53 protein-coding genes and 2 pseudogenes (1 of these 55 cut by a window edge) are annotated in these 57,544 nt (G+C 58.5%); 35 read left to right on the top strand and 20 right to left on the bottom strand.

Annotated features, from left to right (window positions below):
• The 25 genes from DY251_RS03740 to DY251_RS03625 form a co-directional block, all read left to right on the top strand.
• Positions 1-264, top strand: partial view of a phage head closure protein gene (locus DY251_RS03740; protein WP_116622527.1) — the 3' portion only. Its footprint begins 72 nt before the window's first position; only the last 264 of its 336 coding nucleotides appear in the window; its start codon lies beyond the left edge, outside the window; the stop codon is at positions 262-264.
• Positions 261-428, top strand: coding sequence for a hypothetical protein (locus DY251_RS21415; protein WP_158553215.1), 168 nt, complete (start codon positions 261-263; stop codon positions 426-428). The genes DY251_RS03740 and DY251_RS21415 overlap by 4 nt, the downstream gene beginning before the upstream one ends.
• Complete coding sequence (locus tag DY251_RS03735) at positions 409-816, top strand: DUF3168 domain-containing protein (RefSeq protein ID WP_116622526.1); 408 nt, start codon at positions 409-411, stop codon at positions 814-816. The genes DY251_RS21415 and DY251_RS03735 overlap by 20 nt, the downstream gene beginning before the upstream one ends.
• A 79-nt stretch (positions 817-895) precedes the next feature.
• A complete protein-coding gene (locus tag DY251_RS03730) occupies positions 896-1,312 on the top strand; it encodes a phage major tail protein, TP901-1 family (RefSeq protein WP_116622747.1) in 417 nt (138 codons plus the stop codon).
• On the top strand, positions 1,309-1,644 hold the full coding sequence (locus DY251_RS03725) for a gene transfer agent family protein (RefSeq protein WP_116622525.1): 336 nt from the start codon (positions 1,309-1,311) through the stop codon (positions 1,642-1,644). Before DY251_RS03730 ends, DY251_RS03725 begins: the two co-directional genes overlap by 4 nt.
• Positions 1,641-1,859 (top strand): rcc01693 family protein, encoded by a 219-nt coding sequence (locus tag DY251_RS03720; RefSeq protein ID WP_116622524.1) that lies wholly within the window; start codon positions 1,641-1,643, stop codon positions 1,857-1,859. The genes DY251_RS03725 and DY251_RS03720 overlap by 4 nt, the downstream gene beginning before the upstream one ends.
• On the top strand, positions 1,856-2,425 hold the full coding sequence (locus DY251_RS03715; protein ID WP_116622523.1) for a phage tail tape measure protein: 570 nt from the start codon (positions 1,856-1,858) through the stop codon (positions 2,423-2,425). The genes DY251_RS03720 and DY251_RS03715 overlap by 4 nt, the downstream gene beginning before the upstream one ends.
• An 8-nt stretch (positions 2,426-2,433) precedes the next feature.
• Entirely contained in the window at positions 2,434-3,081 is a 648-nt protein-coding gene (locus DY251_RS03710; RefSeq protein ID WP_116622522.1) for a DUF2460 domain-containing protein, read from the top strand.
• On the top strand, positions 3,078-3,959 hold the full coding sequence (locus tag DY251_RS03705) for a DUF2163 domain-containing protein (RefSeq protein ID WP_116622521.1): 882 nt from the start codon (positions 3,078-3,080) through the stop codon (positions 3,957-3,959). Before DY251_RS03710 ends, DY251_RS03705 begins: the two co-directional genes overlap by 4 nt.
• Positions 3,956-4,375: an NlpC/P60 family protein gene (locus DY251_RS03700; RefSeq protein ID WP_116622520.1), complete on the top strand. Its 420-nt coding sequence runs from the start codon at positions 3,956-3,958 to the stop codon at positions 4,373-4,375. The genes DY251_RS03705 and DY251_RS03700 overlap by 4 nt, the downstream gene beginning before the upstream one ends.
• A 5-nt stretch (positions 4,376-4,380) precedes the next feature.
• A complete protein-coding gene (locus tag DY251_RS03695) occupies positions 4,381-8,253 on the top strand; it encodes a baseplate multidomain protein megatron (RefSeq protein ID WP_116622519.1) in 3,873 nt (1,290 codons plus the stop codon).
• Between the two features lie 15 nt (positions 8,254-8,268).
• Positions 8,269-8,475 (top strand): hypothetical protein, encoded by a 207-nt coding sequence (locus tag DY251_RS03690; RefSeq protein WP_116622518.1) that lies wholly within the window; start codon positions 8,269-8,271, stop codon positions 8,473-8,475.
• Positions 8,476-8,543: 68 nt separating this feature from the next.
• Positions 8,544-8,837: a hypothetical protein gene (locus DY251_RS21730; protein ID WP_245415845.1), complete on the top strand. Its 294-nt coding sequence runs from the start codon at positions 8,544-8,546 to the stop codon at positions 8,835-8,837.
• A 43-nt stretch (positions 8,838-8,880) separates the two neighbouring features.
• Positions 8,881-9,546 carry a response regulator transcription factor gene (locus DY251_RS03680; protein ID WP_116622517.1) on the top strand — a complete coding sequence of 222 codons (666 nt, stop codon included), beginning with the start codon at positions 8,881-8,883 and terminating at the stop codon, positions 9,544-9,546.
• Positions 9,547-9,549: 3 nt separating this feature from the next.
• Complete coding sequence (locus DY251_RS03675) at positions 9,550-10,950, top strand: ATP-binding protein (RefSeq protein ID WP_116622516.1); 1,401 nt, start codon at positions 9,550-9,552, stop codon at positions 10,948-10,950.
• Between the two features lie 30 nt (positions 10,951-10,980).
• Entirely contained in the window at positions 10,981-11,394 is a 414-nt protein-coding gene (locus DY251_RS03670; RefSeq protein WP_116622515.1) for a hypothetical protein, read from the top strand.
• Between the two features lie 121 nt (positions 11,395-11,515).
• Positions 11,516-12,616: a c-type cytochrome biogenesis protein CcmI gene (gene ccmI, locus DY251_RS03665; protein ID WP_116622514.1), complete on the top strand. Its 1,101-nt coding sequence runs from the start codon at positions 11,516-11,518 to the stop codon at positions 12,614-12,616.
• Complete coding sequence (ccmE, locus tag DY251_RS03660; protein ID WP_116622513.1) at positions 12,613-13,071, top strand: cytochrome c maturation protein CcmE; 459 nt, start codon at positions 12,613-12,615, stop codon at positions 13,069-13,071. The genes ccmI and ccmE overlap by 4 nt, the downstream gene beginning before the upstream one ends.
• Positions 13,072-13,073: 2 nt before the next feature.
• Entirely contained in the window at positions 13,074-15,047 is a 1,974-nt protein-coding gene (locus tag DY251_RS03655; protein ID WP_116622512.1) for a heme lyase CcmF/NrfE family subunit, read from the top strand.
• Positions 15,047-15,508 (top strand): cytochrome c-type biogenesis protein, encoded by a 462-nt coding sequence (locus DY251_RS03650; protein ID WP_116622511.1) that lies wholly within the window; start codon positions 15,047-15,049, stop codon positions 15,506-15,508. Before DY251_RS03655 ends, DY251_RS03650 begins: the two co-directional genes overlap by 1 nt.
• 120 nt (positions 15,509-15,628) lie before the next feature.
• Positions 15,629-17,191, top strand: a complete 1,563-nt coding sequence (locus DY251_RS03645; RefSeq protein ID WP_116622510.1) for a Do family serine endopeptidase — start codon at positions 15,629-15,631, stop codon at positions 17,189-17,191.
• Positions 17,192-17,289: 98 nt separating this feature from the next.
• Positions 17,290-17,964: a response regulator transcription factor gene (locus tag DY251_RS03640; protein ID WP_116622509.1), complete on the top strand. Its 675-nt coding sequence runs from the start codon at positions 17,290-17,292 to the stop codon at positions 17,962-17,964.
• A gap of 3 nt (positions 17,965-17,967) precedes the next feature.
• The gene (locus DY251_RS03635) at positions 17,968-19,422 is read left to right on the top strand and encodes a sensor histidine kinase (RefSeq protein ID WP_116622508.1); all 1,455 of its coding nucleotides are present in this window, start codon (positions 17,968-17,970) and stop codon (positions 19,420-19,422) included.
• Positions 19,419-22,403, top strand: a complete 2,985-nt coding sequence (locus DY251_RS03630) for a bifunctional [glutamine synthetase] adenylyltransferase/[glutamine synthetase]-adenylyl-L-tyrosine phosphorylase (protein WP_116622507.1) — start codon at positions 19,419-19,421, stop codon at positions 22,401-22,403. Before DY251_RS03635 ends, DY251_RS03630 begins: the two co-directional genes overlap by 4 nt.
• Complete coding sequence (locus tag DY251_RS03625; RefSeq protein WP_116622506.1) at positions 22,396-23,406, top strand: endonuclease/exonuclease/phosphatase family protein; 1,011 nt, start codon at positions 22,396-22,398, stop codon at positions 23,404-23,406. Before DY251_RS03630 ends, DY251_RS03625 begins: the two co-directional genes overlap by 8 nt.
• Here DY251_RS03625 and DY251_RS03620 read toward each other — a convergent pair.
• Positions 23,384-23,986: a DUF922 domain-containing protein gene (locus tag DY251_RS03620; RefSeq protein ID WP_116622505.1), complete on the bottom strand. Its 603-nt coding sequence runs from the start codon at positions 23,984-23,986 to the stop codon at positions 23,384-23,386. The two genes, DY251_RS03625 and DY251_RS03620, sit on opposite strands and share 23 nt — an antisense overlap.
• Positions 23,987-24,038: 52 nt before the next feature.
• Positions 24,039-25,718: an electron transfer flavoprotein-ubiquinone oxidoreductase gene (locus tag DY251_RS03615; protein WP_116622504.1), complete on the bottom strand. Its 1,680-nt coding sequence runs from the start codon at positions 25,716-25,718 to the stop codon at positions 24,039-24,041.
• A gap of 276 nt (positions 25,719-25,994) precedes the next feature.
• Between DY251_RS03615 and DY251_RS03610 the strand changes: the two genes are divergently transcribed.
• Positions 25,995-26,564 (top strand): hypothetical protein, encoded by a 570-nt coding sequence (locus DY251_RS03610; RefSeq protein WP_116622745.1) that lies wholly within the window; start codon positions 25,995-25,997, stop codon positions 26,562-26,564.
• 25 nt (positions 26,565-26,589) lie between these two features.
• Positions 26,590-27,411, top strand: coding sequence for a uracil-DNA glycosylase (locus DY251_RS03605; RefSeq protein WP_116622744.1), 822 nt, complete (start codon positions 26,590-26,592; stop codon positions 27,409-27,411).
• Here DY251_RS03605 and DY251_RS03600 read toward each other — a convergent pair.
• The 3 genes from DY251_RS03600 to DY251_RS03590 form a co-directional block, all read right to left on the bottom strand.
• Positions 27,408-29,270 (bottom strand): ABC transporter ATP-binding protein/permease, encoded by a 1,863-nt coding sequence (locus DY251_RS03600; protein WP_116622743.1) that lies wholly within the window; start codon positions 29,268-29,270, stop codon positions 27,408-27,410. The two genes, DY251_RS03605 and DY251_RS03600, sit on opposite strands and share 4 nt — an antisense overlap.
• A gap of 210 nt (positions 29,271-29,480) precedes the next feature.
• Positions 29,481-30,434 (bottom strand): DMT family transporter, encoded by a 954-nt coding sequence (locus DY251_RS03595; protein WP_116622503.1) that lies wholly within the window; start codon positions 30,432-30,434, stop codon positions 29,481-29,483.
• A 3-nt stretch (positions 30,435-30,437) separates the two neighbouring features.
• Positions 30,438-32,741: a xanthine dehydrogenase family protein molybdopterin-binding subunit gene (locus DY251_RS03590; RefSeq protein ID WP_116622502.1), complete on the bottom strand. Its 2,304-nt coding sequence runs from the start codon at positions 32,739-32,741 to the stop codon at positions 30,438-30,440.
• A 139-nt stretch (positions 32,742-32,880) separates the two neighbouring features.
• Between DY251_RS03590 and pepN the strand changes: the two genes are divergently transcribed.
• The 3 genes from pepN (at position 32,881) to DY251_RS03575 (ending at position 38,588) form a co-directional block, all read left to right on the top strand.
• Entirely contained in the window at positions 32,881-35,505 is a 2,625-nt protein-coding gene (gene pepN, locus DY251_RS03585) for an aminopeptidase N (RefSeq protein WP_116622501.1), read from the top strand.
• Positions 35,506-35,636: 131 nt separating this feature from the next.
• The gene (locus DY251_RS03580; RefSeq protein WP_116622500.1) at positions 35,637-37,946 is read left to right on the top strand and encodes a PAS domain-containing sensor histidine kinase; all 2,310 of its coding nucleotides are present in this window, start codon (positions 35,637-35,639) and stop codon (positions 37,944-37,946) included.
• Positions 37,947-37,964: 18 nt separating this feature from the next.
• Complete coding sequence (locus tag DY251_RS03575) at positions 37,965-38,588, top strand: DUF922 domain-containing protein (RefSeq protein WP_116622499.1); 624 nt, start codon at positions 37,965-37,967, stop codon at positions 38,586-38,588.
• Here the strand turns inward: DY251_RS03575 and DY251_RS03570 are convergent.
• Together DY251_RS03570 and DY251_RS03565 are read right to left on the bottom strand one after the other, a co-directional pair.
• Positions 38,566-40,068, bottom strand: coding sequence for an AMP nucleosidase (locus DY251_RS03570; RefSeq protein WP_116622498.1), 1,503 nt, complete (start codon positions 40,066-40,068; stop codon positions 38,566-38,568). The two genes, DY251_RS03575 and DY251_RS03570, sit on opposite strands and share 23 nt — an antisense overlap.
• Before the next feature lie 61 nt (positions 40,069-40,129).
• Positions 40,130-40,312: a hypothetical protein gene (locus tag DY251_RS03565; protein ID WP_116622497.1), complete on the bottom strand. Its 183-nt coding sequence runs from the start codon at positions 40,310-40,312 to the stop codon at positions 40,130-40,132.
• 323 nt (positions 40,313-40,635) lie between these two features.
• On the opposite strand from DY251_RS03565, the gene DY251_RS03560 reads away from it, so the two are divergent.
• Positions 40,636-41,337, top strand: coding sequence for a glutathione S-transferase N-terminal domain-containing protein (locus DY251_RS03560; RefSeq protein ID WP_116622496.1), 702 nt, complete (start codon positions 40,636-40,638; stop codon positions 41,335-41,337).
• A 38-nt stretch (positions 41,338-41,375) separates the two neighbouring features.
• On the opposite strand, the gene DY251_RS03555 is transcribed toward DY251_RS03560, so the two are convergent.
• Entirely contained in the window at positions 41,376-41,717 is a 342-nt protein-coding gene (locus DY251_RS03555) for a DUF2147 domain-containing protein (protein ID WP_116622495.1), read from the bottom strand.
• A 423-nt stretch (positions 41,718-42,140) separates the two neighbouring features.
• On the opposite strand from DY251_RS03555, the gene DY251_RS03550 reads away from it, so the two are divergent.
• The 3 genes from DY251_RS03550 (at position 42,141) to DY251_RS03540 (ending at position 45,053) form a co-directional block, all read left to right on the top strand.
• On the top strand, positions 42,141-42,407 hold the full coding sequence (locus DY251_RS03550; RefSeq protein WP_116622494.1) for an SEL1-like repeat protein: 267 nt from the start codon (positions 42,141-42,143) through the stop codon (positions 42,405-42,407).
• 339 nt (positions 42,408-42,746) lie between these two features.
• Complete coding sequence (locus tag DY251_RS03545) at positions 42,747-43,811, top strand: ABC transporter substrate-binding protein (protein ID WP_425373275.1); 1,065 nt, start codon at positions 42,747-42,749, stop codon at positions 43,809-43,811.
• 105 nt (positions 43,812-43,916) lie between these two features.
• Positions 43,917-45,053 (top strand): DUF1353 domain-containing protein, encoded by a 1,137-nt coding sequence (locus tag DY251_RS03540; RefSeq protein WP_158553214.1) that lies wholly within the window; start codon positions 43,917-43,919, stop codon positions 45,051-45,053.
• Positions 45,054-45,059: 6 nt separating this feature from the next.
• On the opposite strand, the gene DY251_RS03535 is transcribed toward DY251_RS03540, so the two are convergent.
• The 4 genes from DY251_RS03535 to DY251_RS03520 form a co-directional block, all read right to left on the bottom strand.
• On the bottom strand, positions 45,060-47,033 hold the full coding sequence (locus tag DY251_RS03535) for an acetyl/propionyl/methylcrotonyl-CoA carboxylase subunit alpha (protein WP_116622742.1): 1,974 nt from the start codon (positions 47,031-47,033) through the stop codon (positions 45,060-45,062).
• A 106-nt stretch (positions 47,034-47,139) separates the two neighbouring features.
• Positions 47,140-47,901 carry a VOC family protein gene (locus tag DY251_RS03530; RefSeq protein ID WP_170971309.1) on the bottom strand — a complete coding sequence of 254 codons (762 nt, stop codon included), beginning with the start codon at positions 47,899-47,901 and terminating at the stop codon, positions 47,140-47,142.
• Between the two features lie 144 nt (positions 47,902-48,045).
• Positions 48,046-48,399: a hypothetical protein gene (locus DY251_RS03525; RefSeq protein WP_137113455.1), complete on the bottom strand. Its 354-nt coding sequence runs from the start codon at positions 48,397-48,399 to the stop codon at positions 48,046-48,048.
• Positions 48,400-48,496: 97 nt separating this feature from the next.
• On the bottom strand, positions 48,497-50,392 hold the full coding sequence (locus tag DY251_RS03520) for an AI-2E family transporter (RefSeq protein ID WP_116622741.1): 1,896 nt from the start codon (positions 50,390-50,392) through the stop codon (positions 48,497-48,499).
• A gap of 165 nt (positions 50,393-50,557) precedes the next feature.
• Here DY251_RS03520 and DY251_RS03515 point away from each other — a divergent pair, with 165 nt between their 5' ends.
• Positions 50,558-50,935, top strand: coding sequence for a COG4315 family predicted lipoprotein (locus DY251_RS03515; RefSeq protein ID WP_116622489.1), 378 nt, complete (start codon positions 50,558-50,560; stop codon positions 50,933-50,935).
• Between the two features lie 4 nt (positions 50,936-50,939).
• Here the strand turns inward: DY251_RS03515 and DY251_RS03510 are convergent, their stop codons facing one another.
• The 8 genes and pseudogenes from DY251_RS03510 to DY251_RS21410 form a co-directional block, all read right to left on the bottom strand.
• On the bottom strand, positions 50,940-52,232 hold the full coding sequence (locus DY251_RS03510; RefSeq protein WP_116622488.1) for a PQQ-dependent sugar dehydrogenase: 1,293 nt from the start codon (positions 52,230-52,232) through the stop codon (positions 50,940-50,942).
• 83 nt (positions 52,233-52,315) lie between these two features.
• Positions 52,316-52,585 carry a hypothetical protein gene (locus DY251_RS03505; protein WP_137113456.1) on the bottom strand — a complete coding sequence of 90 codons (270 nt, stop codon included), beginning with the start codon at positions 52,583-52,585 and terminating at the stop codon, positions 52,316-52,318.
• Positions 52,586-52,785: 200 nt separating this feature from the next.
• The gene (locus DY251_RS03500) at positions 52,786-54,393 is read right to left on the bottom strand and encodes a carboxyl transferase domain-containing protein (protein WP_116622486.1); all 1,608 of its coding nucleotides are present in this window, start codon (positions 54,391-54,393) and stop codon (positions 52,786-52,788) included.
• Positions 54,394-54,427: 34 nt separating this feature from the next.
• Positions 54,428-55,588, bottom strand: a complete 1,161-nt coding sequence (locus DY251_RS03495) for an isovaleryl-CoA dehydrogenase (RefSeq protein ID WP_116622485.1) — start codon at positions 55,586-55,588, stop codon at positions 54,428-54,430.
• Between the two features lie 12 nt (positions 55,589-55,600).
• Entirely contained in the window at positions 55,601-56,230 is a 630-nt protein-coding gene (locus DY251_RS03490; protein ID WP_116622484.1) for a TetR/AcrR family transcriptional regulator, read from the bottom strand.
• Between the two features lie 57 nt (positions 56,231-56,287).
• A complete protein-coding gene (locus DY251_RS21570) occupies positions 56,288-56,782 on the bottom strand; it encodes a hypothetical protein (protein ID WP_170971301.1) in 495 nt (164 codons plus the stop codon).
• Position 56,783: 1 nt separating this feature from the next.
• Positions 56,784-56,993: pseudogene (locus DY251_RS03485) on the bottom strand (TetR/AcrR family transcriptional regulator); the annotation flags it as partial.
• Positions 56,994-57,050: 57 nt separating this feature from the next.
• A pseudogene (locus tag DY251_RS21410) lies at positions 57,051-57,544 on the bottom strand (UPF0104 family protein); the annotation flags it as partial.

Raw genomic sequence — 57,544 nt, 5'->3', positions numbered from 1 at the left:
GACGCGCTGGGCGGGTATACCGAAAACTGGAACGAGACGGCCAAGCTGTTTGCCAAGATCGAACCGGTGAAGGCTTTCAGCAGCTTTGCCGCCGACCAGACGGTCGAAACCGTGACGCATGAGATTACGATGCGCTGGCAGGCCGGCATTCAAAGCGGAATGCGGCTGGTGAAGGACAATCGCATTTTTGAGATACGCACCGTGTATGATCCGGACGAGAGCGGGCGCTATCTGCTTTGCGGCGTTTCGGAGAAGGGCGCTTGAAGCTGGCGGTGAAGCTGACCATGCAGGGCTTGATCCGCGCGCTGAGGGCAAAGGCGCATGATCTTGCGGAAGACCTCGAACAAGGGCAGGCTGACGCAAGGCCGCAAAGGCCAGCGCGACAGCGCGAAAGCAGGGGAGACGTGAATGGCATCCGCCGCGATTGAGTTGCAGAAGGCGGTGTTCGCGCTGCTGCAAGGCGATGCGACCCTCACCACCATGCTTGGCGGCGCAAAGGTGTTCGATCACACCAAGTCCGACGTGGCGTTTCCCTATGTCACATTCGGGCGCACCAGCTTTTATGACTGGAGCACGGGCACCGAAATCGGCACCGAGCATCTTTTCACGCTGCATGTGTGGTCGAAAGCGAAGGGCAAGCAGGAGACGCTGGATATTATGCAGCGCCTCGAAACATTGCTGCACGACAAACCGCTCGCGATGAGCGGGTTCAGGCTCGTGAACCTGCGGCAGGAATTTGCCGAAACGCGGTTCGATGAAGATCAATCCGTCTATCACGGGCTGATACGCTTTAGGGCGGTCGTCGAAGCGGGTTAAAATCAAACCAATTCAGTGCCTTGCGGTGCTCCGATGAATCGGGGCGACAGCACCATTTTTGCCAAAAAAGGAAAACCCATTGGGTGCACAGAAAGGAAAAGACCTTCTGTTGAAGGTCGATACCGGCATGCCGGGCGGTTATGTGACCGTCGCGGGGCTGCGGACAAAGAAGATCGCATTCAACAGCCAGTCCGTCGATGTGACGGATCAGGACTCGGCAGGGCGCTGGCGCGAATTGCTGGCAGGAGCGGGCGTGCAGCGCGCATCCGTAAGCGGGTCCGGCATTTTCAAGGACGCGCAGTCGGACACGAAAATCCGTGAGAATTTTTTCGCGGGCAGCATCGTGAACTGGCAGTTGATCGTGCCGGACTTCGGGACGCTGCAAGGACCGTTCCAGATCACCGCGCTCGAATATTCCGGCAGCCATGACGGCGAAGTCGGGTTTGAAATCGGGCTGGAATCTGCCGGACAGATCAGCTTCACGGTGGCCGCATGAGCGTGAACCGCAGACGGGGCGAGGTGGAGGCTGTTATCGACGGCGTGCCACGCAAGCTGTGCCTGACGCTGGGCGCGCTGGCCGAACTGGAAGACGCCTTCGCGGCGGACGATCTTGGCGCGCTGGTGGAGCGTTTCGCGACAGGCCGACTGTCGGCGCGTGACATGATCCGCATTATCGGTGCGGGGCTGCGTGGCGCGGGTGAGAAAATCGACGATGAGGGCGTGGCGGCGCTGCGTGTGGAAGGCGGTGCGGCGGGCTATGCGAGCGTCGTGGCCAGTCTGCTGACGGAGACGTTCGGCAGCGCGCAGGGGCAGCCGCAAAACCCTTGAAGGCCGCAGCAGGCCCTGCACGGCCATTTCCCTGGGCTGATGCGATGGCGTTTGGCCTCGGCCTGCTGCGGCTTTCTCCCGCCGATTTCTGGTCGATGACCCCGCGCGAGCTTGAGCGTGCGTGGAGCGCTTTCCATCCGGCGCGACCGGCAGTGCCCACACGCGGCGAGCTGGATGCGCTGATGAACCTGTTTCCCGACAAGGAGATGCAATGAGCAGCGAAAAAGTGAGTGTAGCGATTGAAGCCGACACGAGCGCATTCCAGACCGCGCTGGAAAGCCTTCAATCAATCGCGGGCAATTTCGGTTCGCAACTGGCCTCGGGGCTGCGCAGCGCCGTTGTGAGCGGCAAGGAACTAGATGATGTGCTGCGCCAGATCGGCATGAACATTGCGGGTATGGCGCTGAACAAGGGGCTCGCTCCGCTCAGCAGCATGCTCAATTCGATCGTTTCGGGCGTGTTTGGCGGCGTTACCGGATTTGCAAAGGGCGGTGTGCCGGGCGCGGTCGTGCCGTTTGCATCGGGCGGCGTGGTGTCGTCGCCGACATATTTCCCGATGGGCGGAAATCTCGGCCTGATGGGCGAGGCAGGCACCGAAGCGATCATGCCATTGCAGCGCACGGCGGATGGCAGGTTGGGCGTGATGTCAAGCGGTGGCAGCGCGCCGGTGAATGTCGTGTTCAACGTGAATGCGCAGGATGCCGGTTCGTTCAGGAAATCCGAGGCGCAGATTACCGGCATGTTGGCGCGCGCCGTGCGTCGCGGCGCACGGTCGCTCTAGGGGGCGGAATGACAGAATTCTCGGATTTTCACGATGTGCAGTTTCCGCTGACAGTCGCGTTCGGTGCGACAGGTGGGCCGGAACGGCGCAACGAAATCGTCAGCCTGACCTCTGGCCGCGAGAAGCGCAACGCGCGGACGGCAAATTCGCGCCGTCGCTTCGACGCAGGAACGGGTGTGAGGTCGCTGGCCGATCTCTATGAGGTTATTGCGTTTTTCGAGGCGCGGCGCGGGTCGCTGCACGCGTTTCGGTTCCGCGATCCATTTGACATGAAATCCTGCGCGCCGGACCGGACGATCAGCGCGCTGGATCAAGGTTTGGGAACGGGCAATGGCGTCAATACCCGATTCGCACTGGTCAAGACCTATGGCACGGGAAGCGATGCGTATCTGCGCCTGATCCGCAAGCCGGTGGTCAGCGGCCTGATGGTTGCTGTCGGTGGGATCGTGCAGAGCGCGGCGGCCTTTTCGTTCGATGCAGCGACGGGCGAGGTGGTGTTTGCGGCGGGCGCGATACCCGCCAGCGGACAGGTGGTGAGCGCGGGCTACGAGTTCGACGTGCCTGTGCGCTTCGATACGGACAGCCTGTCCGCGAGCCTGACCGCGTTCAAGGTTGGGCAGTTTCCGGCAATTCCGCTGACCGAGGTGTTGCTATGAGCTATCCGCAGGAGTTGCGCGACCATCTTGGCCGCACTGTAACGACCGTGTGCCGCTGCTGGCGACTGACGCGGCGGGATGGCGTGGCGCTGGGATACACCGACCACGACATGCCACTGACGATTGATGGTACGCTGTGCGAGCCGCAGAGCGGGTTCAGCGCCAGCGAAGCCAAGCGCAGTCTCGGGTTGCAGGTGGATAGCGTTGATGTCGAGGGTGCGCTTTCTTCCGCGAGCATAAGCGATGCAGATATTTCGGCAGGGCTGCTCGACGGCGCGAGCGTCGAGACGTTTCTCGTGAATTGGCGCGATACGGCTCATTTCACGCGGATCGGCTTTTCGGTCGTGGGGAAGATCACGCGCAGAGACGGCAGTTTCGTTGCCGAACTCGAAAGCCGGATGCGGTCGCTGGATCAGCCGAATGGTCGCTATGTGTTGCGGCGATGCGATGCCGAGCTTGGCGATGCGCGCTGCAAATTTGCACTGGGATCGGCGCATACGGGGACGGGCGCGGTTGCCGGTTTGCAGAACAAGACGACGATTTCGGCTAGTGGGCTGAGCGGGTTTTCGACGGGCTGGTTCACGGATGGATTGCTGACCTGGACAAGCGGGCAGTGGAACGGCGAGCAGGTTCGGGTGCGGCGGCATGTGAAGGCCGACGCCACCGTGACGCTGAACCTGATGGCGGGCGCCGCCGTTCCCGGCGTGGGAGACACGTTCACAATCGTTGCGGGTTGCGACAAGAGCTTCGCGAGTTGTCGAACACGATTCAGCAATGCGTTGAACTTCAGGGGCTTTCCGCATTTGCCCGGTAATGATCTGGCCTATTCCTATGCGACCGATAGCGGCAATTTCGATGGCGGGGCGGTGGTCCGATGATTCAGGATCGGATTATCGCTGAGGCGCTGAGTTGGGAGGGCACGCCGTATCGGCATCAGGCGTGCCGCAAACATGTCGGTTGTGATTGCCTGGGATTGGTGCGCGGCGTGTGGCGCGAGGTCTATGGCTGTGAGGCAGAAATACCAGACGCATATGCGCCGGACTGGGCGGAAGCCGGTGGCGAGGAAGCGCTGATCGACGCCGCGCGACGGCATTGCATTGAGCGCGATGCGCCGGAGCCGGGCGATCTGATCCTGTTCCGGTGGCGTCCGAACCTGCCCGCAAAGCACGCGGGCATTCTGGTGGCGCACGACAGATTCATACATGCCTATCAAGGCAATGCGGTTACGGTTTCCTCGCTGGTGCCGCAATGGCGGCAGCGCATCGCTGGCGCGTTCCAATTCCCCGAAAGCTGATCTGAATGGCAACAATCATATTGCAGGCCGCCGGTGCTTTCATCGGTGGTTATCTCGGCGCGGCTGGCGCTGCCATTGGCTCGGCTGCGGGCGCGATTGGCGGCTACTTGATCGACCGCGCGCTGCTGGGCGGCACGAAAACCGTTGAAGGCGCAAGGCTGGACGGCGCGCGGCCCTTCACGGCGGAGGAGGGCGCATCGCTGCCGCGCGTTTATGGCGCGGCCCGCGTGGGCGGCACGCTGATCTGGGCGACCCGTTTTGAAGAGGTGAAGCAGACCAAGCGGCAGGGCGGCAAGGGCGGCGGCCAGAAGGTTTCCGAATATAGCTATTTCGGCAATGCGGCTTTTGCGCTGTGCGAAGGGCCGATTGCGGGCGTGCGCCGGGTGTGGGCCGACGGGCAGGAAATCGACCTGACCAAGGTCGAGATGCGCGTATATCGCGGAACAGAAAACCAGCTTGCCGACCCGCTGATCGAGGTGAAGCAAGGGTCGAGCAACACGCCAGCCTATCGCGGCGTTGCGTATGTTGTGCTCGAACGGTTTCCGCTGGAAGCCTATGGCAACCGGCTGCCGCAGTTCAATTTCGAAGTTCTAAGAACGGTCGGAGATATAGAGCAGGACATTCGCGCGGTGACGCTTATTCCCGGCTCAACAGAATATGGGCTGGCGACAGTGCCGGTGAAGCTGGAGCGCAGACCGGGCGAAACCGAGATCGTGAACCGGCATGTTCTGCACGCCGCGACCGATCTGGAAGCATCACTGAACGAGTTGCAGGCGCTGTGTCCGAACGTCAAGCATGTCGCGATTGTGGTGAGTTGGTACGGCAATGATCTGCGCGCGGGAAATTGCCTGATCCGCCCGGCGGTGGTGAGTTCGAACGCCGCCGACTATTCGATGAGTTGGAAAGTGTGCGGGGTGACGCGCACGGCTGCGATAGAAGTTTCGCGGCATAGCGGCAATGCAGCCTTTGGCGGTTCGCCATGTGATGCGAGCGTGGTGCAGGCCATTGCCAGCCTGAAAGCGCGTGGCATCAAGGTTACGCTCTATCCATTTGTAATGATGGATATTCCAGCCGCGAACTCACTGCCTGATCCGTATGGCGGGGCAAAGCAGCAGGTATATCCCTGGCGGGGCCGTATTACCTCCACCGCTGACAGAACGAGCACCGCGCGCACGCAGATCAACACATTTTGCGGGACGGTGAGCCGGAGCAATTTTTCCGTATCGGGCAGCTCCGTGACCTATAGCGGGGCTACGAGTGATTGGGGTTATCGCCGCTTCATTCTGCACTGTGCAAACCTTGCCAAAGCGGCTGGCGGCGTCGATGCGTTTTTGATCGGTTCGGAACTGCGCGGGCTGACCAGGCTGCGCGACGGCGCGGGGGCGTTTCCTTTTGTGGAGCAGCTTTGCAAGCTGGCGGCGGATGTTCGTCTGGTGCTCGGCTCCACGACCAAGCTGACCTATGGCGCGGATTGGAGCGAGTATTTCGGCTACCGTCCCGCCGATGGCAGCGGCGATGTTCTGAACAATCTGGATGCATTGTGGGCGCACCCGGCAATCGATGCGGTTGGCATCGACAATTACATGCCTTTATCCGACTGGCGCGACGGCGATGAATATGGCGGGCATCCCGACGGGGTTGCCGGACCATATGACCCCGCTGGTCTGCGCGCGTCGATTGCCGGGGGCGAGGGGTTCGACTGGTACTATGCCAGCAGCGCGGATCGCGCTGCGAGAGCCCGCACGCAGATTTCCGATGGGGCGTATGGGAAGCCGTGGGTCTATCGCTATAAGGATTTGATCGCGTGGTGGGCGAACACGCATCGCAACCGCGCAGGCGGGGTTGAGGCCGCGACGGCAACGGCGTGGGTGCCGCAATCCAAGCCGATCTGGTTCACGGAAATTGGGTGCCCCGCAATCGACAAAGGGTGCAACCAGCCCAATGTCTTTTACGATCCGAAATCCGACGAAAGCGCGCTGCCCTATTTCTCCAGCGGTGGGCGATGCGACTTTGCGCAGAAGCAATTTTTGAAAGCGCATTTGGAACATTGGAACCCCGGCGCGTCGGGATTCCAGAGCGCGTGGAACCCGGTTTCGTCGGTCTATGGCGGGCGGATGCTTGACCATGAGCGCATCTATGTGTGGTCCTGGGACGCGCGACCGTTTCCGGCATATCCGCTGCGCTCCGATGTTTGGGCGGATGGCGGACTGTGGCAGCTTGGGCATTGGCTGAATGGCCGCGCCGAGAGCGTTTCGGTTGGCGCGCTGATAAATGCGATACTGACGGATCATGGCTTGCCGAAGGCCGATGTTTCGCTCGTGTCCGGAACGGTGCAGGGCTATCTCGTTTCGGACGCGACGACAGCCCGCAATTCGATTGAATCGCTGGTAGATGTTTTCAGGCTGGATGTGTGGGAAGGCGCGGACAGTCTGGTTTTCGCCGATGCTTCCGCTGCTGTCTCGGCTACAGAGATTGCCGATCTGGTCTTGGATGAAGAGCGCGCCGTTGTCGAAAGCACGCGCATGCCGGATTTCGAACTGCCTGCGGAAATGGTGATTGCTTACCGCGATCCGTTGCTGGACTACCAATCCTCGACGGCGCGCCAAAGGCGACCGGGTGCGAGTGGCAGCAGTCAGGAAGTCGTCAGTTTTCAGGGATCGCTCGACGGCGGGCAAGCGGCGGGGCTTCTCGAACGGCGGATCAATGATCTGTGGTCTGACCGCGAGACGATTGCGTTTGCGGTTCCGGCGGCGACGGTGGGCGCGGATCCGGGCGCGCGGGTAAGGCTTGAAGCGCTGGGCGAGAGCGCGGAATTCGTCGTGCAGCAGGTGGAGGACGGGCTTACGCGGCAGATTGTTGCGCGACCGGCGCGGCCATTCACGCCGACTGGTTGGGTTCCGGAATTACCGTCCATTTCGGTGCCTGCGCTGGTTGCGGGCAAGCCGCTGGTGCTGATGCTCGACCTGCCAATGATGCCGGGGGCGACGAATGCTGCCGATCAGTTCCGGATTGGAGCGTGGCAAAAGCCGTGGGCAAGCCAGATCGTTTATTCGTCGCCGGAGACAACCGGTTATGAGCAGCGCGCGACTGTCACCCAGCCCGCCAATGCGGGGCGATTATTGGCGGCGCTGGGGCAGGGGTTTGCCGGAAGGTTCGACCGCAGTGCGGTGATTGAGGTCGAGTTGTTCGATGGTGAAGCTGCAAGCGCCAGCCGCTTGCAGGTTCTGAACGGTGCGAATGCGGTGGCGGTTTTGTCGGCAAATGGTCAATGGGAGATCATTCAGTATGAGGCAGCAGAGGAAATCGCGCCGAACCATTGGCGCTTTTCCAGCCTTCTGCGTGGACAGCTAGGAACCGACGACGCAAGTGCGGTCGGTGCTGAAGTTGGGGCGAATGCGGTATTGCTCGACAGCGCAGTGTTGGCGGCTGGTCTGAAGGCCGGCGAAGTGGGACTGGCGCTGAACTGGCGCGTGGGGCCAACGGGCGCGGATTTTTCCGATGAAACCATGACCACCGTGAACGCGACGGGCGGAGTGCGGGCCTTGCTGCCGCTCGCGCCGGTGCATCTGCGGTGCGTAAAAACGGCGGGCGGCGACCTGGCGCTAGACTGGGTGAGATGCAGCCGCATCGACGCGGATGACTGGGACGCTTCCGATGTGCCGCTTGGCGAGGAGAGCGAACGATACCTCCTGCAGATTCTAAATGGCGCAGGGGCAACAGTGCGAGAAGCCGAGGTTTCCAGCGCTGGCTGGGGCTATGCGGCCGCGCTCGCCGCTGCAGATTTCCCATCCGCGACGTCCTTCACGGTTCGTGTGCGGCAGATCGGGACCGGTGGCAGGTTCGGACTTGCCCGAACCAAGATATTTCCTCTCAACTGAAAACTGGAGACACACATGATTGAGACAAAAGCCTGGTATCTCTCACGCACCGTTTGGGCATCGCTTGTGACGATATTGCTGGCTATCGCGAACTATTCCGGGATTGCCGCGACCGGCCTGCCGCAAGATGCCTTGACGGATGCGGCGGTAAACATCGCTACTACGATTTCAGGTATGATAGCTATTTTCGGACGGTTGCAAGCAACCAGCCGGATTGGCTAAAGTGAAGGCAGAACGCGGCTTGGGGACCGTTCATTCCGCGTTCAGCCCATTTGAATTAGAAAGCCAGCATGAGCTATTTTTATTCATTCATGCGGCATGCAATCGCGGCGCTCGTCGCCGCTACCTTCATTGCTGCGCCCATTGGAGAGGTTGCGGCTGCTCCGGCGGAGGCGCCGGTGCAGGTTGCGCAGGCCGATTGCTATGCCATCGGCCAGCAGGTTGCGGCGCAGAACGGCGGGACACTGGCGCGCGCGACTGCTTCGAATCAGGGCGGACAGCCGGTGTGTGTGATCGTGGTGCTGGTGCCCGGCAAGGACGGGCAAAGGCCGCGCCGCGCAGAATTCGTAGTACCGGCGAATTGAGCCTTAGAATCTTCCACATCAAATAATCTGGCGGCATTGCTCGATGCGTATTCTGGTTATTGAAGACGAAAAAAACCTCAACCGGCAGATCTGTGATGCGCTCACAGATGCGGGTTATGTGGTCGACAGCGCTTTTGATGGCGATGAAGGCCATTTTCTCGGCGATACAGAGCCATATGATGCTGTGATCCTCGATATTGGTCTGCCGCAGATGGACGGCATAAGCGTTGTGGAACGCTGGCGCCGCGACGGGCGCAAAATGCCGGTGCTGATGCTGACCGCGCGTGACCGCTGGAGCGACAAGGTTGCGGGCATAGATGCGGGCGCGGATGACTATGTCGCCAAGCCGTTCCATATCGAGGAAGTGCTGGCGCGGTTGCGCGCGCTGATACGGCGTGCGGCGGGGCATGCATCTTCGGAGCTTTCATGCGGGCCGCTGCGGCTGGACACCAAAGCATCGAAAGCTGACGTAAATGGCATGCCGCTGAAGCTGACCTCGCACGAGTTTCGCCTGCTTGCCTATTTGATGCACCACATGGGCGAAGTGGTGTCGCGCACCGAACTGGTTGAGCATCTTTACGATCAGGATTTTGACCGCGATTCCAATACGATAGAAGTGTTTGTCGGGCGGCTTCGCAAGAAGATGGGCATCGACATGATCGAAACCGTGCGCGGCATGGGATACCGCATGCGCGAGCCGCAAGGCTGACCGGTGCCGCAGACGGGCTCGATACGGCTTCAATCGGCGTTTCGCTCGCTCGCGTTTCGCGTCATCGCGTTTTCGACAATCTGGGCGATTCTGGCTCTGGTCGTGATTACGACGGTTATTGCCGCGCTTTACCGGCAGGCGAGCGAACGCGGGTTTGAAAGCCTGTTATCGGCGCATCTTTTCAATTTGATCGGATCAGTGGGCGTTTCGCCGACCGGGCAGCTTACGGGTTCGCCGGACCTCGGAGATTTGCGATTCTCAATTCCGGGGTCGGGCTGGTACTATTCGGTGGAACCGGTTTCGCCCGGATTGAAGGGCGAGATTCGTTCAACCTCCATGTTGGAGAAGGTTGCTTCGCCGCCGCTGGCACAAGTGCCTTTCAACTCGGCTTTTCAGCGCAGCTATCAAGCTTCAGGCCCGCAGGGGCAGAAATTGCAGGTTCTCGAAAGCGAATTCGTGCTGGACCCGCAAAATCGCGCCGCGCGCTTTCGGGTGATGGGAAATCGCAGCGAACTGGAAGCAGAGATAAGCGGATTTGAGGGGCGATTGCTCGGATATCTGGCGTTGTTCGGCGCGGGGATGATCGCAATCAACGCCGTAGCCATTTTGTTCGGCCTGCGCCCGCTTGGACGCGTGCGTGCCGCGCTGGCGCAAGTGCGCGAGGGGACGGCGCGGCGTCTGGACGGCAGCTTTCCGACCGAGATCGAGCCGCTGGCAAATGAAACGAACGCGCTGATCGAAAATAACCGGCGCATCGTGGAGCGCTCGCGTACACAGGTGGGCAATCTGGCGCATTCGCTCAAGACACCGTTGGCCGTGTTGCTGAATGAGGGGCGCGCGATGGGTGATTCTCGCGGTCGAATGATCGTGGATCAGGCTTCCGCCATGCAGCATCAGGTAGAGCACTATTTGCAGCGTGCGCGTGTGGCGGCACAGCGCGATAGCGTTGTGTTCAGAACACCAGTGAAGCCTGTTCTGGAGCGTCTTGTTCGCGTTATGGCGAAGGTCAATCCTGACAAGGTGATTACCCTATCCGCGCGCGACGAACCCATGATCTTTGCGGGTGAGCGCGAAGATTTGGAGGAAATCGCCGGAAATCTGCTCGAAAACGCGATGAAATGGTCGCGCAAGAGTGTTGCGATTTCGGCGTCCTTGATCGAAAGCGCCGGGACCGCGGCGCACAGGTTTCAGATGAGCATTGAGGATGACGGGCCGGGCATTCCCGAAGCGCAGACGCGCGAAGCGTTGCAGCGCGGCAAGCGTCTGGATGAAACTAAGCCGGGAAGCGGCTTGGGTCTTGCTATCGTCGCCGATCTCGTCAAGGAGTACGACGGAGTGCTGCGGCTGGAACAATCGCCATTGGGAGGATTGAGGGCGAACGTCCAGCTTAAATGTGCCGAATAGCAGGCGGAGTCGGTCAGGGGGCGTGTTTAAATGAAGAGGGGAATAGCGATAGCCGCGGTGCTGACTGCAGTGTTCTTGCAGGGCTGCGCAAGCGTGGGCGGAGCGAAGACGAGCGCAGAAACCGCGCCATCGGAATCGGTTATTACGGCCCTCGGCGGCGGCCTGATCGGCGGCAAGATTGGAAGCGACCTTTCCTCTCGCGACCGGCGCAAGGCGCTGGAAGCGGAGTATAAAGCGCTTGAATATGGTCAGAGCACCCAGGTGATTACCTGGAAGAGCGACCGCGATGAAAATCGCGGCGAAGTCGTCGCTGCCCAGCCCTATCGCGTAGGCTCGCAGGATTGCCGCCAATATGTCCACACACTCTATACGGGGCAGGCGAGCCAGACCGCGCGCGGCACCGCTTGCCGCAACAGCGATGGAAGCTGGTCACTGCTGAATTAAGCCGGTAGGACGTTCTGTCGCGTGGTTTTGCCAAGAATATGACGTGCATTTGACCCTGAACGCCAAATCGCCGCAGTGTCGATGTGTTGTAGCGTCAATGCCGGATCATTATTGAGTGGCAATGTTTTTTTGGGTCGCAGCCGCTTTATTGACCTTCGCTGCCAGTCTGGCAGTGTTGATGCCGCTTTCGCGCAAGGCGGAAGGCACAGGCGCGTCTCCCAACGAAATCAATGTCTATCGGGACCAACTCGCGGAAGTCGAACGCGATGTAAGCCGTGGAATTCTGGCGCGCGAAGAGGCTGAACAGGCGCGCGCCGAGATTGGTCGCCGCATATTGCGTGCCGGCGATGGCGAAGCGGCATCGAAACGAGGCAAGGGCGGCGCTGCTTTTCGAATCGCAGGCGCCGCTGCCGTGGTTTCGATTCCGCTGGTGAGCTGGGGTCTTTACGCGATGCTCGGTTCGCCAAACCTGCCCGAACAGCCACTATCGGCGCGCATGACGCGTGATCCCTCGACAAATACCCCCGCTGAACTGGTGGCACGCGCCGAATCGCAGCTTGCCGCCAATCCCGATGACCTTCGCGGTTGGGATGTGCTGGCTCCAATCTACATCAAGATGCAGCGGTTCGACGATGCGGTGAGCGCCTATCGCAACGCGCTGCGGCTCGGTGGTTCGTCGGCAATTCGTCAGGCGGGACTGGGTGAAGCGCTGGTATATCAATCCGGCGGGCTGATAACCAAGGAAGCGCAGGCGGCGTTTGAGCAAGCCTTGAAAGACACGCCCGAGATGCCGAAAGCGCGCTTTTTCCTCGCGATGGCAAAGGCACAGGAAGGCCAGACCGACCAGGCCGCAAGTGAATGGAAACAACTCACAGCGAGCTTGCCGCAAGACGATCCATGGCGGGAGGCCTCGCAGACGATGCTGGCGCGCACGGCGCCCGGCCCCAATGAGGAACAGGCGCAGGCGGCAGAACAAATGAACCCCGCTGACCGCACTGCTATGATCGAACAAATGGTCGCGAGCCTTGACAGCAAACTGCGCGAGAATCCGAATGATTTGGAAGGCTGGCAGCGACTCGTGCGTTCTTATCTCGTATTGGGCAAAGAGCGTGACGCGGCAGACGCGCTTTCGCGAGGCGTAACCGCGCTGGGTGCGGGAACGATGGCGGCGAAGCAATTGTCAGATTTTGCGGCTGCGCAAGGCATGAAGGTGGAGCCATGACCCGCAAGCAAAAGCGCATGACGGTGATTTTCGGTGGCCTCGGCTTTCTTGCACTGGCAGCAGCGTTGACCTTCTACGCGCTCGGCCAACGGGCATCATATTTTTATATGCCGGTCGATCTTCAAACCGCGCAGCTCGCGCCAGGGCAGCGCATCCGGCTTGGTGGATTGGTGGAAAGTGGAAGCATCGTGCGCGGCGAGGGAACCACGGTCCGCTTTGCGGTGACCGACCATGAAAACACGGTAAAAGTGACCTATACCGGCATCTTGCCGGATTTGTTTCGCGAAGATCAGGGCGTGATTACCGAAGGCAGTTTCGGCAGCGATGGCGTTTTTGTCGCCGACAGCGTGCTTGCGAAGCACGACGAAAATTACATGCCGAAGGAAGTCGCAGATAGTCTCAAGAAGAAAGGCTTGTTCGTTCCCGACGAAACCAAGCCTGCGCCGGGAAGCTGACGATGATCGAGATCGGACATTTCGCACTGGTTCTCGCCTTCGCACTGGCGCTGGTGCAGTCCGTGGTGCCGCTGGTGGGCGCGCGACGCAACGATGTGCGCATGATGGGCGTGGCGGCGCCTGCCGCGATTACCGGCTTTGCGCTGACCGCGCTGGCGTTTGTGGCGCTGCTGAGCGCCTTTGCGCAGTCAGATTTTTCGGTCGTGAATGTTTGGGAAAACTCGCATTCCCTCAAGCCCATGCTGTTCAAGATCACGGGCGCATGGGGCAGCCATGAAGGCTCGATGCTGCTCTGGGTACTGATACTCACCTTTTTCGGTGCGCTTGTTGCGGCGTTTGGCGGTAATCTGCCCGATACGCTGAAAGCCAATGTGCTGGCCGTGCAGGGCTTTATCGGCGCGACGTTCTTCCTGTTTATCCTGACGACATCCAACCCGTTTGCGCGTATCGATCCCGCGCCAATCGAGGGGCGCGACCTCAATCCGATCTTGCAGGACATTGGCCTCGCAGTGCATCCGCCGATGCTCTATCTCGGCTATGTCGGCTTCTCCGTGTGTTTCTCGTTTGCCGTCGCGGCTCTGATCGAAGGGCGCATCGACGCGGCCTGGGCGCGGTGGGTGCGACCGTGGACGCTCGCGGCGTGGATGTTCCTGACCGGCGGCATCGCCATGGGGTCTTACTGGGCCTATTACGAACTCGGCTGGGGCGGTTTCTGGTTCTGGGACCCGGTCGAAAACGCATCGTTCATGCCGTGGCTGGCGGGCACGGCGCTGCTGCATTCTGCCGTGGTGATGGAGAAGCGCTCGGCGCTGAAAATCTGGACGCTGCTGCTCGCTATCCTGACGTTTTCGTTGTCTCTGCTCGGTACGTTCCTAGTGCGGTCTGGCGTGCTGACATCAGTCCATGCGTTCGCGACCGATCCATCGCGCGGCGTGTTTATTCTGGGCATCCTGACGCTATTCATCGGCGGTTCGCTGCTGCTGTTTGCCTTGCGTGCGCATTCATTGACGGCGGGCGGATTGTTCCACCCGATTTCGCGCGAAGGCGCGCTGGTGCTCAACAATCTGTTCCTGACAACAGCAGCGGCGACGGTGCTGATCGGCACGCTCTATCCGTTGCTGATGGAGGCCATTGCTGGCTCGAAGATTTCGGTGGGAGCGCCATTCTTCGACATGACATTCATTCCGCTGGTGATCCCGCTGCTGTTTGCCGTGCCGTTCGGGCCGCTGCTCGCGTGGAAACGGGGCGATCTTTATGGCGCAGCGCAGCGCTTGGCGTTTGCATTTGGCGGTGCGCTGGTGGTCGCCTTGCTGGTGCTGATGATGCGCGAAAGAGGCTCCGCATTTGCCGCCGCCGGGATCGGGCTTGCGGCATGGATGATGCTGGGCGCGTTGACCGATTTATTTGTGAAAGCGGGCATCCCGCGCGTATCCGCGTCCACCGGTTTGCGTCGCCTGACGGGACTGCCGCGCTCCATGTTCGGCACGGCGCTGGCGCATTTCGGCATCGGCATGACAGTGCTCGGTATCGTGTCCGTAGCCGCGTTTGGCACCGAATCCATCGCGACTATGAAGAAGGGTGACACGCTCGACGTCGGCGGCAGGCACCTGCGTTTCGACGGGCTGCGACCGCAGACTGGCCCGAACTTCACAGCGCAGACCGGCACTTTTGTGCTGGACGATGGAAGCACGGTGGAATCTTCAAAACGCTTCTATCCGGTGCGGCAGATGCCGACGACCGAGGCTGGTATCAAGACGCTGATTTTCAGCCAGATCTATGTGCAATTGGGCGATGAGACGCCGGACGGCGGCATTGTCGTGCACGCATGGTGGAAGCCGCTGGTAACGCTTATTTGGCTGGGCGGATTGGTAATGATGGCTGGCGCGGCTGTGTCCCTGTCGGACCGCCGGTTGCGGGTTGGTGCGCCTTCTGCCCGACGGGCGAGGAGCGCTGCGACCGGGAGCGCAGGCGCGTGATGCGGCGATTTCTGGCACTTATGCTGATGCTTGCTGCCTTGGCTGCGCCCGCTTTCGCGGTGCAGCCGGACGAGGTGCTGAAAGACCCTGTGCTTGAGGCGCGCGCGCGCAATCTTTCGGCAGGGCTTCGCTGCATGGTCTGCCAGAATCAATCCATCGATGATTCGAACGCCGACCTCGCGCGCGACTTGCGCATACTGGTGCGCGAACGCCTGACTGCGGGCGACAGCGACCAACAGGTGATCGACTATGTTGTTGCGCGCTACGGCGAGTTCGTGCTGCTGCAGCCGCGCTTTAGTTGGCGCAACGCGATATTGTGGGCAACGCCCGCCGTTTTGTTGCTCGCAGGCATAGCCTATGCGCTGACGCGCGCGCGCTCTGATATGCGCCGCGCGCCGGAAAAGCTGACGTCCGAAGAAGAAGCGAGGCTCGATGAGATCCTCGGCAAGGGGCAAAACTGACGGCCAACATTACGAAAGTTTCATGCGCAGGTCATGGCTTCGTAATCCGGGCTTTCCTACCTTCCAACCATAAGGTGCCGGTCAGGTGATCGCTCCACCTATCGAGAAGGATCAGGAAAAATGGAACAGCAAAAGAATTCCAAGACCCGCGACCGCCTGCTGGCGGCTGGCGCATCGATGGCGATTGCCGCAGCCGTTGGCTTTGGCGCAGTCACCACCGGCACAGCTCCGGTTTTTGCGGAAGCGGTGTCTGTGCAGGCGCCGCAGGTGCCTAGCTTCGCCGATGTCGTGCAACAGGTTTCGCCGGCTGTCGTGAGCGTTCAGGTGAAGTCCAACATTCAGCCAGCCAATGATGAAAGCGGTCCGTTCGGTGGCCCCGGCGGCTTTAACGATCTTCCAGACGATCATCCGCTGAAACGCTTCTTCCGCGAATTCCGTGGCGACGGCAACGGTGACGGTGGCAATGGCGCTCCAGGCCAGTGGCGCGAATTCCGCCGCGATGACAGCAAGCCCGGCCCGAAGCGTCCGCATGGTCCGCGCCCAGTTTCTCAGGGTTCCGGCTTCTTCATTTCTGAGGACGGCTATCTCGTTACCAACAATCACGTCGTTCAGGACGGCCAGAACTTCACGGTCGTGATGGATGACGGCAAGGAACTGGACGCCAAGCTGATCGGCACCGATCCACGTACTGACCTTGCGGTTCTCAAGGTCGACGGCGGCAGCCAGAAATTCACATATGTTGATTTCGCGGATGACTCGCAGATTCGCGTTGGCGATTGGGTCGTTGCGGTTGGCAATCCGTTCGGCCTTGGCGGCACTGTGACGGCTGGTATCGTATCCGCCCGTGGCCGTGACATTGGCGCTGGCCCATATGACGACTTCATCCAGATCGACGCAGCCGTTAACCGCGGGAACTCCGGTGGTCCGGCGTTCAACCTGAATGGTAAGGTTGTCGGCATCAATACCGCAATCTTCTCGCCGTCTGGCGGCAATGTGGGCATCGCCTTTGCAATTCCGGCTTCGACTGCGAAGCAGGTCGTTGGCGAACTGATGAAAGACGGTAGCGTGGAACGCGGCTGGCTTGGTGTTCAGATTCAGCCGGTGACCGACGAAGTCGCTGAATCGCTCGGCCTGTCTGCAGCCAAGGGCGCTCTTGTTTCCGAACCGCAGGCTGATGGCCCCGGCGTTAAGGCTGGCATTAAGTCTGGCGATGTCATCACTGCCGTTAATGGCAAGGATGTCGCTGGCCCGCGTGAACTGGCCCGTATGATCGGCGGCATTGCACCCGGCGATACGGTTGACGTCGCGCTGTGGCGCAATGGCAAGAGCGAGACGGTGAAGGTCAAACTCGGAGAACTGCCGAGCGACCAGAAGCAGGCTTCGGTTGAGCAGCCGGGACCGGTTGAACCGGGCACGCTTGCCGATCTCGGCCTCACAGTAACGCGCGCAGATGATGGCAAGGGCCTTGTCGTAACCGATGTCGATCCGGACAGCGACGCCGCGGACCGCGGCATTCAGGCGGGTGACGTGATCCGCTCGATCAACTCGGTCGAGGTCAAGGACACCAAGGACGTCACTGACGCGATGAAGACTGCATCGGATGCAGGCCGCAAGTCGGTGCTCGTGCAGATTTCCCGCGACGACAACACGCGCTTCGTGCCGTTGCCGATTGCCAAGGGTTAAGTCGGCATAGGTACGGTATGAAGCAGGCGGCGGGCTCGACAAGGGCCCGCCGCTTTGCGTAACTGCGCTGACATTTGAATCAAGCTATAGATTGCGCCATGAAGATTCTGGTCATTGAGGACGATAAGGAAGCCGCCGACTACCTGAAAAAGGCGCTCGGCGAGGCGGGCCACAACGCGCATGTCGCAGGTGATGGCGATACCGGCTTCGCGATGGCTGATGGCGGCGACTATGACGTGCTGATCGTGGACAGGATGCTGCCGCATCGCAACGGTCTTACGCTGATTGCGGACCTTCGCGCCAAGGAAAACGTGACGCCGGTGCTTATCCTCTCCGCACTTGGTGAGGTGGATGACCGTGTGACGGGACTTCGCGCCGGCGGTGATGATTATCTGACCAAGCCATATGCGTTTACCGAACTGCTGGCACGCATCGAGGTGCTAAGCCGTCGGTCTGCGGCTAAAGAAGTCGAGACGGTCTATCGCGTGGGCGATCTGGAACTGGATCGGTTGTCGCACAGCGCCAAACGTGCGGGAAAAGAGATCGTGCTGCAGCCGCGTGAATTCAGGCTGCTGGAATATCTGATGCGGCACAGTGGGCAGGTCGTGACCCGCACGATGCTTCTGGAAAATGTGTGGGACTATCATTTTGACCCGCAGACCAATGTGATCGACGTCCACGTTTCGCGACTGCGCGGCAAGATCGAGAAGGGATTCGAAAAGCCGCTGCTGCACACCGTTCGCGGCTCCGGCTACATGTTGAAGGCCGGATAGAGCGTGGCCTGGAGGATACCTGCCGCGCTCAAGACAACAGCCTTCCGGCTGTCTGCGCTCTACCTGCTATTGTTCGCCGCCTGTGCGGTGATGCTTGTGCTGTACATGACGGCGATGTCTGCGCGGCTGCTGAACGACCAGACACAAGAGGCGATAACAGCCGAAGCGTCAGACCTCGGGCGCGCTTATTCGCGCGGCGGGTTGCCGTTGTTGGTGCGCATGGTCGCGAGCCGCTCGCGACAGCCGGGTGCAAACCTCTACCTCATTGCAGACAGTCAGGGCCGGATACTTTCCGGCAATGTCGAAAGCCTTGAACCGGGCGTTTTCGATGTCGATGGATGGACGCAACGCCCATTCTCATACAAGCGCTTCGGCGAGGGTTCGCCACAGGTGGAGGGTGAGCGCGAAGGCACCTTGACCGAAGTTGATCGCAATTCAGACGGGCACAAAGCACTGGCGCTGGTGTTGCGATTGCCCAACCAGATGATCCTGCTTGTAGGACGTGACCTTGGTGAGCCTGAGCGGTTCCGCTCGGCCATTCGGCAGGCACTTGTCATTTCGCTCGGCACGATGGCCTTCGGCGGGTTGTTGATCTGGTTTTTTGTCGGGCGGCGCGCATTGAAGCGGATCGACAGCGTATCGGCTGCAAGCAAGCGCATCATGGGCGGTGACCTGACCGGGAGGTTGCCCGTGTCCGGCGCGGGCGACGAATTTGACCGGCTTTCCGAAAACCTGAACGTCATGCTGTCGCGTATCGGCGAACTCAATGACGGGCTCAAGGAAGTTTCCGACAACATCGCGCATGATCTTAAAACGCCGCTCACCAGACTGCGCAATCGGGCAGAAGCCGCACTGACGGGCAAGCCGAAAGCAGCAGAATACAGGCAGGCGCTGGAAGCCACGATTTCAGAGTCGGACCAGTTGATCCGTACGTTCAACGCGATCCTGATGATTTCGCGACTTGAGGCGGGCTATTCTGCCGAGCAAGTGGAGCCTGTCGATCTTGCGGAGGCCGTTGCCGATGTGGCTGAACTTTACGATCCCGTTGCAGAGGAAGCTGGCGTTGCGCTTACAAGTCGTGTGCAGTCGGGTTGCAGCATAAAGGGCAACAGGGAATTGGTAGCGCAGGCGCTTTCCAACATCGTGGACAACGCGATCAAATATTCCGCTGGTTCCTCCGAAGCGCCCAAGGTTGAAATATCGCTGGCGCAGGAGAAGGGCGATTGCGTGATCCGCGTTCGCGATAATGGTCCCGGTATTGCCGAAGAAGCCGACAGACACCGCGTTACGGAGCGGTTCGTACGGTTGGAAAAGAGTCGTTCCCAGCCGGGTTCAGGATTGGGTCTGAGCCTCGCCAAGGCCGTTATGAAATTTCATGGCGGCAAACTTGATGTTCTTTCGGCAAATCCCGGACTATTGGTTGTGATGACATTTCATGGCCAACGAGATTCGGAATGAGTGAAAAGCGGTCGGACAAGCGGCCCTCCCTGCATCTTGAAATTTCACGGGCGGTGACACCACTCAACGAAAAGGATGCAGATAGCGAGGCAAGAGACATCGCCGCACAGGCGCGCGATAGCGATTTGCCACGTATCGCCGCACTGCTGGAAGGCAAGGGCCCTCAGCGCGACTTTCTGGCGGCAGTGTTTGAGCTTTCCGATTTTCTGCGGGACACGGCGCGACGCAATCCGCGATTTTTGGAGGGGTTGCTGGACCGCAATGCCAGCGAACGTGTTGCTGCAATCTTGAACGAAATCGCTGCACTGCCGCGCGCCGAAGATGTCAACGAGGCGAGCCTGATGGCCTCGCTTCGCCTGCTGAAGTCAGAGGCGCATTTCCTGATCGCGCTCGCTGACCTTGCGGGTGAATGGCAGCCCGAGCGCACGGTGCGCGCGCTAAGTGATTTGGCCGATGCGGCCACCGGTGCGGCGGTGGATTTTCTGCTCGCAGATGCACATCGCCAAGGCAAATTGAAGCTGAAAGACCTGAACCATCCTTCCGTAGGTTCGGGGTTCATCGTGCTCGGCATGGGCAAGCTGGGCGCGTTCGAACTCAATTTTTCGTCCGACATCGATCTTGTTGTTTTCTTCGAGCCTGAATCTGAGGCGGTTATCGATCCGTTTGATGCAACCGACCTGTTTTCGCGGCTGACGCGTCGGCTCGTCCGCATCCTGCAGGACCGTACTGAACACGGCTATGTTTTCCGCACCGATCTGCGGCTGCGGCCCGATCCAGGATCGACGCCGTTGGCTATCCCGGTTCAGGCGGCGCTTCATTATTACGAAAGCCGTGGTCAGAACTGGGAACGCGCCGCGATGATAAAGGCGCGCCCCATAGCCGGAGATTTGCAGGCTGGCGCGGCCTTTCTTAAGGAACTGACGCCCTATGTCTGGCGCAAATATCTGGACTACGCGGCGATTGCCGATGTGCATTCGATCAAGCGGCAGATCCATGCGCATAAAGGATTGGGCGAGATCGCCGTGCGTGGCCACAACGTAAAGCTCGGGCGCGGGGGCATTCGCGAAATCGAGTTTTTTGTGCAGACTCAGCAGCTTATCGCTGGCGGCCGGTTCCCTGAATTGCGCGGACGCGCGACCGTTCCTATGCTCGCGCAGCTTGAACAGCATGGCTGGATTACGCGGGAAGCAAGCGAGACGCTCGCTGCGCGCTACTGGTTTTTGCGGCAGGTCGAACACGCGATTCAAGTCGTGGCCGACGAGCAGACCCATACTCTGCCGGATGATGATGAGGGGCTGGAACGTATCGCGCATCTGCTCGGCTATCCTACGACCGATGCGTTCTCTCAGGATTTTCGGGCGGCCTTGCACGATGTGGAAGGACATTATGCGGCGCTGTTTGAAGCGGCACCGCAATTGTCGTCTGGCATCGGAAATCTGGTTTTCACAGGCGATGTGGACGATCCCGATACGCTGCAAACCCTTGCGAACCTTGGCTTTCAGCGGCCTAGCGACATTTGCCGCGTGATACGCAACTGGCATCGTGGACGATATCGCGCAACGCAATCAGCCGAGGCGCGGGAAAGGCTGACCGAGCTTACTCCAGCGCTGCTGGAGGCCTTTGGTGATACGCGACGGGCCGACGAGGCGCTGCTGCGTTTTGATGAATTTCTTGCGGGCCTTCCGGCAGGTATTCAGTTGTTCTCGCTGCTGCAATCAAATCCAAGGCTGTTGCGATTGCTCGCGACGATCATGGGCGCCGCGCCACGGCTCGCAGCAATCATAACGCGGCGCGCGCATGTTTTCGACGGTTTGCTGGACCCGGCGTTGATGACGGACCTGCCGGACCGCGCCTATCTTTCCGCGCGACTGGCGGCTTTTCTGGATGGCATATCCAATTACGAAACCGTACTGGATCGGCTTCGTATCTTTGCAGACGAGCAGAAGTTCTTGATCGGCGTGCGGCTGCTGGCAGGCTCGATCGATGCATTTCGGGCGGGAAAGGCGTTCTCGGACCTCGCTGACTTGACCGTGGGGGCGGCTCTGGATGCTGTGCAAGATGAGTTCGCGCTTCGGCATGGCCGCATCAAGGGCGGGCGCGTTTGCATATTAGGCATGGGCAAACTGGGCAGCCGTGAATTGACGGCGGGCTCGGACATCGACCTGATATTGCTCTACGATCATGATGCGGAAGCCGACGAGTCTGATGGTGAAAGGCCGCTCGCTCCATCGCATTATTATTCGCGAATGACGCAGCGGCTGATAGCGGCTGTCTCAGCGCCCACGGCGGAAGGGATACTCTACGAACTCGATTTGCGGCTGCGTCCCTCTGGCAATAAGGGGCCGGTGGCAACGCATGTGGATGCGTTTCGCAAGTATCAGGAAACCGAGGCCTGGACATGGGAGCATATGGCGCTGACTCGTGGCCGTCCTACTGCTGGTGACCTTTCATTCTGCGAGGAGGTGGCGCAGATCGTTGCTGAGATTTTGGCGCGGCCAAGCGATGCGGCGAAGGTTTTCGCTGATGCCGTGGAGATGCGCAAAACCATCGAGACGGAAAAGCCGCCGCGAGATTTATGGGATATCAAACTGATACCGGGCGGTCTGATCGATCTTGAATTCATCGCGCAATGTGCCGCGCTGACCGGCAATGTCGAGGGTGAAAGCCGTCACACGGGCAGGGGGCAGGTGCTGGCGCGGCTGAAGCCGGAATTAGCCAATGCTCAAATCAGGCAGGAACTGTCAGAGGCGTATGCGTTTTATTCGGGGCTGACGCAGGTGATACGCCTCTGCTTAACCGGACCGCTCGACCGGAATGATCTACCACCAAGCATGGCCGACCTGCTTTTGACTGTTGCCGATGCGCCGGATTTCAGCGTTCTGGAAGCCACGCTGAAAGACACCGCCGCGAATGTGCGCAGCCATTTCAACGCGCTGCTGAAAGCTGGCGGCAAGTCGCGCAAGAGTGCAACGAATGGATGAAACGAAATCTGGCGGGCTTCGTCTGCTGGTGCTGGTTCTGACGTTAATCGTCAGCGTAGCGCTTGTTTTCGGGTTCTTCGGGCGCGTGCATCCTGCGTTCGATGCATTTGCACATTTCCGTGTGCATCTGGCCGCGCTGCTTTTCCTTTGCGGGATCGCGTTGCTCGTACTGGGCTATCGGCTGCACGCGCTGGCTGCGGTTCTGCTTTCCGCTGGATGCGTGGCCGTTACCGTTCCACATATCCTGGATTCGGAAATGGATCCTTTGCCGTCGGGTCAGCCGGTTTACAAGCTTCTCCAACTCAATGCCTATTTCGGAAATCATGATCCGAAAGCCGTGCTTTCGCTCATCGCGCGGGAACATCCCGACATCGTCACGCTGGAAGAGGTCAACGATAAGTGGCGGGTGCAGCTTGATCTGATCAGGAAGGCCTATCCTTACAAAGTGGACTGTCAGGAGGGGAACGCAAGCACGGTAATCTTGTCGCGGCGCTCGATGGATAAGGGGCACAACGCATATTGTTCAGAAAATGGTGGAGTGGCGCTGGCGCAGGTCGATCTCAATGGGCGATTGATAGACGTCATGGCAATTCATCTGCCTTGGCCCTGGCCATTTGAGCAGGCTGAGGCCGTTGAATCACACGCTCCTCTGCTTCAAATGCTTGGCAGCACAGCAATTGCGGCGGGCGATTTTAATGCGGCTCCTTGGAGCGTCACGGTGCGCGAGATGGCAGCGCTGGGCGGATTCACCCGAATTGAGCATTTCGGGCCGACATGGATAGGCGATCATGCTTTGCCGGAAAGCTTCAAGTTTCTTGGGCTGCCTATCGATCAGGTCATGACCAAGGGGCGCATTGTCGTTCATTCAGCGCGGACGCTGGAGGCGGTCGGATCGGACCACCTACCGGTGCTTGTCGAATTTTCGATTGCGCCCGAGGAGGGCGAGTCGGAGCCGCAACAGACAGTGCTAGCAACAACGGTCAGTCGTTCACGAACGCCTTGATGAGGCGATCAATGGTCGCGCCATCCTTATGCTCGCGAACATCAAAAGCGCGCTGTTTGTCTTCGTATAGATCGTGAATGCGGCTGACACGGCGTTTCATTTCCGCGCGCGTGCGTTTGCAATCCGGATCACTTGCAGTCTTCAAGCCGAGTATCGACTTGCGCGCCTCTGCAAGCATTTCGCGTACATAGCGTCCATGCTGACGTTCGTGCTTCATAATTCCAGCCATGAAGCGGTTCCACCGGCGTGTTGTGCGGGTTTCGGCGGGCGGCTGCGGATAGATATAGGTGATCGTTGCGCGCGGTTCGGCGCTCACCACGCGGCACGCGCCCTTGCCATAACTCAGCTTCGTGTTCCAGTCGGTATGGTATTGCGTTTGCGCGATGGCGCGGCTGCGAAATCCATCCTTTGGTCCGCGCTTGACCATCGAAACAAACAGCGCGCGCGGAGTTTCGCCCGCGATGTCGTAGTGTTGCAACTTTATAACAATGCCGTCGCGCTCTGCGGCAACGACGCCACCGGCAAAGCTCGCGACCAGCACAGCCGATAAGCCGTATCGCAGAATTGGTTTGCTACCCATTGCGGCGCAGAAAACCACAGGCAGGCACCCCGGGCAACGTGGCTTTCTGTACCTACATGTTCGAATATACGGGGCCTTCGCCACCCTGCGGCGGCACCCAGTTGATATTCTGGTTGGGGTCCTTGATGTCACACGTCTTGCAGTGAACGCAGTTCTGGGCGTTGATCACGAAGCGCACGTCCTTGACCGATGGGTCCGCCGCAGCATTGCCATCCTTGTCCACCCACTCATAAACGCCCGCCGGGCAGTAGCGCGTAGAGGGACCAGCAAATACATCGTGCTCGGAGTTCACCTGTAATTCCATGTTCTTGACCTGCAAGTGAACCGGCTGGTCTTCCTCATGGTTGGTGCCGGAGAGGAACACCGACGAAAGCCGGTCGAATGTCAGCACACCGTCGGGCTTGGGGTAGGCGATCTTCTTGTGTTTGGAAGCCGGGTCCAGCGTCGCATAATCAGCCTTGCCATGCGAAAGCGTGCCAAAGGGGGATACTCCAAACAGTGTGTTGCACCACATGTCGAGTCCGCCAAGCGCAACGCCGCCGAGCGTTCCAAGGCGCGACCAGAGCGGCTTAACATTGCGGACCTTTTTCAGATCCTTGCCAATGTCGCTTTCGCGCCACGCGTTCTCATAAGCGATAAGCTCATCATGGGCACGGCCTGCCTCAAGCGCTTCCACGACATGTTCCGCCGCGAGCATTCCCGACAGGACGGCATTGTGCGAACCCTTGATACGCGGCACGTTTACCAGGCCCGCTGAGCAGCCGATCAGCACGCCGCCGGGGAAGGAGAGCTTCGGCACTGACTGCCAGCCGCCCTCGGTGATGGCGCGCGCACCATATCCGAGGCGCTTCGCACCCTCGAAGGTGTCGCGGATGCGCGGATGCGTCTTGAAGCGCTGGAATTCCTCGAAAGGCGACAAATAGGGATTCTTGTAATTCAGGTGAACCACGAAGCCGACCGCGACGAGATTGTCGTCGAAATGGTAGAGGAACGAGCCGCCGCCTGTCTTCATGTCGAGCGGCCAGCCGAATGAGTGCTGCACAAGACCGGGCTTGTGCTTGTCGGGCTGCACCTGCCAAAGCTCTTTCAAGCCAATGCCGAACTTGCCCGGATCGCGACCGTCGGAGAGGTTGTATTTGGCAATAAGCTGCTTCGCCAACGAACCGCGCGCGCCTTCGCCGATGAGCACATATTTGCCCATCAGAGCCATGCCGGGCGCAAAGTTTGGTCCGGGGGTGCCATCCTTTTCGACGCCCATGTCGCCAGTGTAAACGCCGGTGACCGCGCCTTCGTCATTGTAGATCAGGCCCGCTGCAGCGAAGCCGGGATAGATTTCAACACCTAGCGCTTCAGCCTTGCTCGCCAGCCATTTGCAGACATTGCCGAGCGAGACGATGTAGTTGCCGTGATTGTTCATCAGTGGCGGCATTGCGAAGTTCGGCAAGCGAATGCTTCCCGCAGGACCAAGCACCAGAAAATGGTCGGCGGTTACGGGCGTCTTGAACGGGTGTTCGCTATCCTCGCGCCATTCCGGCAGCAAGCGGTCAATACCGATGGGGTCAACCACTGCACCTGAGAGAATATGCGCGCCAACCTCGCCGCCCTTTTCCAGAACGACGACCGAAAGGTCCGGGTTCAGTTGTTTAAGCCGGATCGCAGCGGAAAGTCCGGCAGGACCCGCTCCAACGATCACGACATCGAACTCCATGCTTTCGCGTTCGACTTCACTCATCCCGAACAAACCTCCCGCTGGCTGAAAATGGCTGGCAGCACTTGAGAACTTGATAGCCTATGGTGCTGATGCAGCAAACAGTATGTTGTCGCAACGCCATCTTTTTCGCGACATCGTCAAATCACCATGATAATAGGTTATTACGTTAACGTAAACGTCAATTTGGTTGCCGCTGCAAGAATCGGATTTCAATCTTTGCGCCTTCGGACATACTGTTAGGGGATGACGGATGCGCGCGTTCAATCTGTCGAACGAAGATACTTCGCCGCGATAGCAATGATCGTGGCGTTTTTGGCGTTATTGGTGCCAGCCCACGCCGATGATGCCAAAGCTTGGCGCGCGGGCAATTATACGTTTTCGGACGAGCTTGGTGGGTTCACGATAACGGGCGTAGGCGGGCTGGGTACGCGGGAAAACCCAATAGTCGTGGAAGAGGAGCTAAATTCTTCCAGTCCGGTGACGTTGGTCGTTCGGACGGTGTTTCCCACGGTGGATGATCCGGCAGTTGGAAATCTCGCGACGAGTGCGCTGCACATCAAGCTCTTGATTCGCAATGGAAGCGGGCAGGCGTGGGTGGAATTCGAGTTCGAGTTACAGGAAATTCTGCATCAGCCATCGATATTCAGCGACGGTCTTTCCTTCGATCAGCGCCGGGATGACTCCGACATCATCCGTTCGACCCGCTTCGCGCATTTCAGCCGGGATTTCGAACCCTATGACCGCCTGCGCTTCACTGAGGGTAAAGTTGACCCGAAGGAGCGTGCTGATTTCTCATTTGCGCTGACAGATTTCACACCGCGCTGGACCTTTTACATCGTCCAAGATCCGCGAATTCCATCCTCATGACTTGCATTTGACGGCCAGCGCGCCAATGGTGCCGCCGATGATGTCTTCGCAGGAAAAATTGACCAGCCTCGCGGACCTGCTCGCATTCTATGCCGAAGCGGGAGTGGACGAACCACTTGAGGAACTGCCGGTCGACCGCTTCGTTGCCGCTGCGCCCACTCGGCCTGCGCCGACCGTTGAGCCTGATCCGCAAAATGTACCGCCACCGCGCGCTTATGCTGCTCCCGTTGTGCCGGATGAAGGGCAGGCGGTTCTCGCCCGCGAACGTGCCGCAGCGGCCAACACGCTCGATGAACTCAAACTGGCAATGGCCTCGTTTGAAGGCTGCAATCTGCGTTTGACCGCAAAAAATCTCGTATTCGCTGACGGGAATCCGGAAGCGGATTTGATGCTGGTGGGCGAAGCGCCGGGGCGCGATGAGGACATTGAGGGGCTGCCGTTCGTTGGCCGCTCAGGGCAGCTGCTGAACCGCATTCTAGCGGCTATCGGGCGTGACCGCACCAGTGCTTATATTGCAAACGTGATACCGTGGCGTCCGCCAGGCAATCGCACGCCGACGCCAATTGAAACCGAGATTTGTCGCCCATTCATCGAGCGGCAGATCGAGCTTGCGAATCCAAAAGTGCTTATTACGCTTGGCGCGCCATCGTCTCGCACGCTGCTGCGCACGACGGAGGCGATCACACGTCTTCGTGGCGGCTGGCGCACATTCACGACGCAGTCCGGCGTTGAGATCCCGACAATGCCGACGCTTCACCCGGCCTATCTGCTTCGCACGCCAGCGCATAAGAAACTCGCTTGGCGCGATTTCCTGGAGGTGAAGGCGAAGCTTGCGAACCTGACCTAAACTGCCATCGGCTTCGCTTGCGACGACACCAGCTTGAGATCCGCACCAGTGCGCAGCGCCAGCGCTTCTTTCACCGCAACGCCGTCCACGAAGCGGATCACGCTGTCATAGAAGGGGGTGCCAGTGCCCGAGCGGGGCGCATGTGCTTCGTGCATGACGCTGACAACCGTGACTTTCGGGCAGCCGTCCTTGATCGCCTGATGATAGGCAATCTTGGCCGATGGATCGAGCGCTCCGGTTGCTTCGTCCAGAAACAGAATGCCGGGGCGATGGAGCAGAATGCGAGCCAGAACCAGCTTCTGCTTCTGGCCACCAGACAGCGTATCATCCCATGAGCGGCTTTCGCGCGAATAGCTTGCCATATGCTCGATGAATTCGCCCAAACCGGCTTTGTGAAGGGCCGCCGCAACACGCGCATCTGAGTGCAGGTCATCTGTTTCCGGTAGGCAGACGAGTTCTTTCAGCGTCAACTTCGGAAGTTTGACGTCCTGCGCTGCATAGAAGACGCGCAAGCCGTTCATTACCGTTATTTCCCCAGCGCCGTGCGGCCAAAGCCCGTTAACGGCCTTCATGAAGCTCGTCTTGCCGCAGCCGGATTCGCCCTGCACGAAGGTCCATTCGCCGGGCAGAAAGCGCAGTTCTTCGGCAACAACAAACGGCTCGGCGCTTTCGCCTTCATGCAGCAGTTCGAGTTTGCGAACGGTCAGGGCAAATACATCTTCCTTGCGATTGAACTGGAAATCGCTGCGGCCGGTGCTGCGATAAAACTCTGCAGGCGCCTGCACATTTTCAATTGCCTCCGCCAGATCGGTAACGCGCCGGGCGTTCGCCTTGAGATTAGCGATTTCCGGCATGACACGAATGATCCAAGAGAACTGGCCGATCAGCGAATTTATCAGTTCGGCGCCGGTAATGTAGGATTTCAGCCCGATGCTTCCCTGCATATAGGGCAGCAGCAACGGCGAATATGCAACGATGCGCGCGCCGAGAAAATTGTAGATCAACTCGAAAGATTGATAGCCGGAATAGAAGATGTTGAGCTTCGACCAAGTGCGGTCGATGTCCTGATAAAGCCGTGCGTGCATTTGCCTCTGAACGGTCTCGCCGCCGGACGCCGCCACCTGAAACGAACGGCGCAGGAAGGTTGTCAACTCGCCGCGATAGGTGCCTTCCGCCTGCTGGATGGAGATGGTGAGCCGTTCAAGAATGCCGCCGAGCTTGAGCGCAATGAAGGTGTTGAGCGGCACATAGGCGACGATCGCTGCGAAGGCCAGAATGGCGCTGCCGTAGATGCCCAGAAACTCAAAACCGCCGACCACCGTCGATGTTTCGATGAGTTTCATTCCAACGAAATACAGGGAGGTGACAACGCCAAGAACGCCCATGGCCAGGCCAATCGCGCCGCCTGTCATCTGCTTGATCGAATCCTGCACGCGCTGGTCGATATTGTCGGGAGCAGGGCGGGCGAGACCGACGTCCTTGCCCTCATGTTGCAAATGGAAATGGGTGTGATTGTCGTCCAGCAACGCCTCGTTGAACTGGCCGTTCAGCCAGCCGCGCCACTTGCGATGCAGGGTGGTCGAAAACAGGTGACGGATACCAACTACGCCAACGTCTTTGCCAAGCGTCACAAGCACCAGCATACCGGCAGCAGTCAGCAAATGCTGCAAAGGCGCGGCGTTGTGTGGACTGTGGAAGTAGGCAATCGAATTGACGAGTTCGGCGGAATATTCAGCCCACCAAACGCCCATCTTGCTGGAAACCGCTGTAAGCACAGCGATAGCAAGGGTCATGCCCCAAGCTTCTTTCCAACGATCTGAGAGCCAGTAGGCTCTCATTAGTCCCCAAAAGCCTCGCATCGATGAGACCGGGGTAAGCGAAGTGTTGTTCTTGTTTTTGCGCTGCCCGCCGACCTTATCGAGCATCGGCCCCGCTGCCGCTGCCCGAATCATAAGATTCCACCCTCTCCCCTCTTTTTTGGGTACCGTAACACATGCGACCAAGTTGGGAACCTTTAAGGTTAACGATTGGTTACACGCACGGCCCCCATGGGGTTCAGGATCAGCTAATTATTGGGGTGGTGTGACTTTTCGCGCACGCCCTCTCTGTAACCCCAACTGCCTTTCCCGCCAGATAATAAGAATACCGGAGCCGATCACAATCAAGCCGCCAATGATCATGTGGATCGTCGGTACTTCGGAGAAAACGGCGTAGCCCACCACAAGCCCTAGGATGAGGGAGGTATATTCAAAAGGTGCAACAGTGGATGCCTGCGCGTAGCGGTATCCCTCTGTCATGAAGATTTGCGCCACGCCGCCGCAAACGCCGGCAAGCACGAGAAACGCGGTCTGCTGACCCGTCAGCGAACCCCATCCAAACGGGATCGTCAGCAGTGCTATCACGCTGGCGGAGGCGGAGAACCAAAGGACAATGGTTGCACTACGCTCGGTCGCAACGAGGCTGCGCACCTGCAGCATTGCAACCGCTGAAAACGCAGCGGCGATCAGTGCCGCGATCACGCCCGCCAATTCGCTGTTATCGAGGCCATCGCCGCCGGCAAGCGATAACTTCGGCCACGAAACGATGATGACGCCAACCATGCCGACGATGACTGCTGCCCAGCGATAGGCGCGCACGGGTTCGCCGAGAAAGATGGCGCTAAATGCCACGACCAGCAGCGGCTGCGCATAGTTTAGCGTAATCGCTTCCGGCAAGGGCAGGCGAGTGAGCGCGAAGAAGCCCAGACCCATCGACATGACACCAATGATGCCACGGTAAATATGGCCGAGAGGCCGGTTCGTACTGAAGCCTGTTCGCAATTCGCCCTGATAGCCAAGGAAAAGCAGAATTGGGAAAATCGCGAAGAACGAACGGTAAAAGACAATTTGCCCAGCGGGCACGTCGCCTGCCGCCTTGATGAAGGATTGCATCGCAACAAACACGGCAACGGATGCAATTTTGAAAAGGATGCCGGTTAGCGGCCTGTCGCCGACCCGCGCCGCCGATACCGCACCACCTGCCATGTGCTATTCCTGCGCCGCCTGAATGGCTTCCCAAACACGGCGCGGCGTTGCGGGCATTTCGATGTGGTCGATGCCATATGCGCGGTATAGCGCGTCCGTGACAGCATTCAGAACCGCAGGCGTTGCGCCGATGGTTCCGGCTTCGCCTGCGCCCTTCATGCCTAGCGCGTTGGTTGTCGATGGCACGTTGCGTGTCTCGAATGCCAGTGAGGGCAGGCTGTCGGCGCGGGGCATCCCGTAGTCCATGAAGCTGGCTGTCAGCAACTGGCCGTCCTCTGAATAGATGGCGCCCTCGGTCAGTGCTTGTCCCAAACCCTGTGCGACACCGCCATGAACCTGTCCGGCCAGCAGGATCGGGTTCACCGTGACGCCGAAATCATCAACGATCGTGTAAGCCGTGACATGCGTCTCGCCGGTTTCAGGATCGATCTCCACTTCACAAACATGCGTGCCGTTGGGATAGGTCGCCTCGTTCTGCACAAACTCGCCGACCCCTTTCAGGTCATCAGGCGATTTCGCGGCTTTCGCGATTGCGGCAAAGTCCATGCTGCGATCCGTGCCAACGATGCGAGCCGAACCATCTGCGAGTTCGATGTCAGCGGGCGACGCTTCAAGCTCATCGGCGGCGATTGCCTTCAGCTTGACGGCGAGATCTTCGCCCGCTCGCGCCGCCGATACACCGCCCAGCGGAATGGAGCGTGAGCCGCCCGTGCCGCCGCCATCCTTCAATTCGTCGGTGTCGCCCTGACGCAACTTGATGCGGTCAATGTCGATGTTCAGCTTTTCGGCAACGAACTGCGCATAGGCAGTCGCATGGCCTTGTCCATTCGTCTGGGTGCCAATGAATAGCGTTATCGTGCCGTCGCCGTTAAGCTGGACATGAGCGGGTTCGGAACCGGCAAAGGCGCAGGCCTCCACATACGTCGCCAGACCAATGCCCCGGATTTTTCCGTGCTTCTGAGACGCTTTCAGCCGCTTCTCAAAATCGTGCCAGCCCGAGTTTTTCAGTGCAGCTTCAAGATGTCCGTCGAACTCGCCGACATCGTAGAGCCTGCCGGTCGCGGTTCTGTAGGGGAACTGCTCCGGCCTGATGAAATTGCGCCTGCGTATTTCATCCGGCGCCATTTTCATTTCGCGCGCGCACGCATCTACCAGCTTTTCCAGTAGCAGCGCGGCTTCGGGGCGACCTGCGCCGCGATAGGCATCGACCGGGCAGGTGTTGGTGTAGACGCCGGTTATATTCACATCGATTGCCGGAATGTCGTACACGCCGGTGGACATCGATACGCCGATGACCGGAATATACGGGCCGTATTGGTGAATGTATGCGCCCATATTGGCGATGAGGTTCACGTCAAGCGCCAGAAAGCGTCCGTCCTTGTCCATCGCCATCGCAGCTTCGACAACATTGTCGCGTCCTTGCGCATCGGTGAGAAAATGCTCGGTGCGGTCGCCGGTCCATTTAACCGGCTTGCCGAGCTTTCGCGCAGCCTCCATGACCAAAGCATATTCGCGATAGACGAAAGATTTGGGACCGAAGCCGCCACCGACATCGGGCGTGATGACGCGAAGCTGTTTTGCATCTATGCCGAAAACACCGGCCAGGACTTTCTGCACGCCATGCACACCTTGCGTGCCTGTCGTCAGGACGAAGCGGTTTTCGTCTGCGTTCCATTCGCCAATTGCGGCGCGCGGCTCCATGTAGTTGCAAATCAGGCGATTGTTGGTGAAGGCGATACGCGTGACCTTGGCGGCTTTCGCGAAGGCCGCCTTGGCCTTGGTCTTATCTCCCAAATGATAGGTGAACGCTTCGTTTGTTTTAAGCTCTGGCCAGACAAGCGGTGTGTCGTCATCGAGCGCCGTTGCAGTAGCGGCGGCTGCGTCATCGCTGTCGAAATCGATCTCGATAAGCTCCGCAGCATCCTGCGCCAGTTCGCGGCTGTCCGCCACGACAAGCGCAACGGCATCGCCCACATAATGCACGCGGTCGCGGCACAGAATCGGAATGTCACGCGTTGGCGCGCGCGTGCCGTCTGCCTGCTTCGGCATACCTCCGGAGCGAAGCGAACGCAGATGGGCAACGTCCTCGCCGGTCAACACGAGATGCACGCCCGGCGCGCTGCGCGCGGCTTCCGTCGAGGTAATGCGAAACGCGCCATTAGCGACCGGGGACCGCAGAATGTAGCAGTGCAGCACGCCATCGGGGTGAATGTCGTCGGTGTAGCGACCCGCGCCCGTGATAAAAGCGCGGTCTTCGAGTCGGAGGACGGACGCGCCCATTCCGAATTTCGGCGTGGCTATGGTCATGCGATTAACCCTTTGCAGCGGCTCGGGCGATTTTGGGAAGGACTTGGCCGCAGTTTTGCCAAGCGATTGTTTTGTGTAAAGGGCACTGTCTCGATTTTGTTGGGCCAACCGGAGGTTCCCGGTTGGAGACTGGAGTATAATGCGAACGGATAGTGGCCAAATCGTGCGGCTCGAAGATTACGCGCCAAGCGATTATCTGATTCCGCGAACCGGCCTGACATTCAGGCTCGGCAATGAGCGGACCATCGTTGTGGCCGAACTAACCATTGAGCGGCGCGACGGCGTCGATGCGTCAGTTCCGCTCGTTCTCGATGGTGACGGGCTGGAGCTTATTTCGCTGCAGATCGACGGTGAGGAGCTTGCCCGCTCCGCCTATGAGGCAAGCAGCCAGCGGCTTGTGATCCACGAACCTCCCACACGTTTTACGCTGACAATTGAAACTGCAATCGCACCGGCGACCAACGAAACGTTGATGGGCCTCTATCGTTCGAGTGGCGTTTATTGCACGCAATGCGAGGCGGAAGGCTTTCGCCGCATCACCTATTTTCTGGATCGGCCGGACATATTGTCCGTCTATACAGTGCGGATTGAAGCTCTCAAGGCGCAGGCACCGGTGCTACTTTCTAACGGCGACCCGGTGGAGCGGGGCGATCTGGACGGCGCTCGGCATTTCGCCGTCTGGCATGACCCTTTTCCCAAGCCATCCTATCTGTTTGCGCTGGTTGCGGGCGATCTGGCGCGCGTTAGCGACAGCTTCGTCACCATGTCGGGCCGTACAATAGACCTCGGCATTTATGTTGAGCACGGCAAGGAAAAGCGCGCTGCCTATGCAATGGACGCGCTCAAGCGCTCCATGCGTTGGGACGAGGAGGTGTTCGGGCGCGAATACGATCTGGGCATTTTCAACATCGTCGCCGTCTCTGATTTCAATTTCGGCGCGATGGAGAACAAGGGCCTCAACATCTTCAACGATAAGTACATTCTGGCCGACCGCGAAACCGCTACCGATTTCGATTTTGCGAATATCGAGGCGATTGTCGCGCATGAATATTTCCACAACTGGACAGGCAACAGGATCACCTGTCGCGACTGGTTTCAACTCTGCCTCAAGGAGGGTCTTACGGTCTTCCGCGATCACGAATTTTCCGCCGACGAGCGCGAGCGCACGGTTCGCCGCATCGCTGATGTGAAAGGGCTGAAAGCGCAGCAATTTCCTGAGGATCAGGGGCCGCTCGCGCATCCCGTCCGGCCACGCCGCTACCGTGAGATCAACAATTTTTACACGGCGACGGTCTACCAGAAGGGCGGGGAGATCGTGCGAATGTTGCGCACGTTGATTGGCCCGGTTCAGTTCCGCGCGGCTATGGACCTCTACTTTGAGCGCCATGACGGGCAGGCGGTGACGATTGAGGATTTTCTTCGGGTTTTTGAGGATGCGGCTCAGATCGACCTTTCGCAGTTTTCGCTGTGGTATCATCAGGCGGGTACGCCACATGTGGCCGTCAAAACATCTTACGATGCGCGTCGCAGATCGTTCTCCGTGGAGCTTGAGCAATCCATGCCGCCTACGCCGTCTGAACAGCGCAAACGCCTGCTGCATATTCCGCTCGCCTTTGGCCTCGTCGGCGCTGATGGCAAGGATGCGAATTTCACATCCGTCGATGGCGGAACGGTTTCGGACGGCGTCATTCATCTCAAGCGGCGTCGGCAGGTTTTCCGCTTCAATGGCGTGAACCAAAAGCCGGTTCTCTCGATCAATCGCGGCTTCTCGGCGCCGATAACGATCACGTCCAATGCAAACGCTGAAGATCGTCAATTTCTCGCACAGCACGACAGCGACGGCTTCGGCCGTTGGCAGGCGCTGAACGACAGTTTGCTTTCGGGACTAATAGCAGCTGCGCGCGGCAAGAAGGCGCCTGTCACGGCGGTGACGACGCTGCTCGGCAACATCGCTGCCGATGAGAGCCTGCAGCCAGCCTATCGCGCCTTGATGTTGTCGCTGCCAACGGACGCCGACATTGCACGCGAGTTGGGCGACAAGGTCAATCCTGATGCGGTTTTCGCCGCTCGCGAAGATCTGCTTGCCGCCATCGCAAATGAAAACGCCGCGACGTTTGCAACGCTTTATCAGGCGGTAGAAGGCGGTACGCGGTTCCGGCCCGATGCGGCCAGCGCCGGCAAGAGGGCGCTGCGCAATGTGCTGCTCGATTATCTCTCAAAGCATGAAAATAGCCCGCAGCGCGCCGCCACGCATTTAAGCGCGGCGACCAACTTGACAGACCGTTTCGCCGCGTTGAGCGTCCTTGTTCATCGCTTTGGCGATACGGATGAAGCTCGCGATGCGCTGGCGAACTATGAACGCCAATTCGGAAACGATCCGCTGGCGATGGACAAATGGTTTCAGGTGCAGGCGACGGCACCGGGATTCGCGACCATCGAAACGGTGCGCACGCTTATGCGCCATCCACATTTTGCGATCACAAATCCCAATCGTGTGCGCGCGCTGGTGTTCACTTTTGCAAGTGCGAACCAGACGGCCTTCCATGCTGCAAGCGGGGATGGGTACAGACTGCTTGCCGAGACAGTTCTGGAAGTCGATCCGCGCAATCCGCAGCTTGCGGCGAAGCTGGCGACCAACTTCCGGTCGTGGCGTTCCGTCGATGCGAAGCGCCAAGCGCTGGCACGAAAAGCGCTCATGGACATTGCGTCGCGCAATGGACTCTCGCCTGATCTGCGAGACATTGTGGAGCGCACGCTGACCTGATCGTTTTACGATTTTTTAAAAAAGATGCCGCTCGGGCTGGACAACGCGAATCACGAATGATTCTTTATGGATGATTCGGGCGTAACTTGTTGCCGGATCAATCAAAGATAAAAAATGGTGGGGAGCCAGCAATGGCGGTAGCGGACGCGTGGAGCGCGGCCGGCAGGAGCTTTTTTGCTCGCAGGCCGAAGATAAGGCGGATCGAGGAAATCCATGGCTATGAACAGCCAGGCTATCAGCGCCTTATAACAGCGGAGCCGCTGCTGCGGCGTGCAATTCCCGCGCTGATACTTGTGTTTCTCTGCGCAGTCGCGACCGCGCGCTTTATGGCGCTGATGGATTTGCGCGATGAGATCGAGCGCACCGCAAGCTCGACGCTGGCTCAGACGTCCACGCAAATGGCAACCGCGCTGGCGTTGACGCCTGCACCCGACCAGGAACGCCGCCTTCAAATAATCAACGAGGCGGCCTATGCCACCGTCAGCCAGAACCACATTCTGGCAGTTCTCGATCACAATAATCGCATTCTCGCCGTGAGCCAGACCGCAGGCGGCTGGATTGGCATGGAACTCAACCGCCTCGTGTCGGGGGCAGATGCTCTGCTTCTGCTTGGCGAACATGCCGGGGTTCGGCAAGTCGCTGTCGATGGCGAGACATGGCTGGCGGCAACGCATCGCTCCAATGACGGAAAATACTCCGTGATCGCCATGGCGCCGCGCGACAGTGTTCTGGCCGCTTGGCACCGCGAGCTTTCGCTGAACATTACCTTGTTCGTGCTGACGGCAGGCGTGATGATCATCATGCTCTACGCCTATTTCAGCCAAGCTGCGCGCGCGCAGGCCGCAGATCGCATATTTGTGGAAGCGCATCAGCGCATCGACCTCGCGCTTGTTCGTGGCCGCTGCGGGCTGTGGGACTGGGATATGGCACGGGGACGCATGTATTGGTCGCGCTCCATGTACGACATGCTTGGCTATAAGCCGCGTGACGGGATGCTTTCCTTCGGCGATGTTGACGCAATCATCCACCCTGACGACGCCGATCTATTCAGTCAGGCTGACGCAATCGTGGCGGGCGAGACGGACCAGATCGATCAGGTTTTCCGTATGCGCCATGCCGATGGCCGTTGGGTCTGGATGCGTGCCCGCGCGCAAGTCGTTTCGCCGGGTGCTCCGGAATTGCACCTCATCGGCATTGCGGTTGATGTGACCGAACAGCGCCACCTCGCCATGCGTTCGCAGGCGGTAGAAGAGCGGCTGCACACCGCCGTTGAGCGCATCTCGGAGTCCTTCGTTCTGTGGGACGCGCAGGACTGCCTGGTTATGTGCAACGAGAAATTCAAGCTCGATCATGGATTGTCCGAGGACGATGTTCGTCCGGGAACGCCGCGCACAAAGATCGAGGGCCGCCGCAGCGCATATCTCTCCGAGCGTCGTCTTGCGAACGCAAACGGTGCCAAGGGCGCTGCCACGTATGAGCGGCAGCTTGCCGATGGACGCTGGGTACAGGTCAACGAGTTGAAAACCGAGGATGGCGGCGTTGTTTCGATCGGCGCAGACATCACGCAGTTGAAGCAACAGCAGACGAAGCTGACAGAGAGCGAACGCCGCCAGATGGCGACGATCCACGATCTGAGCATTGCGCGCAAATCCGCCAACGAGCACATGCAGCAACTGGAAGAGCTGAACCGCATCTGCATGCGCGAGACGGAGCGCGCCGAGGCGGCGAGCCGCGCGAAGTCCGAATTCCTCGCCAACATGTCGCATGAGTTGCGCACTCCGCTCAACGCGATCATCGGTTTCTCCGAGATCATGAGCGCGGGGCATTTCGGGCCGCTCGGCAATGAGCGCTATGTGGAATACTCCACCGACATCAGGCTTTCCGGTGAATATCTGCTCGGCGTCATCAACGACATTCTCGACATGTCGAAGATCGAGGCGGGACAATTCACCATCGAGCCGGAAGAGATTGATCTGTGCCCACTCATTAAAGAGACCGTGCGCGTCATTGCCATTCAGGCTGCCGCCAAGTCGATCACGGTTAAAACCGACATCGCGGAGGCGATGACCTTCTGCGCCGACAAGCGCGCCATGAAACAGATCGTAATCAATCTTCTGTCGAACGCGGTGAAGTTCACCGGGGAGGGCGGCGAGATCTCCGTAAAGGCTCGTCGGACACCGCGCGCGCTTCTGCTCGCGATTGAAGACAATGGCTGCGGCATTCCGAAATCTGCGCTGCGCAAGCTTGGCCGACCATTCGAGCAGGTGCAGAACCAGTTCTCGAAAAACCACACCGGATCGGGCTTGGGGCTGGCAATCTCGCGCTCACTTGCAGAACTCCACGGCGGCGCTCTGAAAATCCGCTCGTCCGAAGGCGCAGGGACAATCGTCTCGGTGCGCATCCCCGTGAAGGACGAGCCTGTTTTGGCAAAAGCGGCTTAGCGTGCTAACCCGCGCGCTATGACGTTTCGATTGGGCGCAGGTCTGCTAACCATTTGTCTTATCGCCACGGTTGCCAACGCCGATGAAACCATCATCGGCAAGGTCATCGAGAAAACCTACGCGGTGAAGGGCGGCACGGCCTATGACCTCTATGTTTCCATTGGTGAGAACGGGCCGCGGGGCGCTATAGCCAATACCGATTACAGCCTGACCTGGAAGCGGCTTTTCGACGAAGAGGGCGGTGATTGCAGGCTTGTTTCAGCCAAGCCGATTTTCACGACGACTTACCTGCTGCCCAAGGCTACGGGAAATTTGAAGCCGCCGCTGGATAGGTTGTGGCAGGACTTCATCACAGGCGTGCGCGAACATGAACATCAGCACGGTCAGATGCTTCAGGAAATGGTGAAAACCACACAGGAGCGCATCGCCAATGCTCGCGTTGAAAACGACAAGACTTGCGCAAAGGTCAAGCGCGTCGTCTCCGACATTATCGAGCAGGAACGCCAGACCTACAGATCGCGTAGCCGCGATTTCCATCGCGCTGAGCTCGCTGAAGGCGGCAATCTCCACCAGCTTATTCTGACTTTCGTCAATGGCGACCGCCCGCCGCCGCCTGCAACTACTGGAACGCCGTTTCCGTAAAGCTCCGCAGCTTGCGTGAATGCAGTCTGTCCGCAGGCATTTCGGCCAACTTCTCCAGCGCGCGAATGCCGATCTTGAGATGTTGGGAAACCTGACGCTTGTAGAATTCGCTGGCCATGCCGGGCAGTTTCAATTCGCCATGCAAAGGCTTGTCGGAAACACAGAGCAAGGTTCCATACGGCACGCGGAAGCGGAAGCCATTGGCTGCGATTGTCGCGGACTCCATATCGAGCGCAATGGCGCGTGACTGCGACAGCCGCTGTACGGGTCCGCGCTGGTCGCGCAGTTCCCAGTTCCTGTTGTCGATGGTCGCTACCGTACCCGTGCGCATGATGCGCTTGAGATCATAGCCCGAAAGGCCGGTGACTTCCGCGACAGCCTCCTGCAACGCGACCTGAACTTCGGCCAGCGGCGGGATCGGCACCCAAACCGGCAGATCGTCGTCCAGAACGTGGTCTTCACGCACATAGGCATGTGCCAGAACGTAGTCGCCAAGCGCCTGCGTGTTACGCAGACCGGCGCAATGGCCGAGCATCAGCCACGCATGAGGCCGCAGCACGGCAACGTGGTCGGTGATCGTCTTGGCGTTGGAGGGGCCGACGCCGATATTGATCATCGTGATGCCGCCGTGGCCTTCCTTCTTCAAATGATAGGTTGGCATTTGCGGCATACGCGGCGGCGTTGCGCCCGAATGCGGGGCATTCTCGCCAGCCTTGGTAATCAGGTTTCCGGGTTCAACAAACTCGGTGTAGCCGTGACCGCCATCCGCCATCAGATCGCGCGCATAGACGCAGAACTCGTCGATATAGAACTGGTAGTTCGTAAACAGAACGAAGTTCTGGAAGTGATGTGGTTCCGTGGCCGTGTAGTGCGAAAGGCGATGCAGTGAATAGTCCACGCGCTGCGCGGTAAACGGCGCAAGCGGGCGAGACTCGCCGGGCATCACTTCAAATGTGCCGTTGGCGATATGGTCATCGGTTCCGTCGAGATCCGGGACATCGAACAGATCGCGAATGGGGCGGTTCAGCCGCTCTGCAATCGAACCATCCACATGCTTCCCTTCGTAGAATGCGAAGTGGATGGGGATAGGTGTTTCGGATTCGCCGACCGTTACCGGGACACCGTGATTACGAATGATCAACCGAAGCTGCTCGATCAGGTAAGTTTCGAACAGATCTGGCCGCGTGATCGTCGTTGCGAAATAACCGGGTGTCGGCATATGGCCGTAAGCCTGGCGCGAGTCGATCCGCGCATAGGAATTGGTCTGGACGCCAACCTCTGGATAAAAGGCGCGATACCGGCGGTCGGTGGGGCCGCCCTTAGCTAAATTCGAGAATGAGTCCCGCAGGAATTTCGTATTGCGCCGATAGAGCTTGCTCAGGGTCGCAACCGCTTCTGCGGGGTCCATGAAGCTTTGCCGGGCAAAGGGCTCGGGGCTGGAGATCGTTTCGATTGGTTCCGGATAGATTCGCTTTTCCATGACCCACTATAAATGTTCGTCGCACACCTTGGGAGGGGGCCTTGTGAACATCTGTAGCGTATTATGTCCGCTGCAATATGACGAGCAGCGCGAAGCCGATGCCTTTTGCTTTGGGGGCAGGAGCTTCGATGATGTTTTCGCCGAATGACTGCGATGCCGGAACCGCCAGAACAGGAGCGGCAAGCATCAGCACAACGAGCATTGAGCGAAAGAGCGTTTTCGTAATTGCGAGTGGCGTATGCATCACGCGTCTCCTAGCGGCAGCTTGCGTCACGCCCGAATGGGCAGGTCGCAAAATCTTGGGATCGACGGCTCTCGTGATGCTGGGCCACAATGCTGGCCAAACCCATTCCGAACAGAGCGGTCAAAAGGCAGACAAGTGAAAATCGGCGAGCAAGCATCGGTAGTTCCTCTTCGATGCTTCACTTATCGCCTGCCGCGCCTGAACTGCCTCTGATGGCAGCATTCATCGGACGTTCAAAATTATTGACGCGTCTTTACGGTGCTTCGCGATTGCGTTTGGAATGCAAGCGCATATCTCCTAGGAGCCAATCGAAGGAGTAAGTGATGGCTCAAAGCAAACCTATTGAACTCTATTACTGGCCAACTCCGAATGGCTGGAAAATAACAATCATGCTTGAGGAACTAGGTGTTCCTTACAAGGTGAACTACGTCAACATCGGCAAGGGCGAGCAGTTCGAGCCCGCCTTCCTGAAAATTTCGCCAAACAATCGCATGCCGGCAATTGTTGATCCGGAAGGGCCGGGCGGTGAGCCGATCTCTGTTTTCGAGTCCGGTGCGATCCTGCAATATCTTGGCCGGAAGTTCGGCAAGTTCTATCCCGCCGACGAGCGCAAGCGCGTAGCGGTCGAGGAATGGCTTTTCTGGCAGGTGGGTGGCCTTGGGCCGATGGCCGGTCAGGCGCACCACTTCCGGCAATACGCACCGGAGAAAATCGAATATGGCATCAAGCGCTACACGAACGAGGTCAATCGCCTCTACGGCGTCATGAACAAGCGCCTGGCGGAGAATGAATATCTCGGCGGAGAATATTCAATCGCGGATATGGCGGCGATCGGCTGGGTTCGACCATACAAAAATCAGGGGCAGGATCTCGAAGATTTCCCACACCTGAAACGCTGGTTCGAGGCAATTATGGCGCGGCCTGCCGTAGAAAAGGCGCTGGCAGTTGGAGAGGAATACCGCGCCAACCTCGCTGACGACAAAGAAGCGCAGAAGGTTCTATTCGGACAGAAGGCGCGCGCCTGAGGATTATGCGGCAGCGGGCAACTGCTGCCGCACCTCTGTTAGTTTCGCTTCCAGTTCTGGGTTTTGCAAATCAAGCCGCCAAGCACGCAGCCGCTCATTTTCAGGCTGTTGCCGGAAAGCGCTGCCTTGCCCGAATAGGTTTTGTCCGTGGCGGGGTCTGTGATTTCGCCCGAATAGCGGCCGTCGCCCCCGGCGTTCAATGAGCCAATGCGCTTTCCTGTGTATTTGCCGGTTTGGAGGGTGATCGAAAAGGGTCCGGTGCCGGCAATGGCCGCCGTCTCTCCTGAATCTGTTTTCCAATTGCCGACAATATCATCTGCGAACGCGGCGCTTGTCGCTATGAGAAGAGCCACCGTTGTAAAACCGATCTTCCGAAGCATGCAATTCCTCCCGTTATATAATTACGAGCGCCTATACATTGCGCGATCTGCTCTCCCGTTCGGCAGACTAGCCGAATAGAAATGAGGGCGAAAGCCGGTGCCGCTGGGTAAGAGTGCGGATTTTTCGACCCAATAAAGGCATCTGCGAGAAGCTTACCCAAACATGAACGTCGAGCATGCTTAACAAAGCGTTTTTTGCAGCATTCCGCACAAATTGAATATATCTCCCAAAACGGCGCAATTGCTGGATTTTTGTGGTTAATGCGATGCTTAATTTACGAAGTTTTTCGATTTCGTTTGGGTGGCGTTAAGCACACCGTTTAACCGGTGATTCAAGCGTCGGGTCCATTCTCCAGACCATCGAAAGCAAGCCCACGGCAAAACAAAAAGGGCAGCTCTCGGGGGATAACAGGGACGACGGACATGGCACAATTCGATACTCATGAAGGCAGCTTCGGCACGATGGGAGATCGCTCCCAGGCCGACATGCTTTGCGAGCTTGGCCTGATGTACGCAACGGGCCGCGACTGCGTAACCGACCTGGTTGCAGCGCATAAATGGTTCAATATCGCCGCGATCCGCGGCTCGGCTGAAGCCGCCCGCCTGCGTGCGGAACTGGCTCCGTCGTTGACGAAACCGGAACTCGTCCGTGCGCTTCGCGAAGCGCGCGAATGGATGACGATGCACTGAATTCAAAAGGTCGGATCGGCAAGAACGCGGCATCGAAGGACAGCTGCGCCGCCGGATAAAACAAGGCCGAAAATACAGGGAAGTGACCTCCAGTCAGGCCGCAGTGGGAAACCGCTGCGGCTTTTCCTTTTGATTAGCTCTCGTTGATTTGATGTTTCCCTTGCGGCTGGCTTGCTAAAATGACAGGGCTGGCCGCTGGCACATTCATGCCTTGCAGGCTACCAACGGCACTTGATCTTTTTTACTGCCGAATCAGAAAATTCAGGGAGAAAGCCCATGATACTCAAAAGACTGACCCAAGCGGCGTTGCTGAGCCTGGCGCTCGGAATACCCGCGGCTATGGCTGCTGAAGACATCAGTATCGCTGTCGCGACGCCAGTCACCGGGCCGCTTGCGAACATCGGCGACCAATATAAGCGCGGCGCGGAAGCTGCCGCTGCCGAGATCAACGCCAAGGGTGGCGTGCTTGGCGGACGTCAGATCAAGATCGTGATGGAAGACGACGCATGCGATCCGAAGCAGGCCGTGTCGGTTGCAAACCGCGTCATCGCCGAGGGCATCAAGTTCGTGGATGGGCACACTTGCTCCGGCGCGACCATTCCGGCTTCGGCAGTCTATGCTGAGGGTGGCGTTCTCATGATGACCGCATCCGCATCCAGTCCGGTTCTGACGGACGAAGCTGCGAAGAATGGCTGGCCGACGATTATGCGTCTCTATACGCGTGACGATGCGCAGGGCCTGTTCATTGGTCCGTGGATTGCCGAGAAGTACAAGGACAAGCCGGTTGCGATCCTTCACGACAAGAGCGCCTACGGCCAGGGTATCGCTGAGAAGGTCAAGGAATCCATCAATGCCCACGGCATGAAGGAAGTGCTCTTCGAAGGCATCAATGCTGGCGAGAAGGACTATTCGGCGGTCGTTACCAAGCTGAAGGAACTGAACCCGGCTCTCGTCTATTTCGGTGGCTATCACCCGGAAGCTGGCCTGATGCTGCGTCAGGCTGCGGATGCCGGTTTCAAGCTTACCCTCATGATGCCGGACTCTATCGCATCGCCCGAGTTCTGGCAGATCTCCGGCCCAGCAGGCGAAGGCACGATGTTCGTGTTCCCAGCTGACCCGCAGGCTCGTCCGGAAGCCAAGGCAGCCGTGGAGAAGTTCAAGGAGCAGGGTTATGCGCCGGAAGGCTTCACCCTGTTCTCCTATGCGGTGATTCAGGCAATTGCGCAGGGCATCGAGCGTGCTGGCAGCGACGACCCGACAGCTGTTGCGGAAGCGCTCAAGAATGGCCAGCCGGTCGAGACGGTTGTCGGCTCGGTTGTGTTCGACGAGAAGGGTGACATGAAGGACCCGAAGTACGACATCAATCTCTGGAGCAACGGCAAGTACGCGCCGATCAAGCAGTAAAAGTACGATCATAAAATGAAGCGGCCGGGCAATGTCCCGGCCGTTTCTATTTTCAAGAAGACAATACAACTGTATATTGTACCCTCTTGTGCGAAGGAGGGGCGTATGGGCGGATTTAGAACCACACTCACAGTGCTCGCATTGCTTAGTCCAGTCCACGCTTTGGCGCAGGATGATTACGGCAAGTTCTTCGATCTCCCCATAGCTCTGGAGAATGTGCCAAACGGGCAGGGTAAGCCGTTCCGCCTGACAAAAGAACTGAAATTCGAGGATCCAAGCGGCACGTTTTGGGACGTACCTGCTGGTGGATATACGGACGGAGCGAGCATTCCTTGGCTGTTCCAGATAATCGTTGGCGACAATTACAGCGGGCCTTATTTCCCTGCCGCAGTCATCCACGATTACTACTGTTGCGTGCAGACGCATTTGGCGGTCGATACGCACCGAAACTTCTACTACGGTATGTTGGCCAATGGCACGCCAAGCTGGCAGGCATGGCTAATGTACACTGCGGTGCGTGTTGGCGGGCCGGATTGGTCTGAGGCACAGGTAGCGGCAAACAGCGACGGCAGCCAGTGTCTGGACGACGCGGCGCCGGTTCCGCAGGCAATGGTTGTTGCGCCCGAACCATCGGCAAGCCCGACTATAGCGCTACGCCGCGCTGCCCCCAATCCGATGGATGATTTCGTGGCGGCAGCAGGTCGAGCGCAGGAGGCGCGCGATACGTTCGTCCTCTCCAAGCTGATGGCTGTTGCAAAAACATTGAAGGACAGCGACGGCAAAGTGATTGATGTCACCGAGCTTGGCCAAATCCCGGCTACCTTTGAAGGCGTCGAACAACTGCGCTCAATCGTAACGCGCGCGACGAATTTCTCGGATTTCAGTACCGAGGTTGATCGCACGCGCTTCAATGATTTCGGCCTTTTGGTGCCAATCGACGGAACACTGACCGAGGAGACGCAGAAGCTGCGCGAGCAGGGCGGTCTTTCGAATGTCAGCCAACCATGGAATGCAACGGAGTTGAACCAGCTGGGTATAGCTTCGGCGCGTCTTCCGGAGCGTCTGCCTGAAACCTATTTGCAAGACGTGGCGCGCACCACATCGCTCAACGGAACGGGCCTTGAATGGTCGGTCGCAAAAACCCCACAAGTTCGGCAACAGTGGAACCGTATCATCGATGCGGACAAAAGCTTCCGCAATTGGAACAATCTGCGCCTAACGCCGGGCCGCATTCAGCAATAGCGGTTGCTATTGCTCGACGAAGCGGACAAGCACGGTGCCATCCGTGACCTGTGAGCCTTGGGAGACAATATCCTCGATCACGCCGTCATGGGCGGCGGAAATCGTGTGCTCCATCTTCATAGCTTCCAGAATCAGCAGCGCCTGGCCCTTTGTGACAGCGTCGCCTTTCGCGGCCATGACGAGCTTTGCAAGTCCCGGCATGGGCGCGCGCATCGAAGATGCTCCAGCCTCGCCATCTGCGGCGGCTGCGAACGGGTCCGGCACCGAGAAGGTGTAGGCGTTTCCATTCTCAAAAATGGTCACATGATCTGGCCATATTGCAAAGCGTCCGGCAAATCCTTCACTAAATGGGGAAGCGTGTTCGTGCGTTTGATCGCTTACGTCCAGTTTCACGGCAAAGCGGCTGTTTTCTAGCGGAACCACGCTCGCGTGAATGGCAGTGTCGCCCATCCCGATAGTGACGCTGCGCGCAAGCGGATGGAAATGCGAATAGCCTGTAAGCGTACTCCAGGGATCCTCCGACATTTCAACAGCACCGGCGCCCGACGCAAGGAGTGCAGCGAGGCTAATCGTATCGGCGGATGCGGGCGGCAGCGTGGTCAGTTCGTGCTGCTTACGCCCTATCAAGCCGGTGTCCACATCACCGACCGCAAAATCTGCGTCGCGGGCCAGCGCTGCCAAAAACGCGGCATTCGTTACCGACCCAGCGATTTCTGTCTCGTCGATCACCTGCGCAAGCGCGTCGAGCGCGGTTGCCCGGTCCGCCGCATGAACCACGATCTTTGCAATCATCGGATCGTAATAGGGGGAGATTGCATCGCCAGCGCGCACGCCGGTTTCGATCCGCATGGCGGTTCCCGCCGGAGCGGTTGCGGGGAAAGCAAGGTGATGCAGGGTTCCAATGGCGGGCAGGAAGCCTTTGCTCGCATCCTCAGCATAGAGCCGCGCCTCAAACGCATGTCCATTCAAAGCGATCTGATCCTGCGAAAGCGGCAACTTCTCACCCGCCGCAACGCGCAATTGCCATTCGACGAGGTCCAGTCCCGTAATCATCTCGGTCACGGGATGCTCGACCTGCAGGCGTGTGTTCATTTCCATGAACCAGAAGCGATCCGTGCGAAGCCCTTGCGATGCATCGACGATAAATTCGATCGTGCCGGCGCCGGAATAGCTGATGGCTTTTGCGGCCTTCACGGCGGCGTCGGTCATGGCTGTGCGCATCTCATCCGTCATGCCGGGGGCAGGGGCCTCCTCAATAACTTTTTGATGGCGGCGCTGGGCAGAACAATCGCGCTCGAACAAATGAACAGCGTTGCCGTGATTGTCTCCAAACACCTGCACTTCAATGTGTCGCGGCTTCTCGACATATTTCTCGATAAGCACGGCGTCGTCACCAAACGCGGCTTTTGCCTCCCGCTTGGCGCCAGCGAGCGCTTCGGCAAAATCGTCGGGACTGTCGACGCGGCGCATGCCCTTGCCGCCGCCGCCAGCACGCGCCTTGATCAAAACCGGATAGCCGATGTCGTGCGCTTTGCCTGCGAGCAGGACAAGTTCTTGCGCTTCGCCATGGTAACCGGGCACGACGGGCACTCCGGCCTTTTCCATCAATCGTTTGGCCGCATCCTTCAGACCCATAGCGCGTATCGACGCTGCAGATGGGCCGATAAAAATGAGTCCCGCATCAACGACTTGTTCAACGAAGTTCGGGTTTTCCGAGAGGAATCCGTAACCGGGATGAATCGCCTCTGCACCCGTCGCTTTCGCCGCCTGAATGATCCGCTCGCCGATGAGGTAACTCTCGGCCACGGGTGAAGCGCCAATATGAACGGCCTCATCCGCCATCGCGACATGCAGAGATTTCGCGTCTGCATCCGAATAGACCGCGACGGTTTTGACGCCCAGCTTGTGCGCAGTGCGAATGATCCTGCAGGCGATTTCGCCGCGATTTGCGATCAGGATTTTGCCGAATGGTGGGTTCATCTTACGTCCTCCCGCCGCATCCGGAATCGAAAGCGGCCAGAGTTGCATAATGCGCCTCTGGCCACCTTGAAAGCCCAAAATAAGCTTCGCTCGCTAGCGCGGCGTCTTACTTGGTATTACTCACCATTCCGAAGTGAGCGCCCTGCGGATCAGTGCAATTCGCAACCCATTGCCCGCCTGGCACTTCCATCGGACCCATGATGATCTTGCCGCCGTTTGAAGTCACGCGCTCCACCGCTGCATCAAGGCCATCGACGATGAAGTAAAACTGCCAGCAAACGGGAACATTGGGCGGGCGGTTCATCATCGCGCCCATATCCACACCATCCAGCGCAATGATCTGGTAGATGCCCATGTCGCCCATGTCCATGCCACGGCTTTTCGACCATCCGAAGAGGCCGGAATAGAACGTGAAGGCGTTTTCCCAATCGTCGGCCATCAATTCGTTCCAGCCAACGTGCCCCGGCGTCATTTCCGCGACCGGACGCTGCTCGGGACCATTCGGCTGTAGGAGCATGAACATCGCCCCTTGCGGGTCGGCGACAACTGCAAATCGCCCAACATCGCCACCGATTTCCTCTGGACCGCGGTGCAATTTGCCACCTGCCTTCTGCAGCGTGGCGACATCTGCATCGATGTTCTTCGAGCGGATATAAGCCACCCATACGGGGGGCATTCCATTGGCCTTGGCAGCTTCCGGAATCGGCATGATGCCACCAACGCCGCGCTCTCCGGCTTTGACAACGGTGTAATCCATGCCCGTTCCCGGAAAGGGTTCGAGATTCCAGCCCATGACCTTCGCGTAGAACGCTCTCGCCGCTCCCGCGTCGCTCGTCATCAGTTCATGCCAAATGAATCCTGCAGACATATCTGTCTCCTTCCCTCGGTTAGCGCACTGCTCCGGCCTGATACTCGCCGGTCGCTCTAGGACGATCATGCGCGCGCAATTCCGACAATCGAAAGACAGAAATGCCCAAAACTGTCAGGAGACTTTGCTGCGACCGCGACTGAATTACTTGGAGGCGTAAATCTGGCAGTTTTTGGCGACGGTCATTTTATAGCGCTTGAAAAGGCTGCGGCATCTTTTCAACGCCTCCTTTTCGGCTTCCACCTTGGTAGAGCCGACAGCGCCGGCGCAGAAAAATGCTTCAACCGGAAACGCGATTGCGGTTTGTGCGTAGGCAGCGTGGTTGTTGACCGCGATGTATTGCTTGTAGGTCTTGGCGCATTGATCCTTTTCTCCCATCGGAAATTGTACGGGATAGCGCTTGTCGCCGACCTTTCCTGAAAGGTTTTCTGCAAAACCGTTGTTCACACCGCAGAGCAACGCTCCAACGGCTACAAATGCACAAATCAATGATTTCACTGTTTTCCCCGCAACCTGATGGCTAAGACAATTTCTTGCCTATTATAAATGAATATAGATAAGCAAGCGGCGAGGCGAAGTATCTGGCGACCAAACACTACTTCTTTTTGATACGGCTTGGCTTGAGCCTTGTCGTTCGCGCCAGTGCGACCGCCTCCGCTTTGACCAGACCAAGCCGCACCGCTTCCACCACAGACGTCGCGACAAAATCAGCGCTGATTGCCTTGGCGTCGAGGGCACGATGCTCCTCCATATTTGGCACATAAATGCCGACGCGCAGACCGCGTTTTCCTCGCTTTAGCCTACGTACGGCTTGTCGCGCATAGGCAAGCGGTGTGCTGCTCAGATAAGAAACGACAACAATATCCGCCTCGGCCAATCCTGCTATCGTCTGTCGCGACCCGTGCAGCTTGCGGAAAGATTCGATACTGGCCTCCGCGCCTTGCCCCTCTACAACTTGAGCCAGAATAGCTGCCGCGACATCATCAAGCTCGGTCCTGCCGCCAATCATCACCAGCTTGAAACCTTCACCATCCGGGAGCTCGAGACGTTCGCCATCTTCATCGACGGGTTTTTCGTCGCCCTGTTCGTCTTCACGCAGCTCGTCGGCAGCATCTTCAAGGTCTTCGACGAAGGTGAGCGCGGTAGATGCAAACCTGCGAAGTTGCCCATCCTGTAGCGCGCCACGTTCGCGGTCGGATTCGCCAAACAGAAGAGCGGGAATGCCAATCTCGTCGTAATATTCAACGAGGTATTTATCTTCCAGAATGGTTTCCGCGTTGTCCGCCGCTTCATCGGGATCGCCAGCAAGCAAGCGCTGATAAAGGCGCGCGTCTGGTTCCAGCACAGGTTCATTGCCGAACAACACATCCAGAAATTCAAACTGCGGAACGTGCCGCCCGAGCACCACGAGACACACGGTCAAAGGCGTGGAAAGAACCAATCCAACTGGCCCCCAAAGCCATGTCCAGAAAATTGCAGCAACGATAATCGCGAGCGGTGAAAGCCCTGTGCGCGAGCCGTAAAGCCATGGCTCCATCACATTGTTGATGAACAGTTCCATGACGAGGAACAGTCCGGCGGTCCAGAGCACAGTCGTCCATCCAGGCGTCACCGCAATTGCGAGAAAGAGCGGCAAAATCATGCTTATGGCTGGACCGATATAGGGAACAAACCGCAAAACTAACGACAGCAGCGCCCATAATATTGCGTTGGGTATGCCCAAAAGCCAAAGGCCTATGCCTATGGGCACCGCATAGCTCGTGTTAATGATCAACTGCATCAGCAGATATTGGCCGACGCGCTTTCCGGCATCCTGCAACGCCTGTGTAGTGCGATGCAGATCACCCGTACCGACGAGCCGAATGAAGCGGTCGCGCAAATCTTCGCGCTCCAGCAACATGAAAATCACGACAACGATCACAAGGCCCGCCGTTGCAAACGGACTGAGCAGCGGTACGACAACGTTTACAAGCAGATAGATTGCGCTTTGCTGGTCCACGATCTCAACGGGCAGCGGCTGGCGCTCACCAGTCGTACGCTGATCTGCACGGGCGCTCATTTCCGCGCCCACCCGCTCGACCGCCTGCGTCACCCGCTCGAAAATGCCGCCGGAATCTGCAGAATCCTTAAGTGAGCGTACCTTCTGAATGATGTTCGACTGGTATGTCGGGATGTTTTGCGCAAGTGAACTCAGCTGACTTGCGACCATAAAGCTGAAAAGCGCGATGCAAAGGAACGCCACCGTCACGGTCAGGATGACCGCAGCCGGTCGAGGAATGGATAGTTTGCGCAAGGCCGAAACGATGGGCGCGAGCGCAAAGGTCAGCAACAGCGCCACCGCCAGGGGCAGAAACACTTCCTGGCCGAGATAGAGAATAGCCGTGACGCCGACGAGCGACACTACCGGCGGAATGGCGATGCTCGACAGGCGTCGACCATCCATATCGAACGCATTTTCAGCGGTGCCGTTTTCGATCTTGCCGTTTGCCATGCTGTGTCTCCCGCGGCCTTTAACAGACAGCGCGCGCATTGGTTGCAACGAAAATTCCTAAGGATGCAAAGATTGCGTATCGAGCATTTGACGGCGTCGGGAAAAGTTCGGCTGCCTCCGTCGTTTGCCTTTCACACGGCTCAACCGTGAAAAGGGAGAAGTTCGATGAAAACAATCATGTTTGCGCTAGCAGCACTTGGTTTGAGCGTATCCGCCTCGGCGGCTGCAGAACCCGCAAAAGTTGCAGAGGCGGGCGGTGCCAAAATTTACACCGATGCCAAGGGAATGACGCTCTACACCTTCGATAAAGACACTGCCGGCAAGACCAATTGCTATGACAAATGCGCCGCCAACTGGCCACCGTTCGCCGCTGCGGCAGATGCGAAGTCAGATGGCGAATGGACTGTTGTGGAGCGCAAGGATGGCTCGAAGATGTGGGCGTACAACGAAAAGCCGCTTTACACCTTCATAGGCGACAAAAAGGCGGGCGATATGGCTGGCGATGGCAAGATGGGTGTCTGGCACATCGCCAAGCCGGATTGATCCGTCAGGCGGAGGTCACGCGCCAGATTGCGTCGCCGACGTCGTCGGCCACCAGCAACGAGCCGTCCGGTCCAATAGCCACGCCGACCGGGCGGCCATAAGACGCCTTCTCATCAGCCGACAGGAAGCCGGTCAGGATGTCGCGCGAGGGGCCCGACGGCTTGCCCTTTTCAAACGGAATGAAGATCACGCGATAGCCGGAGAGCTTTGACCGGTTCCACGAACCGTGTTGGCCAATCACCATGCCATCCGGAAAGCCGGGCAGGGTGCCTGCAGGCATCCAGCAAAGACCAAGCGAAGCCGTATGTCCGCCCAGAGCGTAGTCTGGTTGGGTTGCGCGGGCGACCAGTGCCTTGTCCTGCGGCACGCGGTCGTCCACGACCTTGTCCCAATAGCAATATGGCCAGCCGTAAAACGCTCCATCCCTGACCGAGGTTAGATAATCCGGCGGCGTTTCATCGCCGAGACCATCGCGCTCGTTGACAACGGTCCAGAGCGCCTTTGTTTTCGGCTCCCATGCCAGACCGACCGGATTGCGCAAGCCCCCCGCGAATATCCGGTTCGTCCCGCTTGCAATGTCATATTCATAGATGCAAGCGCGGCCTTGCTCAGCCTCCATGCCATTGTCGCCAATGTTGCTCAGCGAGCCAACGCCAATATAAAGTTTCGTGCCGTCCTTGTTGGGCAGGATAGACCGTGTCCAGTGACCGCCGGGCTTGAATGTCGCCAGGCGCTTTCCTGTTCCGGTCACGCGACCATCCTTGAACGGGAAAGCCATCAAGCCGTCCGTGTTGCCCACGTAAAACGTGTCGCCAAGCTCGGCCATTCCGAAAGGCTGATTCAGCCCGTCGAGAAAAGTCTCTTTGGTTTCGGCCACGCCGTCGCCGTCTGCGTCGCGCAGCCGCGTTATGCGATTGGGGCTTTCACCAACCGCAGCAGCGCGTGCGAGAGTCGAAACCATTGCATAGTCGAAAATCGAACGGACACCGCCAGATGCCATCAGCGCTTCAGCGGCCAGCACGTCGCCATTGGAAAGAACATGAATCCAGCGCGGATGCTTCAATCCCATCGCGAAGGCATTGACCTTCAAGCCCGGTGCAGCAACTGGCGTCTGGCCTTTTTCCCATCCCTTCGCCGTCGGCATTTTCAGCGTTGGAATGCCCTGCGGTTTCGCGAGCGGTATTTTCGGCTCCGTGCCAAACGCCTGCGGCAAGGGCCCGTCATTTCGGTGCCGGAAAAAGATTGCGCCAGCCCCGATGAAGGCAACGAACTCGGCAAATAGTTTGGAAGGCTTCATAGGGCAGGGCTCCAGCACGATAAGGATTCGCACCGAAATTACACCGCGCGAGGCCAGCCCGCCACCCGGCCTCGCGCGTGCCTCTAGCGCTGCGTTACTTTTACACCCGCGCGCACGGAGTCGTTGACCAGATTGCAGCGCCGAAGCGCCAGATCGTCGGTGGTTCGGCAAATGGCACGACGGCCAAATTCGTCATTGGCGCGCGCATTCAGCAAGCGCGCGATGCGCCGCGCACTGTCGTGGCGTACGAAGGCCAGAATATCGTCGCCCATCATTGCGGGCTCCAGAGTGGATTCGTCCCATATGAAAAATAGTCCGCAAGGGTCTTCTACGACCGTGTACCGTTCGCTCACGACAGCCTCCGCCAAAACTTTAATATTGAAGATGAACTATGTTCAATTTCGATGTTAGCATTTCTTGAACAATGTTCAAGAGAAAAATGAACGAAGTTCAAAATAATTGGCTATGCGGGAAATTTTGTTGCTCCAGCCGGCTGTGCGGATCCCAACTGAAGCAAGGCTGTCTGTAGTGAGGGTGGGAAAGGCGAGCGAAATTACATCCGGAAAACGCCGAACTTCGTATCGGGAATATCCGCATTTAGAGCGGCACTAAGGCTCAGGCCAAGCACGTCCCGGCTTCGGGCAGGGTCGATAATGCCGTCGTCCCAAAGACGCGCAGAGGAATAGAGCGGATGCCCTTCGCGCTCATACTTTTCCAGCGTGGGCTGCTTGAACTCGGCTTCCTCTTCCGCAGACCAGGTACCGCCCTTGCGCTCGATGCCTTCGCGCTTGACTTGCGCCAGCACCATTGCGGCTTGCTCGCCGCCCATGACGGAGATGCGCGCATTCGGCCACATCCAGAGAAAGCGGGGAGAGTAAGCGCGCCCGCACATGCCATAATTACCCGCACCGAACGAACCGCCGATAATCATGGTGAGTTTCGGCACTTGTGCGGTCGCAACGGCGGTTACGAGTTTCGCGCCATCTTTGGCAATGCCGCCCGCCTCATATTTGCGGCCCACCATGAAGCCGGTGATGTTCTGCAAGAAGATCAGCGGAATCCGCCGCTGGCAGCACAACTCTATGAAGTGAGCGCCTTTCTGCGCACTTTCGGAAAAAAGCACGCCGTTATTCGCGATTATGCCGACCGGCATACCATAGAGATGCGCAAAACCTGTAACGAGCGTCGTGCCGTAATTCTGCTTGAACTCGTCGAACTCGGACCCGTCAACGATACGCGCAATCACTTCGCGCACGTCATAGGGTTGGCGAAGATCGGTAGGCACAACGCCGTAAATCTCATTTGACGCATGAAGCGGCGGAATCGGTTTGCGAAGGTCCAGACCTATCGTCTTCTTTCGATTCAGATTTCGCACGATACGGCGCGTGATGGCGAGCGCATGTTCGTCGTTCATGGCGTAGTGATCGGCCACGCCGGATTCGCGCGTATGCACATCCGCACCGCCAAGATCTTCCGCCGAAACTTCCTCACCCGTTGCGGCTTTCACAAGGGGAGGACCGCCCAGAAAGATCGTCGCCTGCTTGCGCACCATAATGGATTCATCGGACATTGCGGGCACATAGGCGCCGCCCGCCGTACATGATCCCATCACGCAGGCGATTTGCGGAATGCCCGCCGCCGACATATTGGCCTGATTGAAAAATATGCGCCCGAAATGGTCGCGATCCGGGAACACCTCGTCCTGATTTGGCAGGTTCGCGCCGCCTGAATCGACCAAATAAACGCAGGGCAGATTGTTCTGCATGGCGATTTCCTGCGCCCGCAGATGCTTCTTCACGGTCAGCGGGTAATATGTGCCGCCCTTAACGGTGGCGTCATTGACAACCACCATTACTTCACGACCTTCGACGCGGCCAACACCGGCAATCATTCCTGCCGAGGAAATGTCGCCCGAATACATGCCATAAGCGGCGAACTGCCCGACTTCGAGGAATGCCGAACCAGGGTCCAGCAGCTTCGCGAGCCTGTCGCGCGGCAACAACTTGCCACGGCTGACATGGCGCTGGCGTGCCTCGTCCGTTCCGCCCTTTTCGACGACCGCTGATTTGTCGGCAATATCATGAACGAGCGCCTTCATGCGCTCCGAGTTTGCCTTGAAGCTCTCCGATGTGGTGGAGATTTGCGATTTGATGACAGGCATGCGCGCCGTTTCCTCCTTGAGGCCGTCTTTTCTATCAGCCTTCGGCCATCATTTCGCGGCCAATCAGCCAGCGGCGAATCTCGCTGGTGCCTGCGCCGATTTCATAGAGCTTGGCATCGCGCAGCAGACGACCCGTCGAGTAATCATTGATATAGCCATTTCCGCCGAGCAGTTGGATGGCATCAAGTGCCATCAACGTCGCCTTTTCCGCTGCAAACAAAATGCAGCCAGCCGCATCCTTGCGCGCCGTTTCCCCACGATCACACGCGGCCGCCACGGCATATACATATGCGCGACAAGCGTTCATCGTTGTGTACATGTCCGCAAGCTTGCCCTGAACGAGCTGGAATTCGCCGATTGCCTTGCCGAATTGCTTTCGCTCATGCACGTAAGGCATCGCCACATCTAGGCACGCCGCCATTATCCCGAGTGGCCCACCAGCCAGCACCGTGCGTTCATAGTCGAGGCCCGACATCAAAACCTCGACGCCGCGACCTTCCTCGTGCAGAATATTCTCGAACGGCACTTCGACATTGTCGAACACCAGTTCGCCGGTGTTCGAACCACGCATTCCGAGCTTATCGAGTTTCTGCGCAACCGAGAAACCCGGCATCGTGCGCTCAACCACAAAAGCGGTAATCCCGCGCGAATGGCGCTCAGGATCGGTTTTGGCGTAAACCACCATCGTGTCGGCGTCGGGGCCGTTCGTGATCCACATTTTCGTGCCGTTGAGCACGTAGCAATCATTGTGCTTTTCGGCTGTCAGCCGCATCGACACGACGTCCGAGCCGGCACCGGGCTCAGACATAGCCAAAGCGCCAACATGCTCGCCGGTGCACAGTTTCGGCAGATAGTGCCGCTTCTGCTCCGTAGTGCCCCAACGGTTGATCTGGTTGACGCACAAGTTGGAATGCGCACCATAGGAAAGCCCCACAGAAGCCGACGCGCGTGAAATCTCTTCCATAGCGACGACATGCGCGAGATAGCCCATTCCTGAACCGCCGAAATCCGGGTCCGCGGTTATGCCGAGCAGGCCCAGGCCGCCCATTTCCTGCCAGAGATGAGCCGGAAACTCGTTATTGCGATCCGTATCGGTGGCCAAAGGCGCGATCTGCTCTTGTGCGAACCTCCGCACCATGTCGCGCAGCGCCTCAACCTCGTCGCCAAGCGGAAAATTCAGGCCGTTGTTATACATTCTTTTGCCTCCCTAGCCCGCGCGGCGCAGGGCGGCTGCTTCGGAGCCGCGCTCTGCACCAACAAGGCGCATTGTCATGTTTAGGTAATTGCTCGTAACTTCCTCGACAGACAGCCTTTCATCCGGTCGAAACCAGACGATGACGCCTGTGAGCATTTGGATAATCGCCATCGCGGTCAGTCCCGCATCTTCGACGATGAAAAGCCCCGCATCTGCGCCAGTCCGCAAAATCTGGCGCAGCTCTTTTTCATATGCGTTCCGCATTTTCAGAATCTGGGTCAGCTTTTCAGGGGCTAGGCTGCGCAATTCCATGTTCGAAACATGGGTGGAGTGCCTGCGCGCAACATGAAAGCCGATATGGTGCTCGACAAAAGCCGCTAGCTGCTCGGGCGGCTCGGCATTTCTCGGCCTTTCGGCCTCCCATGCCGCGACAAGCTTCTGCATGTGTTCGGTCAGCAGCGAATAGAGCAGATCTTCCTTGGTCGCATAGTAGCGATAGAGCGCTGCCGCCTGCACGCCAACCTCCTCGGCTAGTCTGCGCATTGAAACGGCCTCGTAGCCATAGCGGGCGATCAGCGAAAGTGCGGCGTCGCGCAACGCTGCGTCGGTCTTTTCACCGTCGGAACCAGCCGTTCGCGCCAACACATCCTCCCAATATCGAGGCAATTAATAAAACGAACGTTCAATTAATTCAAGATGTCATTTTAGCTTTGGCTGTTGATGGCTCGAAAATCCAGCGAGCAGGAGTGAAAGCGCGGTTCCGGCAAGCGCCGAAACTACAATCATCAGATGCGTGTTGATGGCGGCTCGCGCCAGCAAATCCATCGCATTCGCCTCATTTTTGGCGCCAAAAGCAACCGCGCCTGCAACGATACTCGCAGGGTAGGTGCCAACACCGCCCGGTGCATGGATGGGCAACACAGACGAAAGCTCGCCACCGAGCGCCGCACCAAAAATCGCCGCGAATGGCCGTACGCCCATGATCCAGAGCACCCACGCCAGCACGGCCATCTTCACACCCCAGTTGAACACGGTCAGTACCCAGACGCGCAGAAACATCGTCCAGCTTTGCGGAACGCCTTGTGACACCTGATCGACGATATGGGAAAGCCGCGCGGGCAAGACGTTGTCCGCAGATCGCATCACCACATTGCGCAACGGAAAAAGCAGAACCGGAGCGATAAGGAACGTCAACCAACTTCTGCATATGTTCGGTCAGCAGCGAATAGAGCAGATCTTCCTTGGTCGCATAGTAGCGATAGAGCGCTGCCGCCTGCACGCCAACCTCCTCGGCTAGTCTGCGCATTGAAACGGCCTCGTAGCCATAGCGGGCGATCAGCGAAAGTGCGGCGTCGCGCAACGCTGCGTCGGTCTTTTCACCGTCGGAACCAGCCGTTCGCGCCAACACATCCTCCCAATATCGAGGCAATTAATAAAACGAACGTTCAATTAATTCAAGATGTCATTTTAGCTTTGGCTGTTGATGGCTCGAAAATCCAGCGAGCAGGAGTGAAAGCGCGGTTCCGGCAAGCGCCGAAACTACAATCATCAGATGCGTGTTGATGGCGGCTCGCGCCAGCAAATCCATCGCATTCGCCTCATTTTTGGCGCCAAAAGCAACCGCGCCTGCAACGATACTCGCAGGGTAGGTGCCAACACCGCCCGGTGCATGGATGGGCAACACAGACGAAAGCTCGCCACCGAGCGCCGCACCAAAAATCGCCGCGAATGGCCGTACGCCCATGATCCAGAGCACCCACGCCAGCACGGCCATCTTCACACCCCAGTTGAACACGGTCAGTACCCAGACGCGCAGAAACATCGTCCAGCTTTGCGGAACGCCTTGTGACACCTGATCGACGATATGGGAAAGCCGCGCGGGCAAGACGTTGTCCGCAGATCGCATCACCACATTGCGCAACGGAAAAAGCAGAACCGGAGCGATAAGGAACGTGA

It is taken from the genome of Mesorhizobium denitrificans (assembly GCF_003403035.1).
Lineage (GTDB): Bacteria > Pseudomonadota > Alphaproteobacteria > Rhizobiales > Rhizobiaceae > Mesorhizobium_G > Mesorhizobium_G denitrificans.
Note: the sequence above shows the minus strand (reverse complement) of the source record. Positions and strands in the feature narration are given on the sequence as shown.

Coding starts and splice junctions, on each gene's coding strand:
- DY251_RS03570 (WP_116622498.1), bottom strand. CDS start 40,068: ATGGAAAAGCGAATCTATCCGGAACCAATCGAAACGATCTCCAGCCCC.
- DY251_RS03555 (WP_116622495.1), bottom strand. CDS start 41,717: ATGCTTCGGAAGATCGGTTTTACAACGGTGGCTCTTCTCATAGCGACA.
- DY251_RS03715 (WP_116622523.1), top strand. CDS start 1,856: ATGAGCAGCGAAAAAGTGAGTGTAGCGATTGAAGCCGACACGAGCGCA.
- DY251_RS21730 (WP_245415845.1), top strand. CDS start 8,544: ATGAGCTATTTTTATTCATTCATGCGGCATGCAATCGCGGCGCTCGTC.
- DY251_RS03655 (WP_116622512.1), top strand. CDS start 13,074: ATGATCGAGATCGGACATTTCGCACTGGTTCTCGCCTTCGCACTGGCG.
- DY251_RS03710 (WP_116622522.1), top strand. CDS start 2,434: ATGACAGAATTCTCGGATTTTCACGATGTGCAGTTTCCGCTGACAGTC.
- DY251_RS03600 (WP_116622743.1), bottom strand. CDS start 29,270: ATGCGAGGCTTTTGGGGACTAATGAGAGCCTACTGGCTCTCAGATCGT.
- DY251_RS03670 (WP_116622515.1), top strand. CDS start 10,981: ATGAAGAGGGGAATAGCGATAGCCGCGGTGCTGACTGCAGTGTTCTTG.
- DY251_RS03540 (WP_158553214.1), top strand. CDS start 43,917: ATGGGCGGATTTAGAACCACACTCACAGTGCTCGCATTGCTTAGTCCA.
- DY251_RS03565 (WP_116622497.1), bottom strand. CDS start 40,312: ATGCATACGCCACTCGCAATTACGAAAACGCTCTTTCGCTCAATGCTC.
- DY251_RS03620 (WP_116622505.1), bottom strand. CDS start 23,986: ATGGGTAGCAAACCAATTCTGCGATACGGCTTATCGGCTGTGCTGGTC.
- DY251_RS03625 (WP_116622506.1), top strand. CDS start 22,396: ATGGATGAAACGAAATCTGGCGGGCTTCGTCTGCTGGTGCTGGTTCTG.
- DY251_RS03535 (WP_116622742.1), bottom strand. CDS start 47,033: ATGAACCCACCATTCGGCAAAATCCTGATCGCAAATCGCGGCGAAATC.
- DY251_RS03615 (WP_116622504.1), bottom strand. CDS start 25,718: ATGAGTGAAGTCGAACGCGAAAGCATGGAGTTCGATGTCGTGATCGTT.
- DY251_RS03520 (WP_116622741.1), bottom strand. CDS start 50,392: ATGGCAAACGGCAAGATCGAAAACGGCACCGCTGAAAATGCGTTCGAT.
- DY251_RS03735 (WP_116622526.1), top strand. CDS start 409: ATGGCATCCGCCGCGATTGAGTTGCAGAAGGCGGTGTTCGCGCTGCTG.
- DY251_RS03510 (WP_116622488.1), bottom strand. CDS start 52,232: ATGAAGCCTTCCAAACTATTTGCCGAGTTCGTTGCCTTCATCGGGGCT.
- ccmE (WP_116622513.1), top strand. CDS start 12,613: ATGACCCGCAAGCAAAAGCGCATGACGGTGATTTTCGGTGGCCTCGGC.
- DY251_RS03495 (WP_116622485.1), bottom strand. CDS start 55,588: ATGTATAACAACGGCCTGAATTTTCCGCTTGGCGACGAGGTTGAGGCG.
- DY251_RS03705 (WP_116622521.1), top strand. CDS start 3,078: ATGAGCTATCCGCAGGAGTTGCGCGACCATCTTGGCCGCACTGTAACG.
- DY251_RS03605 (WP_116622744.1), top strand. CDS start 26,590: ATGGTGCCGCCGATGATGTCTTCGCAGGAAAAATTGACCAGCCTCGCG.
- DY251_RS03610 (WP_116622745.1), top strand. CDS start 25,995: ATGATCGTGGCGTTTTTGGCGTTATTGGTGCCAGCCCACGCCGATGAT.
- DY251_RS03500 (WP_116622486.1), bottom strand. CDS start 54,393: ATGCCTGTCATCAAATCGCAAATCTCCACCACATCGGAGAGCTTCAAG.
- DY251_RS03595 (WP_116622503.1), bottom strand. CDS start 30,434: ATGGCAGGTGGTGCGGTATCGGCGGCGCGGGTCGGCGACAGGCCGCTA.
- DY251_RS03560 (WP_116622496.1), top strand. CDS start 40,636: ATGGCTCAAAGCAAACCTATTGAACTCTATTACTGGCCAACTCCGAAT.
- DY251_RS03645 (WP_116622510.1), top strand. CDS start 15,629: ATGGAACAGCAAAAGAATTCCAAGACCCGCGACCGCCTGCTGGCGGCT.
- DY251_RS03680 (WP_116622517.1), top strand. CDS start 8,881: ATGCGTATTCTGGTTATTGAAGACGAAAAAAACCTCAACCGGCAGATC.
- ccmI (WP_116622514.1), top strand. CDS start 11,516: ATGTTTTTTTGGGTCGCAGCCGCTTTATTGACCTTCGCTGCCAGTCTG.
- DY251_RS03700 (WP_116622520.1), top strand. CDS start 3,956: ATGATTCAGGATCGGATTATCGCTGAGGCGCTGAGTTGGGAGGGCACG.
- DY251_RS03580 (WP_116622500.1), top strand. CDS start 35,637: ATGGCGGTAGCGGACGCGTGGAGCGCGGCCGGCAGGAGCTTTTTTGCT.
- DY251_RS03530 (WP_170971309.1), bottom strand. CDS start 47,901: ATGTCTGCAGGATTCATTTGGCATGAACTGATGACGAGCGACGCGGGA.
- pepN (WP_116622501.1), top strand. CDS start 32,881: ATGCGAACGGATAGTGGCCAAATCGTGCGGCTCGAAGATTACGCGCCA.
- DY251_RS03630 (WP_116622507.1), top strand. CDS start 19,419: ATGAGTGAAAAGCGGTCGGACAAGCGGCCCTCCCTGCATCTTGAAATT.
- DY251_RS03550 (WP_116622494.1), top strand. CDS start 42,141: ATGGCACAATTCGATACTCATGAAGGCAGCTTCGGCACGATGGGAGAT.
- DY251_RS03690 (WP_116622518.1), top strand. CDS start 8,269: ATGATTGAGACAAAAGCCTGGTATCTCTCACGCACCGTTTGGGCATCG.
- DY251_RS03575 (WP_116622499.1), top strand. CDS start 37,965: ATGACGTTTCGATTGGGCGCAGGTCTGCTAACCATTTGTCTTATCGCC.
- DY251_RS03695 (WP_116622519.1), top strand. CDS start 4,381: ATGGCAACAATCATATTGCAGGCCGCCGGTGCTTTCATCGGTGGTTAT.
- DY251_RS03725 (WP_116622525.1), top strand. CDS start 1,309: ATGAGCGTGAACCGCAGACGGGGCGAGGTGGAGGCTGTTATCGACGGC.
- DY251_RS03650 (WP_116622511.1), top strand. CDS start 15,047: ATGCGGCGATTTCTGGCACTTATGCTGATGCTTGCTGCCTTGGCTGCG.
- DY251_RS03640 (WP_116622509.1), top strand. CDS start 17,290: ATGAAGATTCTGGTCATTGAGGACGATAAGGAAGCCGCCGACTACCTG.
- DY251_RS03590 (WP_116622502.1), bottom strand. CDS start 32,741: ATGACCATAGCCACGCCGAAATTCGGAATGGGCGCGTCCGTCCTCCGA.
- DY251_RS03545 (WP_425373275.1), top strand. CDS start 42,747: ATGGCTGCTGAAGACATCAGTATCGCTGTCGCGACGCCAGTCACCGGG.
- DY251_RS03515 (WP_116622489.1), top strand. CDS start 50,558: ATGAAAACAATCATGTTTGCGCTAGCAGCACTTGGTTTGAGCGTATCC.